This is a genomic window from Glycomyces arizonensis DSM 44726, from assembly GCF_000482705.1.
Lineage (GTDB): Bacteria > Actinomycetota > Actinomycetes > Mycobacteriales > Micromonosporaceae > Glycomyces > Glycomyces arizonensis.
The window spans coordinates 57,334-113,922 of sequence record NZ_AXWO01000014.1 but is presented as its reverse complement, the minus strand read 5'-3'; the positions used below and the strand labels follow the sequence as shown (position 1 = coordinate 113,922).

The window sequence follows — 56,589 nt, the reverse complement described above, 5'->3', positions numbered from 1 at the left end:
TCAAGACGTGCTCGACCTGGCGAGCCGTCTTGCCCCAGGGGTCGCGGTCGATCACCTCGATCAGCCGCTGCCAGTCCCGCACCGATCCTCGTTCCAACGCGGTCTGGACCGCCTCGACCGGCCACCGCTTCACCGGGTCGTCCGGTGAGACGTTCAGGTTTCGGAACCGCAGTGCCATCTCCTCATCCTCTCGCGATCCGCTCGGCCAGCGCCCCGCAGGCGGCGACCACGTTCGACCAGTCGGTCCATCGTTCGCTCAGGTTGCGATAGGCACCGAGCTCGGCGGTGACCGCGGAGTCCGCCGGTCGCGGTTCGCTGAGCTGGCGGACCAACTGTGACCGGACTCCCTCGTCCTCGCTGCGCTGATCGGCGTAGTACTCGTCGATGTCGCTGAGGACCGCCGCCGCATGCTCGGTACCGTATCGAGCGCTCAACGCCGCGACGTCGAGATAGTCGCGGGTCTGGTTCCGCCGAACGATCAGGAACGCCTTGATCCGCAAGGTCTCAGCGGGAGTGGGCACTCGCAGGAGCCGACCGCTGCCCAACTCGATCTCGGCAGTCTCCAACGGCCGTCGACGGATCAGTTGCCGCACACCGGTCTCGATGTCTCCGAGGCTGCCGAGGATGATCTTGCCCGGTCGCACCCGGTTGGTGACCCACTCGCCTTCGGACTCGAGCGCCTCGAGCACGACATCGAACCGGTCACGGAGGTCGGCTACGACATGGTCGTGGTCGTAGGAATCCCGGTGCCCGGCGTAGAGCGCCGCGGCGGAGCCGCCGACCAGGACCGCGTCAGGGACCAGTTCCTGGAGTTTCGCAGCGGAATCCAATACCGCGCGCAGATCTCCGCTGGCCTCGTCGTAAGCGTGCCCAATCCCGTCCATGATCCAATATTATCACTTCTGATAAATTTTCAGTCGATGAATGGAAAGCGCATCAGCGAGCTGAGCAGCGTCTCGCGTAGCAGGGCCTCGGCGGCGGTCCGATGTCCGTTCGCGGCCATGAGTCCGGCCGGGGCGAGTGCATAGGCGGCGTCGATGACGATCCTGGCGGCTGTCGGTGGGCGGAAGCCTCCGGCGGTGTGGCCGCAGACCGCTTCGCGGAGCCACTGCGGTGATTCGGGATCGCGGCGCAGCACGCCTCCCGAGCCGATCACCAGCTTGACCGCTGCCAGGTCCTTGCCGCCGCGCAGCGGCTCGGTCGGGCCGCCGATGCGCTCGCCTCTGGCGTGGCGGCCGACCGCCACGGTCGCCGCGAGCGCGCTGAGCTCGGCGTCGGCCGTTCGTTCCGCTTCGGTCTCGGCCCGGAAGCCGGGGTGTTCGGTGCGGTGGCGGGCGGCGTCGCGGAGCGTGGTGGGGACGTCGAGGTCGGCGGCTTCGGCGGCCTCCACTATGCCCGTGGCCGTGTGGCGCACGCCCAGGTCGCCTTCTACCGTCCTCGATCGCCAGGCGGTTCCGGCGACTTCGGCGCGCGGGCCGCTCATTTCGGCGTCCGGTGTGAGCACCGAGTACACGTCGGTGGTCGCTCCTCCGACGTCCACCGCGAGCAGGTCTTCGCCGGTCATGTCGGCGAGGAGTTCGATGCCGGTCAGGACGGCGTCGGGCGTGGCGGCCTTGACCATGTCGGTGAAGCCGGCTTGGGCCGACAGGTGCTTTCCGGCGATCACGTGGCGCAGGAACACCTCGCGGAGCGCGGTCCGGGCGGGCACGGGGTCGAGGCTGCCTATGCGCGGCAGGACGTTGTCCACACAGGTCAATTCGAACCCGGCGCTGGTGAGGAGCCTGCGGACGTCCACTGCCGCTGCGGCGTTGCCCGCGAAGACGACCGGTGCGCGAAGTCGAGCGGCGGCCAGCGCCTCGGCGTGGGCCAGGAGCGCCGTCTCGTCGCCGCCGTCCGTGCCTCCCGCCAGCAGCAGGACGTCCGGGCGGGCCCCTGCGAGCCGCTCCATGTCCGCTTCGCCGATGTCACCGGCGCAGACCTCCACCACTCGGGCTCCGGCCGAGAGTCCCGCCCGGTAAGCGGCTCTGGCGGTCACCAGCGGCTCGTTGCCGATCACTCCGAGTCGCAGGCCGCCTCCGGCCGAGGAGCACACGAGCGTGTCGACGACGCCTGCGCCTTTCGGGGACGCCGCTTCCGTGGCCGCTTTCAGGCCGTCCATGACGTCGGTGTCGAGTGTGGTCGGGTGCGAGGCGCTTCCCAGGAGCGTGCCCGTGTCGGCGCTGACGGCGGCGGCCTTGGTGTAGGTCGAGCCGACGTCGACGCACATGACGATGCCCCCGACTGCGTTCACGACCGTGCCCGTCATGGCACCACGACGGTGCCGGTGGCCGTGGTGGCGACGATCGGCGCTTCGAGGACGGCCGCGGCCGAGGCGCTCCGGTCGGGGTCGGAGCGGCAGACGACGGTCAGCGCGAACTCGATGGTGCGGCTGCGGTTGCCGGTGCGGGTGACCGTTCCCGTGGCCTCCACGACGTCGCCCGCTCGGATCGCCGACTTGAACTGCACGTCCGCGTAGGACGCGAACAGTCCTTCGTCGCCGTCGGTGCGGATGCAGATCTCCGTGGCCACGTCGCCGAACATACCGAGTGCATAGGCGCCGTCCACGAGGTTCCCGCCGTAGTGGGCGTGGCTGTGCGGCACATAGCGCCGATGGGTGACGGTGAGTCCGTCGTGGCTGGTCATGCGACTGGTTCCTTGATGATGCGGTGGACGAGGTAGGAGGCGACGTCGCCCGGCGTGGTGCCGCGCGAGAAGACGCGATCGACGCCGAGTTCGGCGGCGGCGCGCTCGTCGAAGCGCGGGCCGCCGACGACGAGGAGCGGGCGCTTCTCGGGCGGCAGTGCCTCGCGGAAGGCGGCGGCCATCTCGCGGGTGTTGTGGAGGTGGGCGTCCTTCTGGGTCACGACCTGGCTGACCAGCACCGCGTCCGCTTCCTCTTTGAGGGCGCGGTTGACCAGCTCGGGGACGGCGACCTGCGCGCCGAGGTTGACCACGCGCAGCTCGCGGTAGTACTCCAGGCCCTTCTCCCCCGCCACGCCCTTGATGTTGAGGATCGCGTCGATGCCGACGGTGTGCGCGTCGGTGCCGATGCAGGCGCCCACGACGCACAGCTTGCGGCCGAGGCGCTCCTTGACGAGGTCGTTGACCTCCTTGGGGCTCAGCAGCGGGTAGTCGCGCTCGACGACCTCGACCTCGTCGAGGTCGACCAGGTGCCTGGCGGCGCCGTAGACGACGAAGAACGTGTGTCCGGCGCCGATCGCCTTGGCGTGGACGATCATCGCGTTGTCGAGGCCCATCTTGGCCGCAAGCTGCGCGGCGGCGCCTTCGGCGCGCTTGTCGTGGGGCACTGGGAGTGTGAAGGAGACCTGCACCATGCCGTCGCCGGTGGTGTCGCCGTAGGGGCGGACGATCCTGGTCATCGGGCTTCCTCCTCACTGGATTCCAGGGCCTCACCGGCGGGATTGAAGTAGTCGTCGGCGCGTTCGGCGACGCCTTCGAGACCGCGACCGCCGTCGGCCGGGCGCTTCATGATGCCGAAGGTGCCGTCGGCGATGGCGTTCAGCAGCCCGTCGTCCCTGATGCGTCCGAGGAGGTCGACGGCCTCGCCGAGGACCTGGTTCGCGCGGTTCGCGATGAAGCCGTCGGGGGGCGGGCGGAAGTCCTCGGCGAGGCCGGAGGCCGCCCCGAGCACGTAGCGGACGTTCTGCAGGGCGATGTCCCGGTCCGACAGCCACGGCGTGACGACCGCCTCGGTCATCATGCCCACCAGGAGGATCGACTGCCCGGTCATGACCCCGGCGAGGTTGAAGAACCCGTCGAGGAGGTTGCCGCGGAAGACGTCGCCGGTCATGTGCTTGGTCGGCGGCATCCACTTCAGGGGCGCGTCGGGGAACAGCTGGCGCGCCAGCAGCGCGTGCGCGAGTTCGAGCCGGAACGACTCGGGCAGTTCGGGGTTGATCTCGAAGGCGTGCCCGAGGCCGAGCAGTTCGTCGCTCAGTCCCGCCTCGTGCGCGAAGTACTCGTTGAGCAGTTGGGAGACGGTGACGGTGTGGGCGGCCTCGACCGCGTCGGCGGTGGTGAGGTAGTTGTCCTCGCCGGTGTTGATGATGATCCCGGCCCTGGCGTGGATCTGGCGGCTGAAGCGCTGGTCGACGAAGGTGCGGATCGGGTTGATGTCGCGGAACAGGATGCCGTACATGCAGTCGTTGAGCATCATGTCGAGCCGGTTCATCCCGGCGAGCGCGGCGATCTCGGGCATGCAGAGCCCCGAGGCGTAGTTGCACAGCCGCACGTACCGGCCGACCTCGCGGGAGGTCTCGTCGAGGGCGGAGCGCATGAGCCGGAAGTTCTCGCCGGTGGCGTAGGTTCCGGCGAAGCCCTCGCGGGTGGCGCCCTCGGGGACGTAGTCCAGGAGGGACTGCCCGGTGGAGCGGATGACGGCGATGATGTCGGCTCCCGCTCTGGCGGCGGCCTGGGCCTGGGGCATGTCCTCGTAGATGTCGCCGGTGGCGACGATGAGGTAGATCCAGGGCCGCTGCGGCGGGTCGCCGATCCGGGCGACCATGTCGGCGCGGGCCCGGCGCTGGGCGTCGATGCGGTCGAAGCCGGTGCCGACGGCGGCGCGGGCGAGGCCGCGGGCGGTCTCGGCGGCGCCGCCGGTGGGGAGCTCGAACTTGACGCCGCCCGCGGCGCTGGCGTGGGCGAGGCGGGTCAGGTCCGGGTGGTTCCCCTGGGCGAGGGCGTGGAAGACGGGGAGGGCCGCGCCGTGCTCGATGCCGGTCTGGTCGGCGACGGCGTCGACGAGGCGGTTGACCCACGGGATGCCGTCGGGGTCGGCGCCGGTGAGCCCGGCGAGGCGCAGGGTCGCGCGTTCGACCGAGAGGGTGGTGCGGCTGCGGGCGAGGTCGACGACGGGCTGTCCGGCCTGGGCGGCGAGGCGGCGGGCGCGTTCGACGAGGTCGGGGTCGAGCGGCAGGAGCGCGGTCATTCGCCACCGCCGATCCGGGCCTCGAACAGCTCGCGCAGGGGCGGGTTGGCGGCCATGAGGCTGAGCGCGTAGTCGGCGTGGCCGGGGACGTAGCCGTTGCCGATGAGCATCTCGACGTCGGCGGCGAGCCCTTCGGCGCCGAGCGCGGCGGCGGGGAAGGAGGTGGCCATCGAGAAGAAGACGACGGTGCCGCCGGTGCCGGTGGCGAGGATGGCGCCGTGCTCGCAGCCGGGGACGTCGACGCAGACGACGGTGACGTCGGCGCCGCGTCCGTCGAGGGCGTCGGTGACGGCCTCGGCGAGGGCGAGGGGGTCGGTGGCGTCGGCGACGGCGATGCGGTCGGCGAGGCCGGTGGCCTTGAGGCGGGCGGCTTCGGCGTCGTCGCGGACGACGCCGAGGACGGTGGCGGCGCGGGCGTCGTGGGCGGCGGCCAGGGAGAGGGAGCCGGACTTGCCGGCGGCGCCGAGGACGGCGACGGTGCAGCGGGCGCGGCGGGCGCTGGTTTTTCGAAGCACAGTGCGGCGGACGAGGGCGGGCGCGCCGCAGACGTCGAAGACGGCGAGGGCCAGCTCCTCGGGCAGGTCGTCGGGGAGGACGGCGGCGATGGAGCGGGCGAAGAGGACGGCGTGCCCGCTGGTGGGGATCTGCTCGCTCAGGCCGTCCCAGCGCGCGAGGCCGTCGTCGATGCGCAGCGGGGTGAGGGTGAGCGAGACGAGGGTGGCGATCTTCTGCCCGGGTTCGAGGCCGAGGGGCGAGCGTTCGCCGACGGCGTCGACGGTGCCGATGAGCATGCCGCCGGAGCCGGTCTCGGGGTTGTGCATCTTGCCGCGCCGCTCGATGAGGTCGAGGACGGCGGCTCTGATCGCTGGTCCGTCGCCCGAGTGGGCGGTGTGGAGCTGCCGGTAGGAGGCGGCGTCGAGGTTGAGGCGCTCGACGCGGATCCTGACTTCGTTCTCGGCTGTATCGGGTGTGTCGTCGAGTTGGTCCGCTGCTTGTGGCAGCACCCCGGCGGGGCTGACGACTCGGTGCGATCCGACTGGTGAGCCTGTCGACATCGTTGCCGCCCTTCCTATGATGAGGAATTTATACGATCTCAATATGCGAGACCTGGCGCTCAACTGTAACGGAAGGTTATCCTCGTCACAAGACGGCTATCCGTCGTCTTGCAGGTTTCCCGGGCCAACATCCCGGACACGGAGGTGCGAGAGTGACCGAACGAGCGCATGGTGACGGACGATCCGCCGCGGTGGAGCAGCCGTACTTGTACCGGCGGCGGACGCTGGTGGAGCCGGATTGGACGCGGTTCCCCGGCTGGGCCGACGTCACCGCCGAGCAGTGGGCCTCGGCGCAGTGGCAGCGCGTCAACTGCGTCAAGAACGTGAAGCAGCTGCGCGCCGTGGCCGGCGACCGGCTCGACGAGGCCTTCTACGAGGACCTGGAGCGGGACATCGCGTCGGCGGCGACGATGTCGATGCTGCTGCCGCCGCAGATGCTCAACACGATGGTCCCCGCGATCGAGGAGACCGCGCGGGGCTCGTGGACCGAGGCGTTCTACGCCGACCCGGTCCGGCGCTACATGCTCCCGGTGGCCTCCGACCGGCGCACCGACTGGCCCTCGCACCCGTTCGCGGCGCGCGACTCGCTCCACGAGCACGACATGTGGGCCGTCGAGGGGCTCACTCACCGGTACCCGACGAAGGTGCTCGCCGAGCTCCTGTCGACCTGCCCCCAATACTGCGGGCACTGCACCCGCATGGACCTGGTCGGCAACTCCACCCCGACGGTCGACAAGCGCAAGCTCGCGCTGAAGCCGGTCGACCGGCAGGGCGCGATCCTGGACTACCTGGAGGCGCACCCCGGCGTGCGGGACGTCGTCGTCTCCGGCGGCGACGTGGCGAACCTGCCGTGGAAGCACCTGGAATCATTCCTGGACCGACTGCTCGACCTCGAGACGATCCGCGACATCCGCCTCGCGACGAAGGCGCTCATGGGCCTGCCGCAGCACTGGCTGCAGGACGAGATCGTCGAGGGCATGGCGCGGGTCGCCAAGCGCGCCGCGGGTCAGGGCGTGAACCTGGCGATCCACACGCACATCAACCACGCCAACTCGGTGACGCCGACCGTGGCGGCCGCGGCGGCGGCGATGCTCGACGCGGGCGTGCGGGACGTGCGCAACCAGGGCGTGCTCATGCGCGGCGTCAACGACACCCCCGAGGCGCTGCTCGACCTGTGCTTCGCGATGCAGGGCGAGGCGAACATCCTGCCGTACTACTTCTACATGTGCGACATGATCCCGAACGCCGAGCACTGGCGGACCTCCGTGGCCACCGCGCAGGACCTCCAGACGGCGATCATGGGCTACCTGCCGGGGTACGCGACGCCGCGGATCATCTGCGACGTGCCGATGGTCGGCAAGCGCTGGGTCCACCAGCTGTCCGAGTACGACCGCGAGCTGGGCATCTCGTACTGGACGAAGAACTACCGGACCTCGATCGAGGCCGACGACCCGGACGCGCTGACCCGCCGCTACCCGTTCTACGACCCGATCGACACGCTCCCGAAGGCGGGCCAGGAGTGGTGGCGGCACATGAACTCGCCCGCCGAGGCCAAGGCGGCCGGGAACGAGGCGGCGGCCGCCTCGCGCGCGGCCAGCGAGCGGCAGGACGCACAGGTCGACTCGGGGGTCTGACATGGGATCGACGCTCATCACCGTGGCACCCACGGGCGCCGAGGTCGACAAGCGGGAGGTCCCGGCGCTGCCGGTCACGCTCGACGAGCTGACGGCGGCGGCCGTGGCCTGCGAAGCGGCGGGCGCGTCGGTGATCCACGTGCACCTGCGCGACGACGAGGCGCGGCCGACGCTCGACGGGGGGCGGCTGCGCGAGGCGGTCGCGGCGCTGCGGGAGGCGACCGGCCTGATCGTGCAGCTGTCGACCGGCGGCGCGGTCACCGACGCCGAGGAGGACCGCCTGAAGGTGCTCGACGCGGCCCCGGACATGGCCTCGTGCACGATGGGCACGGTGAACTTCGGCGACGGCGTGTTCATGAACCGCTGGGAGTTCGTCGTCGAGCTGCACGGGCGGATGCGGGACGCGGCGATCGTGCCCGAGTACGAGCTGTTCGACCTGGGGCACCTGGCGTCGCTGGAGCGCCTGCTGGATCGGCACGGGCTGCCGTACGGCGGCCACGTGCACGTCGACTTCGTGCTGGGCGTGCCGGGCGGCGCCGCCGGGGACGCCTCGACCGTGACGGCCTTCGCCGAAGGGGTCCGCCGCCATCTGCCGGAGGGGACCACGTTCTCGGCCACGGGGATCGGGCGGACGACGCTGCCGGTCATGTTCGCCTCGCTGGCGCACGGCGGCCACCTGCGGGTGGGCATGGAGGACACGGTCTCGTTCGCCAGACGGCAGCCGGTGACGGGCAACGACCAGCTGGTCCGCCGCGCCGCCGAGGCGGCGGCCCTGGCGCGGCGCCCGGCGATGGGCGCCGCGGAGGCGAGGAAGCTGCTGGGCGTGCGCGCCGCCTGATCAGCGGGGGCGGCGGAGGGCGCGTTCGATGTTGGAGGCCATGACGGACAGGACCCGGATGGTCTCGGCGTACTGCTCGGCGCTGACGTCGGTCAGGATGGTGTCGCGCGTCTCCTCGACGCGCGCGGCGATCTTCTGGTAGGCGTCGTAGCCGTCGTAGCTGAGCCCCACCACCACGTCCGAGCGGCGGATCCAGCCGCGCGGGCTCAGGCCGCCCTCGCCGTGCAGCACCGCCTCCATGTCCACGCCCTCCTCCTCGCCCCAGAACGGCGCCAGCGCCCGCTCGAGCTCCTCGGGGGACCGCGCGCCGCCGTAGAGGACGTTGAGGACCTGCCAGTGGCGCCGGTCGAGCGAGAAGTCCTCGAGCGCGGCCTGGAACTGCCGTTCCATCAGGTTGTCGAGGTGTTTGAGCCAGTATCCGATCGGCTTGGGGGTGTCCATCAGTCCTACTTCCATACCGGACGCCAAGGGGCGGTTCGGGATGCGGGTCCGGTCCGGGCGGCGCGGGGTCGCGGCGGCGGAACGCGGGGGAGGCCATCACCGTAACCGAGGCGGCGGCGAGAAGCGTCGACCGGCCCCGGGACGCGCCGGGCGGGTCGCCCGACCGGGCGGCCGTCCGCGCCGGGGAGGGGAGGGCGACCGGCGGGTATCGTGCTCGCATGAACATCGCTCCGGTCTCCGCAGAGGACGTCGAACTCGCCGTCGACCTGGCCGTGTACCGGCTGCGGAAGGCCGAGCTCGACGCCTGGGACTACCGGGCGGGGACGCTGAAGTGGACCTGCTGGGAGACCGTCGAGCACATCGCCGACGACCTGTTCGCCTACGCCGTCCAGATGGGGCCGCGACACCCGCCGATCAACGGCCACGTGCCGTTCGTGTGCGAGCCGCGGCGCAGCGGCGGCCCGGCGAGCACGGTCTTCGCCGAACGCGAGGCGGGCCCCGAGGGGCTGCTCCAGGTGCTGGAGGCGTCCGCGGCGCTGCTGGCCGCGATGGTGCGCACGATGCCTCCCGAGGTGCGGGCCCACCACGTCATGGGCCTGTCCGACCCGGAGGGCTTCGCGGCGATGGGCGTGGTGGAGATCCTGGTCCACACGCACGACCTGGCCGAGGGGCTCGGGCTCGAGTGGGACCCGCCCGCCGAGCTGTGCGCGCGGGTGCTCGCGCGGCTGTTCCCCGACGCGCCGACCGACACCGAGCCGTGGCCGACCCTGCTGTGGGCCACGGGGAGGGGGACGCTGCCGGGACGGGCTCGGCTGACCAGGTGGCGCTGGCACGCGGCGCCCGCGGATGAACGGTAGGGATGAGCGGTAAGCCCGGGACCGGGCCTCAGGCTCCCGATCCGAGCGTGGGCACCGGTTCGCCCGACGGGTCGGCGGAGAGCACCGGATGCACCTTCCACTTGCCTCCGGCCGTCGGCAGCAGCAGCTTCCAGTGGCCGCGCAGCTGGGGGCCGACGAGGAACCCGCCGGTCGCGTCGGCGCCGAACACCGATTCGCTCGGGACGGTCTCGCCGCCGGTGCGGAACCAGATCACCACCCTGCGGCGGAGCTTCGGGTCCGCCAGGACGGCGTCGATCCAGGTGTCGAACGCCGCGTAGAGGCGGGCCGCCTGCTCATCGGGCACGCGGGAGTCGATGAGCACCCACGCCGGCCGGTACTCCTCGTGTCCGACGTCCAACGAGGTGAGGTAGCCCTGCGCGACGGTCCCGCAATCGAGGAAGTCCGCGTGGGCCCGGCGGTACGCGCCGGCTCGGGTGCGCAGGTCCCACCACAGGACGGTCGCCGCCGCGACCGCGAAGGCCCCGGCGAGCAGCAGGAGCACGAGGCGTCTGCCGTCGGCCGACAGTGGCAGCGTCGAATCGCCGGGGACCATGGAGTAGACCAGGCAGAACAGCGCCAGCCCCGCCAGCAGGGCGGGGCCCTGCCAGCGGGGTGAGCGCAGCTTGACGCGGGCGGCGAACTCGGCGGGGTCGGACAGGTCCGGCGCCGGTCGCCGGGGAGGCATGGCGGACGCCGGGGCCGGTGTCCAGAATCGCCGCGGCTCGCCCGGCGGCGCCGATGTCCTATCGCTCACGCCGCCATTCTATGAGTCGGCGTCGAGTTCGGACCGGCCGGTGAACGGGCTCAGACGGCCCGCTCGGGCTCGTCCACCCAGCCGCCGACCAGGATCAGGCCGGAGGGCCGGTGCCTGGCGAGGTAGGCGAAGGGCCGATCGAAGTCGATCGACGCCTCCCGGTGCCAGTGGACTGTCTTCATCGCGACGCCGCCCATGCGAGCCATCGCCATCGCGGTGACCGCGGCCGCCTCGAACCCCGTGGCGCTGAAGGCGGCGACGCAGCGCTGCCTGGCCTGGCTGACGTAGGTCGGTTCGGCGGCGAGGCGGTCGAACTCGGCGCGGTCCTCGTCGCAGGCGTACTCCAGGCCGAGCGCGGCGGCGTCCTCGGACAGGTCGAGGTCGGCCGAGACGGAGAACCGCACGGTCCGGACATTCACCTCGGGGGTGGTCTGCGGCTTCGACGAGCGGGACTCGGACACCGTGACGCCGGGGGCCTCCTCCCCCACCGCCATGTCCGCGGACGAGCGGCCCCAGGCGCGGTCGCCCGCGGCTTCGAAGAGGGTGGACATGACCTCACCAGGCGCGAGGCCGTCGCGGCCGAGGCCGAGGAGGACGTCGATCCCATCGTGGCCGGGCACGGTGAGGACGGCGGCCTCCTCACTCACGCGCAGCACGTCGTCGTGGATCGTGTTCGACAGGACACGGCAGGGGCCGAGCCCCGCCCACGGCCCCGATCGGAAGGGGACTGCGGCATCGCGGAACTCGGTGACCCACTTCGTGCGCACCATGAGCGCGCTGGCAAGGACCAGGTCGATCCGCTGCGTCAGGTCGAGCGGCATCCGCTCGATCATCCCGTCGGTCTCCTCGGACGCCCACAGGTCCAAGGTGGCCTTGTCCGCGTCCGGCTCGCCGGTCAGCGTCCCGATCGCGTTGGCCGGGAGCTTCGCGATCCAGTCGGGGTCGAGCGCGATCTCGGAACCGGCCCAGACGCCAAGCGCCAGGCGGATCGAGGGCACCGTCCGCGCTGCGGCGAGCAGCGCCCCGGTGATCGAGTCGGCGCGATCGGGGCCGATACCGGCGGCGTCGAGCAGTTCGTCGCGGGTCTCGCCGCTGGCGCCGGTGGCCAGCGTGGTGAGCAGCGGCCAGACGCCGAGCCCCGCGGCCGCCGCGGGCGGGCGCGGGCGCGAGGCGAACCAGCGGCGCGCCAGCTCGTTGGCCGCCCTGACCTCCGCGGGCGAGATCGCCCGCTCGATCGCCGTTCTCCGCTCAACGATGCTCATGGCTCGCACTCTATCGCCATCGTGCGAAGCCGGAAAACCACTTGCGCCGACGCCTGCGGCCGCTTAATGTCCGGGCCGAACGTCAACTCGGACGGCAGTGCCAACTCGGAAGGCAAGGGAGATCGGAATGCGCCAATCTGCGGAGTTCTTCACGCCAGGACAGCAGATCTCTCTTCCGAGGACTTCCATTGAACTTTCTGAACCTGGGGATACTCGCGCATGTCGACGCCGGTAAAACCAGTCTGACCGAACGGCTCCTGTTCAACGCGGGCATCATCGACAGCGTCGGGAGCGTGGACGGGGGCAGCACCCAGACCGACTCCATGGAGCTGGAGCGGCGCCGCGGGATCACGATCCAGTCGGCGGTGGTCGCGTTCACCCTCGACGACCTCACCGTCAACCTCATCGACACGCCCGGCCACACCGACTTCATCGCCGAGGTGGAGCGCGCGCTGCACGTGCTGGACGGCGCGGTCCTGGTGGTCTCGGCCGTCGAGGGCGTCCAGGCGCAGACCAGGGTCATCATGCGGACCCTGAAGCGGCTCGGGGTGCCGACGATCCTGTTCGTCAACAAGGTCGACCGGGTCGGTGCGCGCGAGGACGAGCTGCTGCGCGACATCGCCGCGAAGCTGACGCCGCAGATCCTGCCGATGGACATCGTCCGCGGCATCGGGACCGCCGGGGCCGAGGTCGAGCCGCTCGCGTTCAAGGACCCCGAGCACTTCGAGCGGGCCGCCGAGGTGCTGGCGGCGGGCAGCGACGCGTTCCTGGCCGCGTACCTGGACGAGCCGGACCCGTTGAGCGCGCTCGACTGCGGGGCCGAGCTGGCCGCGCAGACGAGGCGCGGCGTCGCGCATCCGGTGTACTTCGGGTCGGCGGTGACCGGCGCGGGCGTCGCGGCGCTGGCCGAGGGCATCCGGCGGTACCTGCCCTCGCCGACGCCGGAGCCGTCGGGCCGGCCGCGCGGGACGGTGTTCAAAGTGGAGCACGGGGCGCGCGGGCAGCGGCTCGCGTACGTGCGGGTGCGCAGCGGGACGCTCCGGCCGCGCGAGCGCGTGACGGCCTACCGCCGGGGCGCCGAGGGCGAGATCGAGACGAGCAAGGGCAAGGTCACCGGCGTCGAGGTGTTCACCGGCGGCACGTCGACCGCGAGCGGCGCGGCGCCGCCCGGCGGCATCGCGAAGGTGACCGGGCTGAGCGACATCCGCATCGGGGACGCGATCGGCTCACCGGACGAGCTGGGTCCGGGCGGCCTGTTCACGCCGCCGACGCTGGAGACGATCGTCCGTCCCGTCGACCCGTCCGAGCGGATCCGGCTCCGCAAGGCCCTGGCGAGCCTGGCCGAGCGGGACCCGCTGGTGGACCCGCACCTCGACGAGCTGGCCGGCCACATGGCGGTGCGGCTCTACGGCGAGGTCCAGAAGGAGGTCGTGGCCTCACTGCTGGACGAGGAGTTCGGGATCGCCGTCGAGTTCGAGCAGTCCCGGGCGATCCACATCGAGCGCGTCGTCCGGCCGGTCGAGGCGCTGCACGAGATGGGCCGCTGGGCGCCGACGTCGCGACCGGTGACGGTCGGGCTGCGGCTGGAGCCGGGAGAGCCGGACTCGGGGCTGCGGTACGAGCTGGAGGTCGAGCGCGGTTCGCTGACGCGGGCGCTGCACAACGGCGTCGAGGAGACCGTCCACGAGCGGTTCCGGCGGGGGCCGTTCGGGTGGGCCGTGACCGACTGCCGGGTGGCGCTGACGGCCGCCGGGTATCTCGGCGTGGCGAGCGCGACCGATTTCCGGGAGGTCACGGGGCTGCTGCTCGACCAGATGCTGGCCGAGGCGGGGACGTGGGTGTTCGAGCCGGTGCACCGCTTCGACATCGAGTTCCCGGCCGGGTCGTCGAGCGTGGTCCTGCAACTGCTGCGGGACGCCGCCGCGGACATCTCCGGCCAGTTCTCCACCGACACCACCGGTTACCTGTCGGGAACGATGGCGACCGAGGCGGTCGTCGGCTTCGAGACGCGCCTGCCGTCGGTCACGCGGGGCCAGGCGGTGTTCGTGGCCCAGCACGACCACTACCGGCCGGTGCGGGGGACGCCGCCGCGGCGGCGCTGAGCGAGGTCGGCTACGCGCGCTTCGAGGCGGGCCCGGCACTCGGGCCATTCGGTGTCGATGATGGAGTAGACCGCCGAGTCGCGGAGCGCGCCGTCCTCGCCGGGCACCCACGAGCGGGACCAGTTGCGCAGGACGCCTTCGAAGCGGGCGCCGGTGGTCTCGATCGCCGCGCGGGAGCGGGCGTTGCGCGCGTCGGTCTTCAGGTCCACGCGCGCGACGCCCCACTGCTCGAAGGCGTGGCCGAACAGCAGCAGCTTCGCCTCGGCGTTGACGCCGGTGCCGTGGGCGGAGGGCGCGAGCCAGGTGAAGCCGACCTCCACGGCGTAGAGGCGGCCGTCGTCGGGCAGGTACCGCGGGTCCCAGAAGGACGTGGAGCCGACGGCCCGGCCGGTCTCAAGGGAGATCTGGGCGTAGGGCGCGAGCTTCCCGGCTTCGGCGCGGGCGAGGTGGGCGTCGATGTAGGCGCCGGTCTCCTCGGCCGTGGGCACCCACGTGAAGCCGAACGTGGCCCGGTCCTCTTCGCCCGCGGCGGCGAGGTCGGGGGCGTGGTGGCGGCCGAGCGGCTCCAGGCGCACCAGCGCGCCTTCGAGCACCGGCCCGTCGAGCTTGGAGGCCATCGATGCTCCGCTTTCCGGTCGGGGAGCGCCAGCGTAGCGCCCGGTGCCGCGGCGGCGCTTCCGAATTTCCGCGGCGCGGTCGCGGGCGATTCGGGCAATGCGGAACCTTCCCCGCGAAGCCGCTCTTGTGCCACTCTGGTCAGGGAGCGGGTCGGAGGTGGGCAGGATCGAGTCGGCCGATGTGGTGGTGATCGGTGCCGGGATCATCGGCGCCGCGTGCGCCGAGGCGCTCAGCGCCGCCGGAGTGCGAGTGATCGTCGTCGACCGCGGCGCGCCCGCCAGTGCCACGACCGCCTCCGGCGAGGGCAATGTGCTCGTCTCGGACAAGGAGCCCGGCCCGCAGCTGGAGCTCGCCGTGGCGTCGCGGCGGCGCTGGCCGGTGCTGCTCGATGAACTGCGCGAGCTGATCGGGCCGCGACTGGCGTCGGTCGAGTGGGAGGTCAAGGGCGGCTTGGCGGTCGCCACGACCGCCGAGGCCGTCGGGCCGCTCGCGGCGCTGACGGCGGCGCAGCGCGCGTCCGGTGTGGAGGTCGAGGACCTCGACGCGGACCGGGCCCGCGAGTTGGAACCGCATCTGACCGAGCAGATCACGGCTGTGTCGCATTTCCCCGACGACGCGCAGCTCCAGCCGGTGCTGGCGACGGCGGCGCTGCTGGCGGCCCTGCGCGCCCGCGGCGGTGAAATCCACAGTGGGGTCACGGTGGACGGGATCGCCACGGACCGCTCGGGCGCGGTGGTCGGGGCGCGCACTGGCGCCGACGCGATCCCCTGCCGCGCGGTGGTGAACGCCTGCGGGCCGTGGGCCGGGCACTTCAGCGCGACGATCGGCGCGCCGATCGACGTGCTCCCGCGGCGGGGCATGGTCCTGGTGACCGCGCCGCTCCCCCGCTTCGTCGGCCGCAAGGTCTACGACGCGGGCTACGTGGACGCCGTCGCCAGCCCGGAGGCCGACCTGCGGACGTCGGCCGTGGTCGAGTCGACCGCGGCGGGCACGGTGCTCATCGGGTCGAGCCGCCGGCGGACCGCCTTCGACGACGACCTCGACGTCGCGGTGCTGCGGTGCCTGGCGCGCGGGGCGATCGGCCTGTTCCCGAAGCTGGCCGGGGTGCCGGTGATGCGGGCGTACGGCGGTTTCCGGCCGTACACGCCCGATCGTCTGCCGGTGATCGGCGAGGACCCGCGGATGCCGGGGCTGTGGCACGCCACCGGACACGAGGGCGCCGGGATCGGCCTGGCGGCGGCCACCGGGCGGCTGCTGGCGGACCTGTTCACCGGCCGCGAGCCGGTGGTCGACCCGGGGCCGTTCCGGGTCGACCGGCCCGAGATCGCGTTGGAGGCATGAGCGTGAGAGTGCGAGTGGACGGTGCGGAGCACGTCGCCGAGCGGGGACAGACCGTCGCGGCCGTGCTGCTGGCGGCGGGCCGGGGGTCGTGGCGCACCACGCGGATCGGCGGCCGCCCGCGCGGCCTGTTCTGCGGGATCGGGGTGTGCTTCGACTGTCTCGTGGTGGTCAACGGGGTGCCCGACGTGCGGGCGTGCCAGCGGGTGGTGGCCGACGGCGACGACATCCGCTCGCAGGACGGCGCGGAGCTGCCGTCATGAGGCGGGTCGTCGTGGTGGGCGGGGGCCCGGCCGGGATGGCCGCGGCGAAGGCGGCCGCGTCGTGCGGGGTGGAGGTCGTCCTGATCGACGCCGCGCCGAAGCTCGGGGGCCAGTACCACCGGCAGGACGCCCGCGAGAGCGGCGATCGTTTCAAGCTCCCTGATGGAGTCGAGCACCTTGCCGAGTCCGTGGTGTGGGCGATCGAGCCGATACTCGAAGGGCACCGGGTCCATGTGCGCACCGGCCCGGCCGACGGTCCCGACCGGACGGGCCGGGCGATCGAGACGCGGGCGCTCGTCTTGGCGACCGGCGCGTACGACTGGACGCCGCCGTTCCCCGGGTGGGACCTGCCGGGCGTCTACACCGCCGGTGCGGCGCAGGCGATGGCGAAGGGCCAGGGCGTCGCGGTCGGGGAGCGGGTGATCGTGGCCGGGACCGGACCGTTCCTGCTGCCGGTGGCGACGTCGCTGATCGACGCGGGCTCGCGCGTGTCGGCGATCCTGGAGGCGAACGACCCGGTCGCGGGGTTCGCCGCGCGTCCGGGCGGGGCGCTGGCGGGCTGGACCAAGGCCGGTGAGCTGGCGCAGTACGGGGCGGCTCTGGCGCGCCACGACGTTCCGCTGCGCCGCCGCTGCGCGGTCATCGCGGCGCTGGGCGAGGACCGCGTCGAGGCGGTGCTCGCCGCGCGGCTCGACGAGGACTGGAATCCCGTGCCGCACACCATGCGGCGCTTCGAGGTCGACGCGGTCGCCGTCGGCTTCGGCTTCACGCCGCAGCTCGAGTCGGCGGTGGCGGCGCGGTGTGAGATCGAGGGCGGGTTCGTGGCCGTGAACGCCGCGCAGGGCACCTCGGTGCCGGGCGTGTTCGCCGCCGGAGAGCTCACGGGGATCGGCGGCGCGGACTTGGCGGCGGCCGAGGGCGCGGTGGCCGGTGCCGCCGCGGCGAAGCGGCTCGGCGCGAAGGTCAGAGCGCCGATCGGGGCGATGCGCCGTGCCAGGGTCGGGCGGCGGTTCGCCGCCGCGCTGGCCGAGGCGTACCCGGTCCGGCCGGGCTGGCGCGGCTGGCTGCGCGACGGCACGATCGTGTGCCGGTGCGAGGAGGTCGCGTACGGCGAGATCCGCCATGCCGTCGAGGATCTGGACGTCGGCGGCGCGCGCTCGCTCAAGCTGGCGACGCGGGCCGGGCTCGGACTGTGCCAGGGCCGGATCTGCGGCCGCAACGTCGCCGAGCTGGCGAGCCTGCCGGATGCGGCGGACGCCTTCGCGCGCCGTCCTGTCGCCGTGCCGGTGCGGCTCGGCGAGCTCGCCGAGGACGTCCCGGTGGACGAGGCGCCGTGACGCCGCCGAGGCGCGGAGGCGCCCGGCGAGGCATCGACGAGTGTCGGTTCAATGGGGACGGCTAGCTGCGCAAACGCTCCCACGAACGGTTCGCGGAAAAATCGGGTCGCGGTCTTGACACGGTGACGGGGCGTTGCGTACCGTACGTCTGACTACGTAGTCAGACGCGCCGTCAGGAGACCGCCGTGAACGACCCCTCGCCGCCGACCGAAGCCGGTTCCCGGCGCCGCCCGCCCGGCATGACCGACGTGGCGCGGCTGGCCGGGGTCTCCCAGAAGACCGTCTCCCGCGTGGTCAACAACGAGCGCTACGTCAGCGCCGAGGCCCGCGAGAAGGTCCTGCGCGCCGCCCGCGAACTGGGCTTCCGCCCGAACACGGCCGCGCGGGCGCTCATCACCGGCCGCTTCGGGCGCATCGGCGTCGTCTCCCTCGGCACCGCGCTCTACGGCCCGGCCTCGCTGCTGGTGGCGTTCGAGCGCGCCACGCGCGCCGCCGGGTTCTCGGTCATCGTCGCCAACACCGCCGCGGGCGAGCCGGACTCGATCCAGTCGGGCATCGACTGGCTCCTCGAACAGGGCGTCGACGGGATCGTCATCTCCGAGCCCATCGACGAGGGCCAGCGGCTGCGCCTCGACCCGGCCGTCCCGGTCATCAGCTTCGGCAGCGCCCTCGGCGTGCCGCCCGAGCGGGTCGTCCCCAGTGGCGCGTCCGCCGCCGCGGTCGGCCGCGCCGCCACCGAGCACCTGCTCGACCTCGGGCACCGCCGCGTCTGGCACATCGCCGGACCGCAGCGGTGGTGGGCCGCGCGCGAGCGGCGCGAGGGCTGGCGCGAGGCCCACCTCGACCGGGACCTGGAGCCGCCGCCGCACTTCGAGGGCGACTGGTCCCCCGCCTCCGGACACAAAGCGGCTGCTCTCTTGCCCGCCGAGGCCACGGCCGTGTTCTGCGCGAACGACGACATGGCCATCGGATGCATCCGCGCGCTCGCCGAGGCCGGGCGGCGCGTCCCCGGGGACGTCAGCGTCGTCGGCTTCGACGACATCCCCGTCGCCGCCTACCTCACCGTGCCGCTGACCACCGTCCGCCAGGACTTCGAGGGCAGCGCGGCCCTGGCACTGGACGCCCTCATGCGGCTCCTGGGCGGCGAGGCTCCACTCCCGGGGCCCGAGGACGACGCCGAACCGCGGCGCCGCCTCGTCGTCCGCTCCTCCACCGCACCGCCTCCGACCCGGTAACAGCACCGCAGGCCCCTCCACGAAAGGAAGCGCCATGAATCCCCGCCTCAGCCGCCGCACGGCGGCGAAGGGGCTCGCCACCGCCCTCGCCGCGCCGCTCGCGCTCGGCGCGTGCGCCCGCGACAAGACCGACCATCCGACCAGCGTCACGCGGGCCCAGATCGACGAGGCCATGCGGACCCCGACCGAGATCACGTTCTGGACGTGGGTGCCCGGCATCGAGCAGGAGATCGCCCTGTTCGAACAGGCCTACCCGGCGATCAAGGTGAACCTCGTCAACGCCGGGCAGGGCGCCAGCCACTACGCGAAGCTCCGCACGGCGCTGCGGGCGATCAACGGCGCGCCCGACGTGGCGCAGCTGGAGTTCCAGATGATCCAGTCCTTCGCGATCACCGACGACCTGCTCGACCTGCGCCCCTACGCGATGGAGGGCCTGGAGGACCGGTTCGTCGACTTCGCCTGGTCCCAGTCGACCGGCACCGGCGGCGAGATCTGGGCGATCCCGCAGGACACCGGCCCGATGGGCATGCTCTACCGCACCGACATCTTCGAGGCCCACGGCATCGAGGTCCCCGAGACCTGGGACGACTTCGCCGCCGCGGCCGAGGCCCTCCACGAGGCCGACCCCGAGGTGTTCCTGACCAACCTCGCCCCCAGCCAAGGGGCGTTCTTCGCCGCGATGCTCTGGCAGGCCGGATCCGACCCGTTCGCGGGCTCCGACGGTGCCGACCTGCGCGTCGACCTCACGTCCGAGACGGCCTCCAAGGTCGCCGCCTACTGGGGCGACCTGGCCGGGCGGGGCCTGGTCTCCACCGACGCCGACTTCAACGACCAGTGGTACCAGGCGCTCAACCGCGGCAAGTACGCCACATGGGTCGCCCCCGCGTGGGCCCCGACGTTCCTGACCACCGCGGCCGCCTCGACCAGCGGCAAGTGGCGGGTCGCGCCGCTGCCGCAGTGGGACGCGGGCGCCCCGCCGGTCTCCTCCAACTGGGGCGGATCGACCTCGGCGGTCATGGCCACCACGGACAAGGAGATCCCGGCCGCGGTCTTCGCGCAGTTCATCAACACCGACCGCGAGTCCACCGAGACGATGGCGTTCGACCAGTTCCTCTACCCGCCGACGACGGCGCTGCTGGAGGACCCCGAGTTCACCGGGCAGGAACTCGAGTTCTACGGCGGCCAGGAGGTCAACGGCCTGTTCGCCGAGATCAGCGACACCGTCTCCCCCGACTTCCAGTGGTCGCCGTTCCAAGACCAGGTCTACGCCGACTTCACCGAGACCGTCGGCACCGCCTTCACTCAGCGGACCGACGCCGTGGCCGCCATGGGCGAATGGCAGGACCGCATCACCGAATACGCCGAGTACCAGGGATTCGAGGTGACCGAGTCATGACCGCGACCGCCACCGCGCACAAGACGCGGACCGGGGCGCCCGAGCGGCGCGGCCGACCGAACCGCTCGGGCAGGGCCGGATACCTCTTCGTCGCCCCGTTCATGATCGTGTTCGCCGCGCTGTTCCTGGTGCCGCTGGTCTACGCGGCCTACTTCAGCTTCTTCCGCGAGCAGCTCGTCGGCGGCACCGTCTTCGTCGGCTTCGAGAACTACACGCGGGCCTTCGGCGACGCCGAGCTGTGGACCGGCATCGGCCGCGTCGGTCTGTTCTTCCTCATCCAGGTGCCGTTCATGCTCGTGGCGGCGCTGTTCTTCGCGCTCGCGCTGGACACGGGCCTGGTCCGGCTCGGCAGGTTCGTGCGGCTGAGCATCTTCGTGCCCTACGCCGTCCCCGGCGTCATCGCGGCCCTGATGTGGGGCTACCTGTACGGGCCGGACTTCGGGCCGTTCGCGCAGCTGGCCGAGAAGGTCGGGGCGAGCGCGCCGGACTTCCTCGGCGCCGACCTCATGCTCGGGTCGATCGCGAACATCGTGTTCTGGGAGTTCACCGGCTACAACATGGTGATCCTGTTCGCCGCGCTCAGGGCCGTCCCGTCCGAGCTGTACGAGGCGGCCGCGGTCGACGGGGCCGGGCCGTGGCGGACCGCCTGGAGCATCAAGATCCCCGCGCTGCGCGGGGCGCTCATGGTCTGCCTGATCTTCTCGGTCATCGGCAGCTTCCAGCTGTTCAACGAGCCGAACCTGCTGCAAGGTCTCGCGCCCACCGTCATCGACAGCTCGTACACGCCCAACCTGTACGCCTACAACCTCGCCTTCGTCGGCCAGGAGTACAACTACGCCGCCGCGGTGTCGTTCATCCTGGGCCTGGTCATCCTGGTCGGCTCGTACGTGTTCATGTTCCTCACCAACCGCCGGAGCCGGTCATGACCGCCGAGACGACGATCAAGCGCCCGCGCGCCGGGCGCATCAAGGGCGGGCGCCGCACCATTCTGACGATCGGGATGCTCGCGGCCGCCGCCTACTTCCTGCTGCCGCTGTTCTGGGTCCTGGTGGCCTCCAGCAAGACCAGCGCGGACCTGTTCTCCACCTTCGGGCTGTGGTTCTCCGGGGACTTCGCCCTGTTCGACAACATCGGGGAGACGGTCACCTACGACGGGAACGTGTTCCTGCGGTGGATGGGCAACACGCTGCTGTACGCGGTCACCGCCGCCGGGGGCGGGGCGCTGCTGGCGTCCCTGGCCGGGTACGGCTTCGCCAAGTACCGGTTCAAGGGCAACCGGGCGATGTTCATGACCGTGCTCGGCGCGGTCATGGTCCCGACGACGGCGCTGGCGATCCCGACGTACCTGCTGTTCAGCAGGTTGGGACTGGCCGACACGCCGTGGGCGATCATCCTGCCCTCGCTGATCAACCCGTTCGGGCTGTTCCTGATGACCGTGTACGTCCAGTCGGCGGTGCCCGACAGCCTCCTGGAGGCCGGCCGCATCGACGGCGCCGGCGAGTTCCGGATCTTCTTCCAGGTGACGCTGCGGCTGCTCGCGCCCGGATTCGCGACGGTCCTGCTGTTCACCCTCGTGAACACCTGGAACAACTACTTCCTGCCGCTGATCATGCTCAACGACCCGGACCTGTACCCGATCACGGTGGGCCTGGCGAGGTGGCAGGGCCAGGCGGCGGCCGCGGGCGGCGCGAGCGGGGACCTGGTGCCGCTGGTGATCACCGGCTCGCTGCTGTCGGTCATCCCGCTGATCATCGCGTTCCTGTTCCTCCAGCGCTACTGGCAGTCGGGGCTGGTGACCGGAGCGGTCAAGCAGTGAGCTTTCAAAGCCGGGCCGGGGGCCACGCGAGGACGGCCCCCGGCCCTCATCGCGAATAGAAGAAGGAAACCATCCATGGACAACTGGCCGAATCCGATCCTGTTCGGGGCCGCGTACTACCACGAGTACCAGCCGGAGGCCCAGCACGGCATCCTGTCGGGCCCCGCGCGGGACCGGCTCGCGACCGACCTCGACCTCATGGCCGAGGCCGGCTTCTCGGTGATCCGCGTCGGCGAATCGGTGTGGAGCACCTGGGAACCGGAGGACGGCCGCTTCGACCTGGAGTGGCTCGCGCCGGTGCTCGACGGGGCGAGGGAGCGCGGCATCGGCGTCGTGCTCGGCACGCCGACGTACGCGGTCCCGCCGTGGCTGGCGCGGCGCTACCCCGAGATAGCCGGGGAGCACCGGACCGGCGAGCGGATCGGCTGGGGCGCCAGGCAGGAGGTCGACTACACGCACGCGGCGTTCAAGTTCCACGCCGAGCGGGTCGTCCGCCAGATCCTGGCCCGCTACGCCGACCACCCGGCGGTCATCGGCTTCCAGGTCGACAACGAGCCGGGGCTCCAGCTCTTCCACAACGAGGGCGTGTTCCAGCGCTTCGTCGACCACCTGCGGCACGCCTACGGCGACGTCGAGACCCTCAACCGCGAATGGGGCCTGGTGTACTGGTCGCACCGGATCTCGACGTGGGCGGACCTGTGGCGGCCCGACGGCAACGCGCAGCCGCAGTACGCGCTGGCGTGGCGGCGGTTCCAGAACGAGCTGACCACCGAGTTCATCGGCTGGCAGGCCGACATCGCGCGCGAGTACGCGCGGGAGGACCAGTTCGTGACCACGTGCATCTCCTATCCGCGCCCGGCCGTCGACGACCGGGCCGTGGCCGAGCGGCTCGACGTCACCGCGGGGAACCCGTACTACCGGATGCAGGACGCCCTGGCGCTGCCGAAGGACGACGGCGGCGCCGAGGACTGGATGACCGAGGGCACGTGGGCGCTCTACCACTCGGCCGACCGCCTGTTCTCCTCGAAGCAGGCGCCGTTCCTGGTGACCGAGACGAACGCGCAGGCGATCGGCACGCCGTGGAACAACGAGCCGGCCTACGACGGGCAATGGCGCCAGGCCGGGTGGGCGCTGGTCTCGCGCGGGGCGCGGATGATCGAGTACTGGCACTGGCACACGCTCCACTTCGGAGCGGAGACGTACTGGGGCGGCGTCCTGCCGCACAGCCGGGAGCCGGGCCGGACCTACCGGGAGCTGGCGGTGCTGGGCGGCGAGCTGCGCAAGGCGGGCGAGCTGCTGGCGGACATGGTGCCGGACGCGGACGTGGCGGTGCTGTACTCCAAGGCGAGCCAGTGGGGCCTGGCGACGCACCCGCAGCTGGCGCTCGGCGACCGCGGCGCCGACCGCAGGTCGTACGAGTCGATCGTGGACCCGTTCTACCGGGGGGCGTTCGACGCCGGGCTCCAGGCGAGGATCGTCCACGTCGAGCAGCTCGACGCGCCGGAGGCGTTCGCGAAGCGGCACCCGGTGCTGGTGGCGGCCGGGCTCTACATCGCCGACGACGCCACGCTGGACTGGCTCGGAGCGTACGCCGAGGCGGGCGGGCACCTGGTCGTGGGCCCGCGAACCGGTTACGGCGACGAGGAGGCGCGGGCGCGCCTGGAGGTCAAGCCCGGCAGGCTCGCCGAGGCGGCCGGGGCCTGGTACGACGAGTTCGCGAACCTCGCCTCGCGCGTGCCGGTGCGCGGCGTCGACGGCTCGCCGCTGGACCTGCCAGAGGACGCGGCGGCCACGCGCTGGGCCGACGGGCTGCTGTTGGACGGGGCCGAGGCGCTGGCCGAGTACGTGCACCCGCACTACGGCAAGTTCGCCGCGGCCTCGACGAAGGCGCACGGCAAGGGCCGCGTCACCTACGTGGGGACGGTTCCCGATCCGGCGTTCGCGAAGGCGCTGTTCGGGTGGGTCGCACCGGAGGACGCGTGGCGCCCGGCGCACGCGAGCGTGACGGCGACGAGCGGGCGCACCGGCGACGGCCGCACGGTGCGCTTCGTGCACAACTGGTCGTGGGACGAGGTCGACTTCGAGCTGCCCTCGGCCGTGCGGGACGTGCTCGGCGACGCCTCGTACGCGGCGGGCGAGCGGCTGCGGCTCGGCGCGTGGGACGTGCGGGTCCTGGTCGAGGAGTAGGCGGAGCGTCAGGGGCCGCCCGCGACCGGATGCCGGTCGCGGGCGGCCCTTCCCGTGCGCCGCGGAAATCCATTGCCCCCGCGAGGAGCGGCGGTCATACTCTGCCGGTGACTTTGATTCGACGCGAGACCGAGAGCGACCGGGCCGCGGTCCACGCCGTCCAAGACGCCGCCTTCGCCACCGCCCAGCACGCCTCCGGCCACGAGGCCGACCTTGTCGACGCGCTCCGCGGCGGCGAGGACTGGGTGCCGCGGCTGTCGCTGGTGGCCGAAGTGGACGGGAAGATCGCCGGGCATGTGGTCTGCACCCACGGGCGGCTCGCCGGTGAGCGCGTGCTCGGGCTCGGCCCCATCGGGGTCGAGCCCGCCCTGCACGGCAAGGGGATCGGGGCGGCGCTGATGCACGCCGTGATCGGCGCGGCCGATGCTGTCGACGAGCCGGGGATCGTGCTGCTGGGAGACCCGAAGTTCTACGGCCGCTTCGGTTTCGTCCTCGCCGAGGAGCTCGGGGTGGTCCCGTCCGATCCGAACTGGGCACCGTACTTCCAGGTCCGCGCGCTCGCGAACTGGGGGGAGGAACTGCGCGGCCGATTCGACTTCCCGCCCGCCTTCGACGAGTTCGGCTGACGCTCAGGCGGCGACCGGTTCGGGCTCCTCCTCGGCGTGCCGCGGGAGTTCGCGCAGGTTCCGCAGCGGGGACAGCAGCACCGGCACGAACGTCAGGCAGCCGGCCGCGGCGCAGATCCACAGCGCCGTCCGCGAGCCGTAGGCCTGTCCGAGCGCGCCGCCGAGGAGCGAGCCGAGCGGGAGCACGCCCCAGACCAGGCACCTGATGGTGGCGTTCATCCGGCCCAGCATCCGGTCGGGGGTCAGCTGCTGCCGGAAGCTCACCTGGGTGACGTTGTAGACGACCCCTCCGGTGCCGACCAGGACCATGCCCGCGGTGGCCAGGAGCAGCGTCCAGTCCGGCTCGACGGCGGGCAGGATCAGCATGCCCGGGGAGGTCACCGCGGTCGCGACCCACAGCACGCGGCCCTCGCCGATCCAGGAGGCGATCCGGCGCGCCACGAAGGAGCCGAGCAGTCCCCCGATGCCGAAGCTCGACAGCAGCAGGCCGATCTGGCCGGCCGTGAGGCCCAGTTCGCGCTCCAGGTAGACCACCTGCATCGCCATGAAGCCCGACGACCAGAGGTTGAACCACCCGGTCGAGCCGACGATCGCCCGCAGATACGGGTTGCGGAGCACGAAGGCGAGTCCTTCGCGGACTTCGCTGGTGATCTTCGAGCCGTGCTCGACCTCGGGCCTCGGCTCGCGGCGGCGGATGCGCGTCACGAACAGGGCCGAGGCGCCCATGGTGACGGCGTCGACGAAGAGCGCGATCGGCGCGCCGAGCCATCCGATGAGCTGCCCGGCGAGCGCGGGCCCGCTCAGGTGCGCCGTGGAGCGGACGGTCTCGAGCTTGGCGTTGCCCTCGATCAGCTTCTCCCGCCCGACCAGGGAGGGCAGGTAGCTCTGATAGGCGACGTCGAAGAAGACGGTGAACACGCCGCTGACGAAGGCGACGGCGTAGAGCTGCCAGATGGTGAGGACGTCGGCCCACCAGGCGAGCGGCACGGTGATCAGCAGGGCCGACCGGATGAGGTCGCAGTTGATGAGCACGCGGCGGCGGCGCATCCGGTCGACCCAGGCGCCCGCGGGCAGGCCGACGAGCAGGAACGCGAGCGTGGTCATGGCGGCGAGGGCGCCGACCTCGAACTCGCTCACGTCGAGCGCGATGACCGCCACGAGCGGCAGGGCGAGCATGGTGACCTGCTGGCCGAACTGGCTGACGGTGGTGGACAGGAACAGCCCGCGGAAGTCGTGGTCGCGGAGCAGTCCGAGGCGGCCCATCAGTGGGCCCCGTGCGGAGAGACGAGCATATGATTGAGTATTCCCAATCGATTGGGAAAAGTCAATCACTCTTGCCGCTACGATGAGGGCGTGGCGGATGAGAGCGACGACCGGCCCCTGGCGACCGAGGCGGAGGCCAAGGCGGTGGCCTCGGCGGTGCGGCTGCGGATCCTCAGGCTGTGCCTGGACAAGGCGCTGACGAACAAGGAGATCGCCCAGCGGCTCGGGGCGAACCCGGCGACGGTGCTGCACCACGTGCGCAAACTGGTCGACACGGGTTTCCTGGCGGCCCAGGAGGAGCGCTCCGGCGCGCGCGGCGCGCGCGAGATCCCGTACCTGGCGACGCGCAAGTCGTGGAGGCTGAAAATGGGCGAGGAGCACTGGTCGGTCCTGACCGGGGCCATGCTGCAGGTGTTCCAGTCCGAGGTGGCGCAGCTGGACGACCCGGCGCAGGTGAACGTCGCGCGCTTGGGGCCGCGGTTGAGCGAAGCGCAGTACGAGGAGTTCCAGCGGCGGTTGCAGGCGCTGCTCAACGACCTCGCCCGCCAGGAACCGGGACCGGACGCGAAGCCCTATTCGCTGTTCATCGCCATCCACCCGGACACCGGACGCGAATGAGCGGGCCGCGCCGAGCGATCGGCGCGGCCCGCCGCTCCCTCACTTCGAATCGAGCATCAGCTGGACCTTCGCCCGCACCTCGGGCGTGTCCAGGCCCCTGATCGTCAGGGTGGTGCGGCGGCGCAGCACGTCGTCGACCGTCTCGGCCCACTCGTGGTCGCGCGCGTAGGCCGCCTGCGCCCAGATCTCGGGCGCCTCGGGGTGGATCCGCTCGGCCAGCTCGGGGTGCTCCCCCGCGAGCCGGGCGATGTCGAACGCGATCGAGCCGTAGTGCGTCGCCAGGTGCGCGGCCGTGTCCTCGCCGAGGTGCGGGACCGGCCTGCCGCCGTCGCTGAGCAGCCGGTGCTCGACGGCGTGCGGGTTGGCGATGCCCGGCAGCGGCAGGCGCTTGGGCAGGTTCTCGAGCGGCTCCATCTCCCGGCCGATCGAGCGGCCCGGCAGTTCGGCGAGCTTGCTCATCACGGTCCGTCCGATGTGGCGGAACGTGGTCCACTTGCCGCCGGCCACCGACAGCATCCCGCCCCTGCCCTCGGTCACCACCGTCTCGCGCTTGGCCTTCGCGGTCGCGCCGGGGCCGCCGGGCAGGACGCGGAGTCCGGCGAAGGAGTAGGTGATCAGTTCGCGCCGCAGCTGGCGGTCCTGCACCGACAGGCTCGCCTCGCCGAGGATCTGGTCGACGTCGGCCTCGGTGACCGCCACGTCGGCCGGGTCGCCGGTGTACTCCTCGTCGGTCGTGCCGAGCAGCAGCATGTCCTCCCACGGCAGGGCGAACGTGATGCGGTACTTGTCGATCGGCGTCGCCAGTGCCGCCCGCCAGTGGGCGGTGCGCTTGAGCACCAGGTGGGCGCCCTTGGACAGGCGGATCGACGGCGCGGCGCCAGGGTCCTCCATGCGACGCAGGTGGTCGACCCACGGGCCGGTGGCGTTGAGCACCACGCGCGCGTCGACGCCGAACTCGGTGCCGTCGACGCGGTCGCGCAGCTCGGCGCCGGTGACGCGACCCTGCATGAACCGCAGGCCGGTGACCTCGGCGTGGTTGAGGACGATCGCGCCGGACTCGGCGGCGGCGCGGACGGTCATGAGCGCCATGCGGGCGTCGTTCATCTGGCTGTCGCCGTAGACGGCGACGGCCTTGAGGTGCTCGGTGCGCAGCTCCGGCACGTCCACGCTGGCCTTGGCGGGGCTCAAGAGGTGCCCGACGCCGTCGCCGAAGGCCGACAGCGCCGAGTAGGCGAACACGCCCGCGCCGAGCTTGGCCGCGCCGTGCGGACCGCCCTTGTAGACCGGCAGGTAGAACGTGAGCGGCCTGGACAGGTGCGGGGCGACCGCGCGCGTGACGGCGCGGCGCTCGAAGTGGTTCTCGGCCACCAGCTTCACCGCGCCGGTCTGGAGATAGCGCAGGCCGCCGTGGAGGAGCTTGGAGGAGGCCGAGGAGGTGGCGCCGGCGAAGTCCCCGGCGTCCACGAGGGCCACCCGCAGCCCCGACTGGGCGGCGTGCCAGGCGGTGGAGATGCCCAGGATGCCGCCGCCGATCACCAGCAGGTCGTAGGTCGCCCTCGACAGCTGCTCGCGGCTCTCGGCACGGCTCGGGTTCAGGGTGGTGAACACGGGCGAGCCGCCGGTCGGGTGCGCCCCCGGGTCGGGGACGCGCTGCAGGATGGTCACGGTTCCGCTCCTCTACTCCTCTATCCAGCCCATGGTCCGTTCGACGGCCTTGCGCCACTGGTGGTATTCGCTCTCGCGCAGCTCGGCGTCCATGGCGGGCGTCCACTCCGCGGCGCGGCGCCAGTTGGCGCGCAGGTCGTCGGTGCTCTGCCAGAAGCCGACGGCGAGGCCCGCGGCGTAGGCGGCGCCGAGGCAGGTGGTCTCGGCGACCATCGGGCGCACCACCGGAGCGTCGAGCACGTCGGCGAGGAACTGCATGAGCAGGTTGTTCGAGGTCATGCCGCCGTCGACCTTGAGCGCGGCGAGCTCGACGCCGGAGTCCTCGGTCATCGCGTCGGCGATCTCGCGGGTCTGCCAGGCGGTGGCCTCCAGGACGGCGCGGGCGATGTGGGCCTTGGTGACGTACCTGGTGAGCCCGGCGATGACGCCGCGCGCGTCCGAGCGCCAGTAGGGCGCGAACAGCCCGGAGAAGGCCGGGACGAAGTAGGCGCCGCCGTTGTCCTCGACCGAGGAGGCGAGCGTCTCGATCTCGGCGGCGGTGCTGATGAGCCCCATCTGGTCCCGCATCCACTGCACGAGCGAGCCGGTGACGGCGATCGAGCCCTCCAGGGCGTAGACGGGGTCGTCCTCGCCGATCTGGTAGCCGACGGTGGTGATCAGGCCCGACTCGGAGTGGATGAGCTTCTCGCCGGTGTTGATGAGCATGAACGTGCCGGTGCCGTAGGTGGACTTGGCCTCGCCGACGTCGTAGCAGGTCTGTCCGAACAGGGCGGCCTGCTGGTCGCCGAGCGCGGAGGCGACGGGGACGCCGCCGAGGAGCCCGCCGAGGGTGCCGCCGGTGACCTCGCCGTAGACCTCCGAGGAGGAGCGGATCTCGGGGAGCACCTGCATGGGCACGCCGATGGCCGCGGCGATGTCCTCGTTCCAGTTCAGGTCCGAGAGGTTCATCATCAGGGTGCGGGAGGCGTTGGTGACGTCGGTGACGTGCACGCCGCCGTTGACGCCGCCGGTCAGGTTCCAGACGACCCAGGAGTCCATGGTGCCGAACAGGAGTTCCCCGGCCTCGGCGCGCTCGCGCAGGCCCTCGACGTTGTCGAGCAGCCAGGCGATCTTGGGCCCGGCGAAGTAGGCGGCCAGCGGCAGGCCGGTCTCGCGGCGGAAGCGGTCCTGGCCGACGTCGCCGCCCAGTTCCCGGCACAGGGCGTCGGTGCGGGTGTCCTGCCAGACGATCGCGTTGTGGACCGGCTCGCCGGTGCGCTTGTCCCACAGCATGGTGGTCTCGCGCTGGTTGGTGATGCCGATGGCGAGGATGTCCTCGCGGACGACCTTGGCCTTGACCATCGCCCCGGCGACGACCTCTTGGACGTTGTTCCAGATCTCGGCGGCGTCGTGCTCGACCCAGCCGGGCCTGGGGAGGATCTGCTCGTGCTCCTTCTGGTCGACGGCGACGATGCGGCCGTCGCGGTCGAAGATGATGCAGCGGCTGGAGGTGGTGCCCTGGTCGATGGCCGCGATGAAGGGTCCTGCGGTGTGTGCGTCGGTCATGTTGCGCTCCTGAACGTCATTGTCAAGATTGGCTCTGCCAAATTCGGTTCTGTCGGGTTCGGTCTCATCATGCGAAGGCGACGTTGTAGAGGCCTCCGGCCAGCGCGGCGCCGATGAGCGGGCCGACGACCGGGATCCAGGCGTAGCCCCAGTCCGATCCTCCCTTGCCCTTGAGCGGCAGGAGCGCGTGGACGATGCGGGGCCCGAGGTCGCGGGCGGGGTTGATGGCGTACCCGGTGGGGCCGCCGAGGGAGAGGCCGATGCCGACGACGACGAGCGCGGTGATGAGCACGCCGAGGGTGCCCAGGCCGTTGCCGTCGTCGTTGAGGCCCTGGGTGAGGATGGCGATGACGAGGACGAACGTGGCGATGACCTCGGTGGCGAGGTTCTGGGCGGCGTTGCGGATCTCGGGACCGGTGGAGAAGATGCCGAGCATGGGGCCGGCCTGCTGGACGGCGACCTCGGCGGTGTCCTGGTCGAGGGGGCCGGACTGGACGTCGAGGTCGGCCAGGTGGGTCTTGAACTGGCCGTAGTAGGCGATCCAGACGAGGAAGGCGCCGAGCATCGCGCCGACGAGCTCGGAGGCGATGTAGACGGGCACGTCGGACCAGTCGGTGCCGCCTTGGAGGGCGAGGCCGAGGGTGACGGCGGGGTTGAGGTGGGCGCCGGAGACGCCGGCGGCGATGTAGGCGCCGGTGAGGACGCCGAGGCCCCAGCCGAAGGTGATGGCGACCCAGCCGGCGTTGTGGGCCTTGGAGCGCTTGAAGTTGACGGCGGCGCAGACGCCGCCGCCGAGGAGGACCAGCATGGCGGTGCCGACGATCTCACCGGTGATGATGTCAGAAGTGGACACGTGACTCCTTTGTCCGTGGTCGAGGCGGGGCCCGCGGGTTGTCCGCGGCCCTCTCCTCCGGGAAGGGCTTTGTCGGCCCACGGGCCTGACGGACTCCTGAAGCCGACAGGCGTTCGACAATGTCGACCAACGTGCGCAAATTCTTCTCCTATGTTACCGTCACGTCAAGTGATATGTGATGGAAAGCACATCTTAAATCGAAGATCGTCGAAACCGACTGCACCACAGCACATCGAGCACCACGTGGCACTCGGAGGGAAGCGTCAGAACGGGCCGGAGCCCAGGTCCCGGGAGACCGACCTCGCGCAGTCGCGCACCGCCGCGACGAGCTCGGGGCGGACTTCGCCGCCCTCGCAGACCCGTTCCACCGCGCCGGTGATGCCGACCGCGCCGACGGCCAGGCGGCGCCGGTCGAAGACGGGCGCCGCCACCGCGGCGACGCCGTCCCAGGTCTCCTCGACGTCGGTCGCGTAGCCCTGCGCGCGCGTCGCCTCGACCGCCCGCTCGACGTCGTCGAGCTCGGTCGGCGTCCTGGCGGTGAAGGGTTCGCGCTCGGCCTCGACGAGTTCGCTGTGGGCCACGGGGTCGTAGGCGGCCAGGACCTTGCCGAGCGCGGTGGAGTGCAGCGGCTGCATGGCGCCGACCTCCAGGACCTGGCGGCTGTCGTCGGGCCGGAAGACGTGGTGGACGACCAGGACGCCCTGCTGGTGCAGGACGCCGAGGTAGACCGCCTCGCCGCCGGACCTGGCCAGGTCGTCGGTCCACACCAGGGCGCGGGCGCGCAGCTCGTGGACGTCGAGGTAGGTGGTGCCCAGGCGCAGCAGCTCGGCGCCGAGCTGGTAGCGGCCCGAGGCGGGGTCCTGTTCGACGAAGCCCTCGTGCTGGAGGGTGCGCAGGATGCCGTGGGCGGTGGCCTTGGCCAGGCCGAGCGCGGAGGCGATGTCGGAGAGGCCGAGTCGGCGCTCGCCGCCGGCGAGCAGCCGCAGCATGGCCGCGGCGCGCTCCAGCGACTGGATGTTCCTCGGCATCGCAGCGCCTCCGTTCGTAGATCGTCCGCGTTCGACAATGCTAAACGCTAGTGGTCTTTGCCGACCAGGGGTCCACGCAAGTGTGCCCTCGCGCTTGGCGTCGACGGGCGCCGCCCGGGCCGGCGACACAGGTACAGCAGACCATCCGGATCGGGGCGCGCTCACGCGGCCCTCCCTAAGTGGAGGGCCGCGTGAGCGCGCGGCCGACTATGCGGCGGTCGGCGGGAACGGGATCTCGGCCAGGACCGGGATCAGCGCCTCCTCCTCATAGTCGAGGTGCGCCGTCAGCTCCTCGGACAGCCGGTCGAGCTCGGTACTGAACGCGGCCGGGTCGGCCGAGCCGATATCGGACAGCAGCGCGGCCAGCTCACCTTGGATCCGCGCCACCGTCCGGTGCTCCGAGCGGAGCCGGTCGATGGCCTCGCGCAGGTGCGGGTGGTCGCCTTCGATGGCGGGGAACATGTGGTCCTCGTGGGTGTGGTGAAACTCCAGTGACTGGCAGAATGCCAGGCAGTGCTGGCGCAGTTGCAGGCCGAGTCCGGGTTTCGGCGCATCGCCGGGGCCGTCGTGGGCGGCCCGCGCGGCGAAGTACACGTCGGCCTCGGCTCGGACGTGCCGCAACTGCGAGCGCAGCCAGGTGTGGACATGCACGAGCAGGTCGGCGAGGTTGTCCACCTCGGCGTCCTCGGGCCCTGACCGCTCCAGGGCCACCGTGGACCCGTCCTCGGCGGGCACGGCGACGGCGCCGAAGGTCTCGGCGCCGATCGCGACGCTCACCATCGGGTGGGCGAAGAGGTCGCGATGCCAGTCGAGTCCGGGCTCGGCGGTGAGGAGCAGCCGATCGCCGTCGCGAAGATAGGTCAGCGCGAAGGTCCGCTCGTGATCGGTCTCGGCGTTGACGGTGGTCAACATGAGCGTGTCGGCGGCCGCGGCTCGGTCAGTGGTCTGGTGGTCGTTGTCGGAAGTCTGCATGTGCTGTGGTGATGCTCCATGGTCAAAGAAAGCCCGCGTCATGCGCGGATGGCGGAATGCGTGCGGCACGGGAATGGAACGGTGCCGCGGAGCCGCCGAGGCGCGACGAGGTGCGTCGCCGGCTGCGGAGGCGTCATTGGAGTCGTTGCACGGCAGCGCGAAGCAATGCCGAGAACGGAAGACGGTGCGCGCGAACGCGCTTACGTCATACGGAGAGTGCGGAGAGGAACCTCATGACACGACCCTTCGATGTATGGTGCTCGCCCGACTGCCGACCTGCCTTGAATTTCCTGGTCGGCGCCACGTGGCACGGCGACCATTAAAGCACCCCGCCCACCGGTCTCGCAAGCCCCTCCCGCCCCCACCGACGCGGAGGCGTCACGCCGCTGGAGACCATATAGATTCGCGGGCGACACCACCGGTCGACAGGGGAGCCGCCAGATGAGCAACACGCCCGTAACGTTCGATGTCCGCGACGAACGCTGGAACGTCGGCGGCGACGACTACCTCGAATGCCTGTTCTCGGGCGGCAGGTGGACCGAGGGCCCGGTGTACGTGCCGTCGGGCCGCTACCTCCTGTTCAGCGACATCCCGAACGACCGGCTGATGCGCTGGGACGAGACGGACGGCTCGGTCAGCGTCTTCCGCTCCCCCGCCCGCTACGCCAACGGCCACACGCTCGACCGCCAAGGCCGCCTGGTCTCCTGCGAGCATGGTGGGCGGCGGGTCTCCCGCACCGAACTGGACGGCTCGATCACGGTGCTGGCCGACCGCTGGAACGGCAAGCGGCTCAACAGCCCCAACGACGTGGTGGTCACCTCCGACGACGCGGTCTGGTTCACCGACCCTCCCTATGGGATCGCCAGCGACTACGAGGGCCACCGGGCGGAACCGGAGATCGACGGCTGCCACGTCTACCGCGTCGATCCGGCATCGGGCGCGGTGGAGCGGGTGGCCGACGACTTCGCGCGTCCCAACGGGCTCGCCTTCTCCCCTGACGAGCGCCGGCTCTACATCGCCGATACCGCCCGCGGCCACATCCGATCGTTCGCGGTCGACGGCGCCTCGCTGAGCGGCGGCGAGGTGTTCGCCGAATCCCCCGGCGGCAACTTCGACGGTCTGCGCCTCGATGTCGAGGGCCGCGTCTGGGCCGCCGCGGCCGACGTGAACTGCTTCCATCCCGACGGGACGCTGCTGGCGACGCTGGCGATCCCCCAGCCGGCCGTCGCGAACCTGGTCTTCGGCGGCCCCAAGCGCAACCGCCTGTTCGTGTGCGCGACCGACTCGGTGTACTCGATGCTGCTGAGCACCAACGGCTCCTGGCACCTGTAGGCGGTGACCGGATCGTTCCGCATCGGGCCGGGATGATGCCTGTCGCCCAGGCCCGCGGGGCGCCAGGATTGGGGCATGAAGAAAGCACTGATCGTCATCGACGTCCAAGAGTCCTTCCGGCAGCTCCCCGACTGGGCGGCCATTTCCGATCCCGACATCGCCGAGAAGGCGGGCCGCCTCGTCGACCACGCCCGCGCCGAAGGCGACCTGGTGGTGTGGGTCCTGCACACCGCGCCCGGCTCGGGCGGGGCCTTCGATCCCGACCAGGGCCACGTCCGCTACATCGAGGGGCTGAAGCCCGAGCCCGGCGAGCCGGAGCTGACCAAGACCTCGCACAACGCGTTCACCACCACCAATCTGCACCAGATCCTGACCAGGGAGGGCGTCGGCGAGGTGCTCATCAGCGGCATCCGCACCGAGCAGTGCTGCGAGACGACCGCGCGGGTCGCCTCCGACCTCGGGTTCGGGGTGACGTTCGTGTCCGACGCGACGGCGACCAACCCGATCGAGCACCCGGGCGCCGAGCCCGGGCGGGACCTGGAGGCGATCCTGGCCGACCCGCGCACGCTCGGCACCGACGAGGTCATCGCCCGGACCGAGTACGCGCTGGCGGGCCGGTTCGCGCGGATCAGTAGTGTCGCGGAGGTGACCGCCGCCTCCTAGCGGCTGACCAGATCGAGAGGCCCCCGCATGACCCGCGTCGTCTTCCTGCTCCTGCCGCAGGTGCACCTGCTGGACCTGGCCGGTCCGGCGCAGGTGTTCTCGACCGCGAGCGAGCTCGGCTTCGGCTACGAGTCGTACTACGTCGCCGAGCACGAGGACGTGCCGACCGCGCAGGGCCTCTCGGTCCGGGCCTCGACCGACTGGCCCGAGCTGGACGTCGGCGACCTGCTCTTCGTGCCCGGCTGGCGTTCGCCGGGGCGCGTGCGGCATCCCAGGCTCACCGAGGCGCACGCGGCCGGGCTGGCGGCGCACCACGAGCGGGGCGGGACGGTCGCGAGCGTCTGCGCGGGCGCCTTCGCGCTGGGGCAGGCGGGGCTGCTCGACGGGCGGCGCTGCACCACCCACCACGCGCTGCAGGACGAACTGGCGCAGCGGTTCCCGGCGGCGTCGGTGGTGCGCGACCGGCTGTTCACCACCGATGACCGGATCGTGACCTCGGCGGGCATCGCCAGCGGGATCGACCTGTCACTGCACCTGATCGGCGTGCGGCACGGGCATGCGGCGGCGGCGCGCATCGCCCGCGGCATGGTCGTGTACGCGCGCCGCAACGGCGACGCTTCCCAGCACAGTGTGATGCTGCGGCACCGCTCGCACCTGTCGGACGTCGTGCACCGCGTCCAGGACGTCATCGACGTGCGCTTCACCGAGGCGTTGCGGCTCTCGGAACTGGCGGCCGAGGCGGGGGTCAGCGAGCGCACGCTGACGCGGCTGTTCGCCCGCGCGACGGGAATGACGCCGCTGCGGTACCAGTCGCTGCTGCGGCTGGAGCGGGCCGAGCACCTGATCGGCCAGGGCGAGACGGTGGAGTCGGCGGCGCGCGCGGTGGGCTTCACCGACGCCCGCATGCTCCGCAGGCTCAGATCGCGTCCCCGCGCCCAAGAGGCACCCCACTGGGGCGAAGCGCGACCGGCCGAATCATAAGACCGGAAATCATCCACTGTCACTGTTGACATCAAAGTGACGGGAGTGCATTCCTCGTGTCTTCATCGACCCGGCGAACGGATGCGGCGGCCTCGCTTCCCGTCGCAGTACGGGCGACGCCCGAACCGCGCGGCAATCCACCATTCGAACAGTTCGCAAGATCATTTTCCTCGTTGCCGGATCGTCGATCCTATGGCGACGAACGTTAATGCAACCCCTCCTGGAGCAGGGTATGCGACTCGCCCGAAGAGTGTACTGACAGATCTTCCCGAAGCTGATAGCTTGCATTGATCACGTCTCTCATCCTCAATGGAATTCCATTCTTTTCGTTGCCGTATCGTGCTCGGAATCCATTGAGAGCACGACTATCAGAAAGCTCCTGCCATCATGAGCAACGCCGACTCCCCTTCCCCTCATGACACGTATCCCATACCGATGCGACCTTCCCCGGATTCCGGGAAACGGTGGTACACGCGATGGTGGATGATCGTCATCTACAGCGTGTTCGGCACGCTTCTGGCGTTCTGCATCTTCGGCATCATTCTCGACGCCTCCGGTTATGAGCCTGAGGGCTCGGAGACGGAATCGCCCTCACCGGCGGACGAGGCGACCGAGACGGCATCCCCGTCGGCCGAGGCCACCACGCCGAGCGCTGAGCCGACGACCGCCGAACCCACGCCCGCTGCATCCGAAGCGGCCGACCCGGAACCTGAGCCGGAGCCCGAACCGGAGCCAGAACCCGAGCCCGAGCCCACAACGGCCTCCGACGACGAGGGAGGCGATGGGGGCGAGGACGACGACAGCGGGTCCTCCGTCTACTACGAGAACTGCGACGCCGTCCGCGCCGCCGGCGCCGCACCCATCCACGTCGGCGATCCCGGCTACGGCAACCACCTCGACCGCGACGGTGACGGCGTCGGCTGCGAACCGTGACACTCACCGGAGACCGCAGCAGCGATGCACCGAGCTATTCGCATAGGTGACCGCAAGCGTCGCCATGGTTGAAAACTTTCTCCGTAACATTGACAAGAGAAGAATATTTCCGTCATCCTGTTCCGTACCGAAGCCCGACGACCGGAGACCGATCCGTTCGGATCCGAATGCGAGGTACTGCCCCTCATGAGAACCAGACCGATGACGCGGCGGCTCATGGCCGCCGGAGGCGTGCTGGCGCTGTCCGCCGGCATCCTCACCGCGACGTCGACGCAGGCCGCCGCGCAGGACGAGGACGACGTCGACCGGCTGCTGGTCGCCACCGACCAGGAGGTCGACACCTTCAACCCCTTCAAGTCCCGCTACGTCATCACCTACAACACCAACATGATGACGTACGACACTCTCATCAGGACCGGTGCCGACGACTACCAGCCCGTGCCCGGCCTGGCCACCGAATGGGAGGAGAGCGATGACGGCCTGACGTGGACCTTCACCGTCCGCGAGGGCGTCACCTGGTCCGACGGCGAGCCCCTGACCGCCGAGGACGTGGCCTACACCTACGACCTGCTCATCAGCAACCCCGCCATCCACGACTGGAACATCGACTTCGCTGGCAACCTCGTCAGCGCCGAGGCCCCCGACGAGACCACCTTCGTGCTGACGCTCAAGGAGGCCGCCCCCGCCGAGATCCTCAACGCGGGGGTCTTCATCGTCCCCAAGCACGTCTGGGAGACCTACCCCGATCCCTCGGCCGACGACGCCAACGACCAGCTGCCCCTGGTCGGCTCCGGCCCCTTCCAGGTCAGCGAGTACCGCACCGACGAGTTCGTCCGCCTGAGCGCCAACAAGGACTACTGGGACGGCGCGCCCGCCTTCGACGAGGTCGTCTACGACTACTACAGCGAGGGCGACGCCGCCGTCGCCGCCCTGGAGGCCGGCGAGGTCGACATCGTCAACGGCCTCAACCCCGCCCAGGCCGAGGCCCTCGGGGAGCAGGACCACATCACGGTCAACAACGCCCAGGGCCGCCGGTTCGTCTCGCTGATCCTCAACCACGGCGCCCAGACCGCCGACCGCGAGCTGTACGGCGACGGCCACCCGGCCCTGCGCGACCCGGTGGTGCGCCAGGCGCTGCACACCGCGATCGACAAGCAGGAGCTGGTCGACAAGGTCCTGGCGGGCAACGGCGACCCGGCCGTGTCGATCATCCCGGCGATCTTCGAGCAGTGGCACTGGGACGGCGGCGACGAGCTCGTCCAGTTCAGCCTCGACGAGGCCAACCGGATGCTCGACGAGGCCGGATACGAGCGCGGCGAGGACGGCGTCCGCACCATGCCCGGCGGCGGCGAGCGGCTCAGCTTCCGCTTCTACTACCACGCCGACAACACCGACTACGCCAACGTCGTCGAGTACGTCACCGAGTGGTGGAGCGAGATCGGCATCGAGACCGTGCCCGAGCCGATCGAGCAGGGCTCGCTGAACGACCTGGTCTACCTCGGCGAGTACGACATCGCCTTCTCCGGCTGGGGCGTGGGCCCCAACCCGACCGAGATGCTGGCCATGCACACCTGCGCGGTGCTGCCGACCACCACCGACGGCTCGGAGCGCTCGCACGAGAACTTCTACTGCAACGAGGAGTACGACGCCCTCCACGCGCAGCAGATGGTCGAGCCCGACCCCGACGCCCGCGCCGAGCTGGTCAAGGAGCAGCAGCGGATCCTCTACGAGGACGCGCCGGTCATCTGGCTCTACTACCAGAACGTCCTGGAGGCCTACAACCACGACAAGGTGACGGACCTGCGGACGCAACCCGCCGAGGGCGGCATGATCACCGGCCAGCAGGGCTTCGCGTGGGCCTACCTCTCGGCCACCCCGGTCGAGGGAAGCGGCGACGAGGGCGGCGTCTCCACCGGCGTGCTCATCGGCGCGGGCGCGGTCGTCGTGGTCCTGATAGCGGGCGGGGTCCTCCTCTTCATGCGGCGCAGGAGCACCGCCGACGAGCGAGAGTGAGATGACCGCCCATCGACCCTCCGCGGACGGGAGCCCCGATCGGGACCCGTCCGCGGAACAGGCACCGGCAGCGGGGACCCGAACCGCGCCTACCGGCCGCGTCACCACGGGTTTCGGCCGCTACCTGCTCAAACACGTCAGCGGTGCTGCCGTGTCCCTGCTGCTGGTGCTGTTCTCCTCGTTCTTCATCTTCCGGCTCATCGCCGGGGACCCGATCGACCAGCTCACCCGCGAGCGCCCGGTCACCCCCGAGCAGCGGGAGGCGATGCGCGCCGAGCTGGGCCTGGACCAGCCGATGTGGAACCAGTTCCTGGACTACATCACCGGCACGCTGACCGGCGACCTGGGCACCTCGCTCCAGTTCCGCCGCCCGATCTCCGAACTGGTCCTCGAACGGCTCCCGGCCACGCTGCTGCTGGCGGGCACCGGCGTCGTCCTCGCCGTGCTGCTCGGCTTCTGGATCGGCACCCGGGCTGGCTGGAAGCAGGGCAGCCGGTTCGACCGCGCGCACGTGACGACCGGGCTCCTGCTGTACTCGGCGCCGACGTTCTGGCTCGGCATGATCGCCATCCTGGTCTTCGCCCGCTACCTGGGGCTGTTCCCGGTCAACGGGATGCGTTCGCCGAGCACGCCGGACGAGTTCCTGCCGCAGGCGCTCGACATCGGACACCACCTGGTGCTGCCGGTGCTCACCTACACGGCCGTGGTGTACGCGGGCTACCTGATGGTCATGCGCTCCTCGATCCTCGACGAGGTCGGCGCCGACTACCTCACCACCGCCCGCGCCAAGGGCCTGCGGGACGACGCGGTGCGCCGCAGGCACGCCGTGCCGAACGCGCTGCTGCCGACGATCACGCTGGTGTTCCTGGCGATCGGCGGCATCGTCAACGGCGCGATCGTCACCGAGACGGTCTTCAGCTGGCCGGGCCTGGGGAGCCTGTTCGTCTCCTCGATCTTCTACCCCGACCGGCCGATGCTCCAGGCCCTGTTCGTCCTGTTCTCCAGTTCGACGATCGTCGCGGTGCTGGGCGCGGAGATCCTGTACTGGTTCATCGACCCGAGGATCCGCAAGTCATGAGCACTCAGGCGCAATCGCTCTCACCGCGCGCGGTGACCTGGGCCAGGCGCAGGCGCGCGATGGCGCGCGCGTGGCGCGACTACCGGACGCAGCGCAGCGGCATGGTCGGCCTGGTGCTCCTGGGCCTCATCGTCGTCCTGGCCGTGGCCGCGCCGCTCCTGATCGACGCCTCGGCGCTCAGCGTCACGCAGGCCACCGGCGGGCGCATGGAGCCGCCGAGCGCCGAGTTCTGGCTCGGCACCGACGAGACGGGCCGCTCGGTCCTGGCGCTCACGCTGTGGGGCACGAGGCTCTCGCTGGTCATCGGTCTGACCGCGACGGTCGCGGCGATCCTCGTCGGCACGCTCGTGGGAATCACCAGCGGCCACGTCGGCGGCTGGTACGGGTGGATCGCGCTGCGCGTCTCGGACTGGTTCATGGTGCTGCCGAGCCTGGTGGTGGCGATCGCGCTGCTGGCCGTGCTGGGGCGCAGCGTCGCCACCACGGTCACCGTCATCGCGATCGTGTCCTGGTCGGGCACGGCGCGCCTGGTGCGCGCGCAGACGCTGACGGTGCAGGCCAGGCCCTACCTGGAACGGGCCCGGGCGCTCGGCGCCGGGCACTGGCACCAGATGACGCGCCACATACTGCCGAACGTGCTGCCGCTGGTGCTGGCGAGCGCGACGCTGCTGGTGCCCTCGGCGATCCTCATGGAATCCTCGCTGGCGTGGCTCGGCCTGGGCGACCCGAACGTGGTCTCGTGGGGCTCGATCCTCAACCGGGCGTCCAACAACGGCGCGGTCTCGGCGCACGCCTGGTGGTACCTGCTGCCGCCGGGTCTGGCGATCCTCGTGGTCGTGGCCGCGTTCATGATGTGCGGCAGGGCGCTGGAGGCCGTGTTCAATCCCCGTCTGCGAGGTGAGGCGCCGTGACGCTGCTGGAGATCCGCGACCTCGACGTCACCTACCGCACCTCCCGCGGCGCGGTCCCGGCCGTGCGGGGCGTGGACTTGGCGCTGGAGGCGGGGCAGACGCTCGGCATCGCGGGCGAGTCGGGCTGCGGGAAGTCCACGCTGGCGATGGCGATCCTGCGGCTGCTGCCGCCGAGCGCGACCGTCACCGGCGAGATCCTGCTCGACGGGGAGGACGTGCTCACGATGGGCTGGGGGCGGCTGCGCGCCGTCCGGTGGGTCGGGGCCTCGATCGTCTTCCAGGGGGCGATGCACTCGCTCAACGCGGTGCAGCGGATCGGCCCGCAGATCGCCGAGCCGATCCTGGTGCACGAGGACGTCACCAGGGCCGAGGCCGCCCGCAGGGCCGCCGAGCTGCTCGAACTGGTCGGCCTGCCGCCCTCGCGGGCGCGGAACTACCCGCACGAGCTCTCCGGCGGGCAGCGCCAGCGGGTCATGATCGCCATGGCGCTGGCCTGCGACCCGGAGCTGATCGTCGCCGACGAGGCCACCACCGCGCTCGACGTCATGGTGCAGGCCCAGGTGCTGGAGCTCATCACGGGCCTCGTCGCGGAGCGCGGCGTCGGGCTGGTGATGATCAGCCACGACCTGTCGGTGCTGTCGGCGACGTGCGACCGGGCCGCGGTCATGTACGCCGGGCGCGTCGTCGAGCTCGGCCCCGCGGGCGAGCTGTTCGCGAACGCCCGCCACCCGTACTCGGCGGCGCTGGGGGCGGCGTTCCCGGTCATCGGCGACGCGGCGTCCCGCAAGCGGCCGGGCGGGCTGGCCGGGGATCCGCCGGACCCGGCGGATCTGCCGCCGGGCTGCTCGTTCCGGCCGCGCTGCGCAGTCGCGGTCGCCGAGTGCGCGGCGTCCGAGCCGCGGCTGCTGGCGCTGCCGGACACCGGCACCAGGCACAGCGCCTGCTTCGTGGCCCAGGCCGGCGGCCCGATCGCCTCGACGGAGAAGGAGGGACCGCAGTGACATCACCGCTGTTGTCCGCAAGGGACCTCGGCGTGGACTTCGGCCTGCCGGGCGGGGGGACGGCCAGCGCGGTCGACGGCGTCAACCTCGACGTGGCGCCCGGCGAGATCGTCGCGCTGGCGGGCGAGTCGGGCTGCGGGAAGACGACGCTGGCGCGCACGCTGCTGGGGCTGGAGCGGGCGACGCGGGGATCGGTCTCGTTCGGCGGCGAGCCGCTGCGCTACTCCACGAAGGCGCTGAAGGCCTACCGGCGCAGCGTCCAGCTGATCCTCCAGGACCCGACGGGGGCCCTGAACCCGCGCCACACGATCTACGACGCGGTGGCCGAGGGGCTGCGCATCCACGGCATCCACGACGACGAGGCCGGGCGGGTCGCGGGCGCGCTCTCGCGGGCCGGGCTGCGGCCCGCCGAGAAGTTCTTCCTGTCCTACCCGCACGAGCTCTCCGGCGGCCAGCGCCAGCGCGCGGTGATCGCGGGCGCGCTGGTCCTGGACCCGAGCATCATCATCGCCGACGAGCCGGTGGCGAGCCTGGACGCGTCGGTGCGCGGCGAGATCCTCGCGCTGCTGCTGCGCCTGCGCGACGAGATGGACCTGGGCGCGCTGGTGATCACCCACGACCTGGGACTGGCCTGGAGCATCGCCGACCGGATCGCGATCATGTACCTCGGGCGGATCGTCGAGCAGGGCCCGGTCGAGCAGGTGCTGACCGACCCGCGGCACCCGTACACGCGGGCGCTGGTGTCGGTCCTGCCGGACTCGCCGCTGCCGGAGCCGATCGTCCTGTCCGGAGAGCTGCCGGACGCGGCGCGGATCCCCGGCGGCTGCCGGTTCCGGCCGCGCTGCCAGGAGTTCGCCTCGGGGCGGGCCTCGGCGGTCGCGGGCCGGTGCGAGAGTGAGGACCTCGCGGTGCTGCCCGCCGACGCGTCGCGGCACGACTCGGCGTGCCACCTGCATCCGATCGAGCGGCGGGCGGCGGCGTGAAGGGCCGTCCGAAGGAGGAGCATGACTGAGCTTGGGCCGGCCATTGACGAGCGGGCGCTGGAGGAGGCCGTGCGGTTCACCTCCGAGCTGATCCGCATCGACACCACGAACCGGGGCGGCGGCGACGGCCGCGAGCGGGAGGCCGCCGAGTACGCCGCCGAGCGCCTCGCCGAGGCGGGCGCCGAGCCGGTGATCCTCGAGAAGGCGCCGGGGCGCTCGAACGTGGTCGCCAGGATCGCCGGGACCGACCCGTCCGCCGACGCGCTGCTGGTGCACGGCCACCTCGACGTCGTGCCCGCCGAGGCCGACGACTGGTCGGTCGACCCGTTCTCCGGAGCGATCCGCGACGGGATCGTGTGGGGCCGCGGCGCGCTCGACATGAAGGGCATGGACGCGATGGTCCTGGCCGCGGTGCGGTCCTGGGCCAGGGCCGGGGTGCGGCCGAGGCGGGACGTCGTCGTGGCGTTCACCGCCGACGAGGAGGCCAGCGCCGAGTACGGCGCGGGGTTCCTCGCCGAGCGGCACGGGGCGCTGTTCGAGGGCTGCACCGAGGGCATCAGCGAGTCGGGCGGGTTCACCTTCCACGGCGGCGACGGCCTGCGGATCTACCCGGTCGGGGCGGGCGAGCGCGGCACCGCGTGGCTGCGGCTGACCGCCCGCGGCACGGCCGGGCACGGCTCGAAGGCCCACCCGCACAACGCGGTCGTGATCCTCGCCGAGGCCATTGCGCGCATCGGGCGGCACCGCTGGCCGGTGCGGCCGGTGCCGACGGTGCGCGCCGCGCTGACCGAGCTGGCGGCGGTGTACGGCGTCGACGTGGACCTGGACGCCGAGGAGTTCGACGCCGACGACCTGCTGGCGAAGCTCGGCCCGGCCGCGCAGCTGGTCGAGTCGACGCTGCGCAACAGCGCCAACCCGACCGTGTTCGAGGCCGGCTACAAGGTCAACGTCGTCCCGGGGCACGCCGCCGCGCAGGTGGACGGCCGGATGCTGCCCGGCTGGGAGGACGAGTTCGTCGCGACGATGGACGAGCTGACCGGTCCCGAAGTGGACTGGGAGTTCCAGCACCGCACCGTGCCGCTCGGCGCGCCGGTGGACTCGCCGACGTTCGCGGCGATGCGCTCGGCGATCGAACGGTTCGACCCCGAGGCGCGCGTCGTCCCGTACTGCATGTCGGGCGGGACCGACGCCAAGCAGTTCTCGCGGCTGGGCATCGTCGGCTACGGATTCTCGCCGCTGCGCTTGCCCGCCGAGTTCGGCTACGGCAAGCTGGCGCACGGGGTGGACGAACGGGTGCCCGCCGACGGCCTGCGCTTCGGGGTGCGAGTGCTCGACGACTTCCTGCGCGCGGCGTAGGCGAAAGGACGCAGAACATGGCCATCGCTCCTTACGGGACTTGGGAGTCCCCGATCAGCGCCGAACTCGTCGCGGCGGACGACGGCCGCCCGGCCTTCCTCGGGGCGGTCGGCGAGGAGGTGTGGTGGACCGAGCCGCGCCCGGCCGAGGGCGGGCGGCGGGCCCTGGTGCGCCGCCGCGCCGACGGGTCCACCGCGACAGCGCTGCCCCAACCGTGGAACGCGCGCAATCGCGTCCACGAGTACGGCGGGACGCCATGGGTCGGGCTCATGGCCGAAGACGGCCCGCTGATCGTGTTCTCGCACTTCGGCGACCAGCGGCTCTACCGGTTCGAGCCGGACGGGGACGCCGAGCCGCGGCCGTTGACGCCGGTCCCGCGGCTCCCGGCCGGGCTGCGGTGGTGCGACATGGCCGTGGCCCCGGGCGGGCGCGAGGTGTGGGCGGTGCTGGAGGAGTTCACCGGCGAGCGGCCGACCGACGTGCGCCGGGTGATCGCCGCCGTGCCGCTGGACGGCTCGGCCGCCGACGACCGCTCGGCGGTGCGCGAGCTGACCAGTGATTCCTACCGGTTCACCACCGGGCCGCGGATCAGCGATGACGGGACGCGGGCGGCGTGGATCGCGTGGAACCACCCGGACATGCCGTGGGACGCGACGGAACTGCGCGTCGCCGACCTCACCGCCGAGGGGGCGCTCGCGAACGCGCGGACCGTCGCCGGAGGCGGCGGGGAGTCCATCCCGCAGGTCGAATGGGCCCCCGACGGCTCGCTCGTGGCCGCGAGCGACCGCACCGGCTGGTGGAACCTGCACCGCATCGACCCTGTCTCGGGCGAGGCGACGGAGCTGTACCCGGCCGAGCAGGAGTTCTCGGGGCCGATGTGGACCATCGGCTCGAAGTGGTTCGCGGTCCTCGCCAACGGCCGGATCGCCTGCATCCGCGGCAAGGGCGAGGGCCGGCTCGGCGTCCTCGACCCCGACATCGGCGCGATGGCCGACGCGCCCGGCCCCTGGACCGAGTGGGCCCCGGCGCTCGTCGCGCACGGCGAGCGGGTCGTGGGACTGGCCGCCAGTCCGACGCGCGACTACGAGGTCGTCTCCTGGGACACCGCCACCGGCGCGGCCGAGGTGATCGGGGGCGCTCACGCCGACCGCGTCGATCCGGCCTACTACCCCGTGCCCGAGCACCGGACCTTCGCCGGGCCGGGCGGGCGCGACGTCCACGCGCACGTCTACCGGCCGCTGAGCCCCGGATACGAAGCGCCCGAAGGCGAGGCGCCGCCGTTCGCCGTGTGGGTCCACGGCGGTCCGACCGGGAGCGTGCGTTCCGTCCTCGATCTGGAGATCGCCTACTTCACCTCGCGGGGCATCGGCGTGGTGGAGGTGAACTACGGCGGCTCGACCGGTTACGGGCGCGAGTACCGCGACCGGCTGCGGGAGCAGTGGGGCGTCGTGGACGTCGAGGACTGCGCGGCCGTGGCGAGGGCGCTCGCCGACGAGGGCACGGCCGACCGGTCGCGCCTGGCGGTCAGGGGCGGCAGCGCGGGCGGCTGGACGTCGGCGGCGTCGCTGACCTCGCCTGCGGCCGAAGGGCTCTACGCCTGCGCGACGATCATGTACCCGATCCTCGACCTCGCCGGGTGGCTCGGCATCGGGACGCACGACTTCGAGTCGCAGTACCTGACGTCCCTGGTCGGCCCGTACGAGGAGGTGCCGGAGCGCTATCGCGAGCGCTCGCCGGTCAACCACCCCGAGCGGATCTCGGCGCCGTTCATCCTGCTGCAGGGCCTGGAGGACGCGATCTGCCCGCCGGAGAACTGCGAGCTGCTGCTGGAGCGCATCGCGGGCCGGGGCGTGCCGCACGCCTATCTGGCCTATGAGGGCGAGCAGCACGGCTTCCGCAGGGCGTCCACCATCGTCAGCGCGCTCCTCGCCGAGCACGCGCTGTACGCGGAGGTGTTCGGCTTCGCGGCGCCGGAGGGCGCGGACTTGGAGCTGCGGCCGTGATCGAGGCGCTGCGCAGGCCGCGGCGGCTCAGGGCGGGCGACCGGGTCGCGGTCGTCTCCCCCAGCAGCGCGGCTCCCGAGGACCGGATGGCGGCGGGCCTGGCGATCCTGCGGGAGTGGGGCCTCGACCCGGTGGTCATGCCGTACGTCAACGGCTTGCATCCGCGCCTGGCGTATCTGCCCGGGAGCGACGAAGCGCGCGCCGCCGATCTCCAACAGGCTTGGAGCGACCCGGGTTTCGCGGCGGTCGTCTCGACCAGGGGCGGTTACGGGGCCCAGCGGATGCTCGACTTCGTCGACTGGGAGGCGCTGCGAGGGGCCGAGCCGAAGGTCTACATAGGGTTCAGCGACGCGACGGCCCTGCACGAGGCGCTCGCGGTCAACCTCGGCGTGGCAACACTTCATGGGCCGATGCCGACGTGGTCGGCGTTCATCGACGACACGGCGACCAGGGAGCATCTGCGGCGGACGCTGTTCGAGCCCGAGGCGGTGCGGAAGCTGGCGCCGCCGACCGCTCGCGCGCTCGTGTCGGGCCGGGCCGAGGGGGTCACCTTCGGCGGCTGCCTCAGCCTGCTCGCCTCCAGCGTCGGCACCGGCGAGGACCGCCCGGACGGCGCGGGCGGCATCCTGCTGCTGGAGGACACCGCGGAGGAGGACTACCGGCTCGACCGCTACCTGACGCAGCTGCGCCGATCGGGTCTGCTGGACGGCGTCGCGGGCATCGCCTTGGGCTCGTGGATCGACTGCGGCCCCGAGGACGAGGTCCGTGCCGTGGTCATGGACCGCTTGGGCGACCTGGGCGTCCCGATCCTCGAAGGCGTCGGCTTCGGCCATTGCACGCCGTCGTGGACGGTGCCGCTGGGCGTCCCGGCGACGCTCGACGCCGACGCCGGGACGCTGACGTTCGCGGTTCCGGCGCTGCGTTAGCCGCGCCTATCGCGTGGCGTCGAGTTCCGCGGTGGCCATCCATGGACCGGTCCACCAGGTACGCCAGCCGAGTGGAGTGGGGCCGGTCGTGGTCAAGCCGAGCCGCCGGAGCTCGGCGGCGTATTCGCCGGTGCGCTGGATGTCGGCGATGAGGATCCGGCCGCTCGGTGCGAGCACGCGCACGGCCTCCTCGATCGCCGCTCGGCGCCCCTCGGCCGTGGGGACGTTGTGGATCGACAGGCTGGCCGTCACCAGGGCGAAGGTCCCATCGGGGTAAGGCAGGCGCGTCATGTCGCCGGTGTCGAGCGCTACCCGCGCATCGACCGCGTTCAGTGCGGTGTTGCGCTCGGTGGCGTCACGCGAGTTGCCGGATTGGTCGCCGGTTCGCCATAGGTCGATGCCGGTCACGGTCGCATCGGGAAACCTGGAGGCGACCATGATCGCGACCGCGCCACGCCCGCAGCCCAGATCGAGGACCCGCGCGTGAGGAGCCAGAGAGATACGCCGCAGCAGGCGGTCCCAGATGACGAACTTCCCGCGCAGCGAGGCATGCCAGTACAAGGCCGCGCCGGTGAGGCAGAAGACCGTGGCCGCGACGAAGTACCAGGCCAGCGCGGCCGACCACCATCCCGCGCGCCACAGGCCGAATCCGATGGCCCCGCCGGCCGACACCGCGGCGATCCCGATCCACAACCACGGCACCCACGGGGCGTCCACGCCGTAGTTCCCGCGCGGCTTCACCGACATCGCGACTCCTTTCTCCTTCTCGGCTCAGAGCGGCCGGGGGCCGAACGCCTCGATGAGGCGGTCCTGGAGCTCGTCGACGCCGGGGTCGACGGCCCGCTGCTCGGGGTGAGCGTCGTACCAGTCGACGACCTCGCGGATGCCGAGCTTGAACGGCGTCGTGGACTGGCCGAAGGCCGGCACGAGGCGCTTGAGCTTCGAGTTGTCGAAGATCATCGTGTGCGCCTTGTCCCCCAGCAGGCCCGGCCCCCACTCGGGGATCGCGGCGGCGATCGTCTCGGTGGCGATGTGCACGAGCTTGGGATCGGCGACGCCCGCGGCGGCCGCGGCGTCCTCGAAGATCCGGTTCCACGACGGGGCCTCATCGCCGGTGATGTGGAACGGCTCGCCGATGGCGGCCTCCTTGCCGAGCAGGCCGACCAGGCCGACGGCGAAGTCGCGGCTGTGCGTGATGGTCCACAGCGAGGTGCCGTCGCCGTGGACGACGACGGGCTTGCCCGCCCGCATCCGCTCGATGACGTTCCACTTGGCCTCGAAGGGCAGGAGCGTCTCGTCGTAGGTGTGGGAGGGCCGCACGATCGTCATCGGGAAGTCGTCCTGGCGGTAGGCCTTGACCAGGAGTTCTTCGCAGGCGATCTTGTCGCGCGAGTACTGCCATTCGGGGTTCTTCAGCGGCGTGGACTCCACGACCGGCATGCGGGTCGGCGGGGTCTGGTAGGCCGAGGCCGAACTGATGAAGACGTACTGGCCGCAGCGGCCGCCGAACACGTCGATATCGCGCCGCACCTGGTCGGGCACGAAGTTGACCCAGTTGACGACGGCATCGTAATAGGTGTCGCCGATCGCCTCGCGCATCGAGTCGGGGTCGTTCGAGTCGGCGGTGAGCCTGGTGATGCCGTCGGGCAGGCGGCGGAGCTTGCTCGTGCCGCGGTTGAGCACGGTGACGTCCATGCCCTGGCGCACCGCCTCGTGCACGCACGAGGTGCTGATGATGCCGCTGCCGCCGATGAACAAGACTTTGAGGTTCGACATGTCCGCTCCTTCTGCTAGCCCGGCGGCCAGCTTACCCGCACGAGGTGAGCGCCGTTCCTGTCGCGGCCCGGCGCCTCAGCGCCAGGCGGTGACCTCCAGGTAGCGGGTGGTGCCGAGGTCGATCGTGGCTTCGGGTTCGACGACGACGGTCGGCGCGCCTTCGGCATAGGTCATGACGAGCCGGGTCGCGTTGACGACGTCGGCGGGGTCGGACGACTCGACCTTGTTGCGCCACAGCATGCCCGCGCTGATCGAGTCGCCGGGCTCGACCGTGAGCGGGGTGGGGCCGGGGTCGGTGATCCGGTCGGAGCCCTGGTGGACCTCGACGTCGAGCAGTGCGCCGTCGCCGGGCACGCCGACGACCGGGTAGCCGTTGACCTCGATCGCCTTCTCGCCGCAGTTGACCAGTTCGATCCCGGCGGTCCGCAGGCCCATGGCCGCGCTGCCCTGCGAGACGGTGATCCGGAAGCCCGTCTCGGGGCATTCGCCGGTCTCGACCGGCCCAGGCTCGGGGGTCTCGGTCTCGACCGGTTCGGGCGGCGCGTCCTCGGCGGGGTTCTGCCAGGCGCCGAGGTCGAGCACCTGGTCGACGTAGAGCTCGAAGCTCGGCTCGACGGCGACCTCGTACCCCTGGTACTCGGGCAGCGCGTTGATGAGCAGCCGGTCGACCGTGAGGGTGTCCTCGTCGGTGCTTTCGGGGACGGTGTCCCACGCGAGCGGCGCGATGAGCGCCCCGCCGGGATCGACCGTGACCGACTCGGGTTCGTTGCCGTCGCGGCTGATGGTGATGTTCCCGCCGAAGACGCCGACATTGGGGTAGCTGTCGAGCACGTGCGGCACGTCGTCGCAGTTGACCAGCCCGATGGCGAGGAAGCGCTTCCCGGCCGCCTCGCCGGTCGGCGTCACCGACACCTGCAACCCCGATTCGGGGCAGCCTTCGTCCGCCGCCGAGTCCGCGGCGGCCTGCCCCGCACCGCAGCCGGACAGCAGCAGGGCGGCGGCGAGGAGCGGGGCGGCGAGTCGGGGGAGTCGCATCATGCGGAGCACTTTCGCGAAGAGGGCGAGGGGGACTGACCAGATGGGACGAACCTTACCCGAATCCTCCGGCGGCCGCTCGCCTCGGCGTCGAGCGTCATGCGGCAAGGGGCCGGTCGCTCCTGGTGAAGCGACCGGCCCCCTGCCGAACGTCCCCGCGTCAGCCGGTCGAACCGGTGACGGAGGTGCCGGACTTGGTGATGGTGTAGGTGAGAGTCTCGCCGCTCCAGAAGTGGAACGTGAGGGTCACCTGCTTGCCGTCGGTGACCTCGGCGAAGAACTCCGGGGTCAGCGTGATCGTGCCGGCGTCGTAATCCGGCTCGAAGGTGTGGCTGAACTCCTTGTAGGGGGTCCAGTTCTGCGGGCCGGCGTTGCCGCTGCCGTCGGCGTACACGGCCTCCATGGTGGCGAGCTGGTCGCCGCGGAACCGCGTCGGGATCGCGAAGCCGCTCGTCGTCCCGGAGGCGGCCTGCACCGTCGGGGCGTCGTAGCTGACCACGCTGATCCGCCACGGGGCGCCGTCCGAGAAGTCGGCGTACAGGTCGGCCCTGACGCCGTACTCGCCGGAGCCGACCAGATCGGTGATCGTGGCGGCCTTGATGGTGAGCTGGTCGCCCGAGACCGTGTAGTCGGTGCCCTCGGTCAGTTCGGTGTCGCCGTTGCGCAGCCCCTCGAAGGTGTTGCCGTTCGGGTCGAGCGTGAGCGTCGCGTCGGCGACGGCGCCGGCGGCTTCGACGAACACCTGGTCCGAGGAGGCGGTGCTCGAACGCGTCGTGCGGTTGGCCTCGAGCATCGCGAACAGCTCGGGGTCGTGCCACTCGAACGCGGTCCGGTCGAAGTGCTGGCCGTTGTCCCAGATCTGGAGGGTGAGGTTCTTCTGCCGGGCGTAGTAGCCGACGAACTCGAAGAACTTCAGCATCTCGCCCTGCTCGATGGTGCCGGTGTGCTGGTCGAAGCCGAGCAGGCCGAACTCGCCGATGATGACCGGGATGCCGGCTGCGACGAACTCGTTGTGGACGCGGTCGAAGTTGTCGATGATGTCCTGGCGGACCTCGTCGTTGAACGTGGTGTATCCGGCGATGTTCACGCTGAACGGCCAGAAGCCGTAGTAGTGCACGGTCGCGGCCAGATTGGGGTCGTCGAGCGCGGTGATCGTGTCGGTCAGCGCGTCGAGGTGGGTCTGCCCGGCGTTGGTGAACAGCGTCGGCAGCACCAGGACGCGGGTGGCGTTGTTGCCGCCCGAGTCGCGCACGATCTGGTGGAACGAGGTGTTGAGCTCGTCCAGCAGGCCGTGGGCGGTGGCGTCGTCGACGTTGTTGAACTGCGGCTCGTTGAGGCTCTCGAACAGGAGTTTCGGCGAGGCGTCTGTGAAGCGGTCGGCCACGTCGGTCCAGATCGAGTTGAAGCGGGCGACCACCTGGTCGTGGTTGGACTGCATGTCCGCGGCCCAGATCCACGAGTCGTGGTGGATGTTGATGAGCACGTACAGGTCTTCGGCGAGCGCCCAATTGACCACCTCCTCGACGCGGTCGAGGTATGCCGGGTCGATGGTGTAGTCGGGCGCCGAGCCCTGGTGGTTGTCCCAGGTGATCGGGATCCGGATGCTGTTGTAGCCCTGGGCGGCCACGTTGTGGATGAGCGACTGGGTGATGCGCGGGTTGCCCCACGCGGTCTCGTCGGCGCCGACCGAGTCGAGCGAGTTGCCGAGGTTCCAGCCGGGCTGCATCGCCTCGACGGTCGCCATGGCGTCGGTGTCGCCGGTCGGCGGCGGCGTGGTCGTCGTCGGGTCGGTCGGCTGCTCGACGCCTCCGGTGCACAGGACGCCGTTGAGGGTGAAGTCGGTCGGTTCGGCGTTGCCGCCCGACCAGGATCCGTTGAAGCCGAAGCCGACCGAGGCGTCGCTCGCGATCGAGGCGTTGTAACCGGCGTCGGTGGCGGTGGTCTGCCCGCCCGAGGCGGTGACCGTGGCGTTCCACGCCTGGGTGACCTGCTGCCCCGACGGGAAGGTCCACGACAGCTCCCAGCCGTCGATGGCGTCGCCGAGGTTGGTCACGTTCACGTTCGCGGTGAAGCCGCCGGGCCACTGGTTCTGGACCGTGTAGTCAACCTCGCACCCTTCGGCCGCCTGGGCGGCCATCGGCAGTGCGACCCCGAGTCCGACGAACACGGCGGCAATGGACGACACGGCCAATACGACCCGTCTTCGGGTCCATCGCATCGCGTCTCGCATGAGACTCCTCCATATCTGTAGACGATGTCCGAGAGGTGAATCCACACAGGACTTATCGACACCTCTCGATACCAGACTAAGTTGGAAGACCCAACTTTGTCAAATGCACTCGCGTCACACGCGTCGAACGGCGTTGCCGGATCGATGCGAGCGCCGCAAGATGCCCGTCGAATGGAGACGTCTCGGCGGACGGCATGGCGGCCCGGATTGCGGTCGGCAACCCGGGCCGCGCCTCCTACCTTCCGCCCGTGAAGGACGCCGGGCGGTCCGGCGGGCAGGGGCCCAGCGCCCGGAGGGCCCCCGCCCGCTTTCGCGGTCAGCTCACCGTGATGTCGGAGCTGCCGCTGCTCTGGTAGCCCTCGGTGGCCATGATCATGTAGTAGCTGAAGGAGCCGAGGTTCAGCCCGGCGCGGGCCCACGCGTCGAAGTGGGTGCCGGTGTTGATGGTGCCGCTGCTCCGGGCGCTCTGCCGGACGCTCCAGTACTGCGGGAAGGTCTTGTTGTCGCCTTCCACCGACGGGGCGTTGTACCGCATGGACTTGACGATGTCGTACGTGCCGCCGTCGGCGCTGACCGTGCCGAGCGTCTGGCCGCCGCTGCTGGGGTTGTACGGGCCGTGGGACTCGACGATGTAGTACTCCACCAGCGGGTTGGAAGTCCAGCCGTAGAGCGCCAGGTAGCCGTTGCTGCCGTGGTTGACCCAGCCGCTGTAGTTCACGCTCCGGCGCCCGCCGTTGCTCCAGCCCTTGCCGCAGACGAAGTTGTTCGTCCCGTTCCACTGGGTGCTGTAGTTCCCGCCGGAGCCGAGGGTCATGGAGACCGTCCCCTGGGTGTCGGTCCAGAACGAGTAGTAGTAGCCGTTGTGGGTGCCCGTCTGGTTGGTGGTGATGGTCTGCTGGGCGTGGGCGGTGCCGCTCGCCAGCAGCGCCGACGAGCCCAGCGCGAGGGCGCCGGCGCCGCCGAGCAGGATGCCTCGGCGGCTGATCGCGGGTTTGTCCTTGGACATGCTTCCTCCTTTGTGGGGGCCGGTGGTGGACCGGCCCGCGTGGCGGGGCCCGACGGCGGCCGAGGCGCGCCTGCGCGGCGCGGTGAGGGTGTCGGCCGGTCGCCCTGAGGTCGATGACCGGCATGCCGGGCCGCTCGGGCGACCAGCATCGAAATCTATCGATGCCTGTCGATGAGGCCAGTATGTCCGGGTTTTATGGTCTTGTCAATAAATACCGGTAATTCACCGAAAAATATATCTGAGAGCCGAACTTCCTAAAGAAGCGTTTTATCTGCATATGTCCATGCGGGACATGAGGCAGACCGACACTCGCCCGAACTTCGCGCCGAGATTCGACCGGACACCTCCGGAATTTTCGGGCCGTTCTCGGGGCGCGGCAGGGCGGGGCGACGCGTCGCCGGGTCAGGTCAGTCGGTGCCGAACCAGGTCGCCGCCATCGACTCCAGGGTCGGCTCGGGCGGCTCGGGCAGGATCTTGAAGTAGCGGGGCAGGTTGCCCTCGATGTGCAGGAGCAGCTGGGCGAGCACCTCGTCCGGCGTGAACGCCCGGCCGTAGGCGGCCATGATCCGGTCGAGGAAGCGCGTGTCGCCAAGGGCGGTGTAGACGCCGACCGCGGCGAACTCGTAGGCGCCGTCGCCGATCATGGCGGGCTCGAAGTCGAACAGGCCGCTCGGCGCCCAGGTGCGCGGGTCGACGAGCAGGTGCTCGCGCATGACCTCGGTGTGCAGCAGGCTGCGGCCGTCGCCGTGGACGAGGCGGACCGACTCCAGGAAGGCGGGGATCTGCTCGAGCCAGGGTTCGCAGAGGCCGAGGGACCGCTGCCGCTCGACGGCCGTCGAGCGCTGCTCGGCGACGAACGCGCGCCAGTCCGGCGGGGCGAGCGATCCGCCGAGCGCCGCGGTGTCCAGGCCGTGCATGGCCGCGAGCGTTTCGCCGATCGACTCGGCCAGGCGGTCGCGGGCCGCGGCGGGGATCCGCGGCCAGGCCGGAGCCAGGCCCTCCCCCGCCAGCTGCGACATCAGCACGTACCGCCAGCCGTTCTCGCAGTCGCCCTCGGCGAGGAGTTCGGGGGTCGGCACGGGGAGCCGCCCGTGGAGGTGTTCGAGGACGCGCGCCTCGACGGCGGCGGAGTCGGCGCAGACGGTCGGGTAGAGCTTGAGCACCCGCGAATCGCCGATCGCGTATACCGGCATGCTGCCGGTGGTGTAGCGCTCGAAGGGCTCCTCGGCCAGGCCGAGGCGGGCGAGGAGGTCGAGGGCGGCGGGGCGCACGACCGCGTCGTCCTCGACGACGGCCTCCCAGTCCGCTTCGTCGTGCACGGCAGGCAGCATGCGAGTGACCATATTGGCTTCCCGAGGGGGCCGCAAGCCGTTAACGCCGCGGCGCCGGTCCCCGGTGGGACCGGCGCCGCCTCGCCTGGAGGCCGGAACCGCTAGAGGACGCCTTGGAGCGCCTCGAACCAGTTCGCGGCGATCTTGACGTTGCCGTCCTCGTCGGGGTGGACGCCGTCGTACGTGTCGGTAGCCGAGTCGAAGCCGGTCCACTGGTCGACCACGTGGATCGGCGACTGCGCGGTCGTCAGGCCCGCGGCCCAGCCGGGGATCTCGGCGTTGAGGTCGATCGCCCGCTGCGGGCATTCGGTGCAGCCGAAGGAGGCGTCGGGGTGGAGCGGGATGATCTGGGCGACCAGGATGATCGCGTCAGGGTTGAGCTCGCGCAGGTCCTCCACGATCGCGGTGTAGGCGTCGAGGATCTGGGCGGGCGGGATCGCCGACCAGACGTCGTTGGTGCCGAAGTGCATCAGCAGCACGTCGGGGGTGTTCATCTCCAGCCACGACCGCGTGTCGCCGTTCGCGACCGACTGGGTGACCAGGTAGCCGCCGTGCCCTTCGTGGTCGGGGTCGGAGCCGGTCGGGGCGCAGGCCTGGGACAGCGACCCGACGAAGTCGATGTCGTAGCCGGCGTCGTCCAGCAGCTCCCACAGGTTGCCGCGCCAGCAGCCGGGGCTGCCGGTGATGGAGTCGCCCAGCGGCATGATGGACACGGGCTCGCCCGGCTCGTCCGGCTCGTCCGTGGTCGGGTCGTCGGTGGGGGTGGTCACCGGGTCGCTCGGCTCGGTCTGCCCGTCGCACAGGTCGCCGTTGACGGCGATCGACGTCGGCGCCTCGGCACTGCCGGAGCCGATGAAGCCGAAGACCTCGCGGGTCTGCCCGGCGGCGACGGCGGCGTTCCAGCCGACGTCGGAGCCGGTGAAGGCGCCGCCGCTCTGGCTCCAGTCGACGTTCCAGGCGCTCTGGACGGTCGTGCCGGACGGGAAGTCCCAGCCGACCTCCCAGCCGTCGATGGCCTCGCCCGCGGTGATCGCGACGTTCGCCTGGAAGCCGCTGCCCCAGTCGTTGACGACGGTGTAGTCGACCCGGCAGCCTTCCTCGGCGTGTGCCAGGTCCGCCGTGGAGATCGTCAGTGCGCCGGCGCCGAGCGCCGCGGCCGCCATGAGGGTGGCGGCCAGTCGCCTGTTTCGTTTCGTTCGCATGTCCGTATGTCCTTTGGCCTAACAGGTCGGCCGACGACCGTTCGGGCGAGGGCGGACCCGAGTGAAAAGGGTGCAGGAGTGGATCCTCATTGGAGGGAGCGCTCCCAAAACGGATGATAGCAGAAATTAATTTAGGTAGTCAAGTATATGAATACTATTGCTCCGCGGCGCCGAGCACGGCGAGGAGTTCCAGCTTCTCGGCCGCGTCGCTCCGGGGCGCGGCCGTGAGCACCAGCAGGCACTGGGACTGGTCCTCGGTGAACAGGGCCTGGCAGTCGACCTCGATCGGACCGACCTCGGGGTGGACGATCGTCTTGTGGTCGGCGAAGCGCTTGGCCACCTCGTGGCGCTCCCACAGCTCGGCGAACTCCTCGGACCGCTTGCGCAGCTCGCGGACCAGCTCCCCCGCCCTCGACTTCGGGCCCATCGCCCCGTAGACGGCGCGCAGGCTGGAGACCAGGGCCCGGCCCTGCCGGTCCCGGTCGTCCGCGGGGTACCGCGTCCGCTCGGCCGGGACGGTGAACCAGCGGTAGACGTCGTAGCGGTCCAGGCCAGTCAGGGACGAGCGGTCGCCGAACAGGGCGTCGGCCATGCGGTTCTGGACGAGCGGCTCGCCCAGGTTCGACAGGATGAGCGCGGGCGTGTCCTCCAGGCGATCGAGCACGCGAAGGAGCGCGGGGGCGACGTGGCTCGCGTCCGAGACCCGGTCGGGGACGTTGTGCCCGGCCATCCGGAACAGGTGGTCCCGCTCCTGGTCGGTCAGGCGCAGCGCGCGGGCGAGCGAGGCGAGCATCTGCACGCTCGGCTGCGGCCCGCGCCGCTGCTCAAGACGGGTGTAGTAGTCGGTCGACATGGCGGCCAGCGAGGCCACCTCCTCGCGGCGCAGGCCCGGCGCCCGGCGCCGGACGCCCGCGGGGAGCCCGACGTCGCCGGGCTGGAGCCCCTCGCGGCGGCGGCGCAGGAACTCGGCCAGTGCTGTGCGGTCCATGCCCCAAGTATCGGCCCCTCGCCGCCGCCGCGGCGACCGCGAACCAGGGACCGCCGATCCCCCGACAAGCGCTCTCTGCACAAGACGGCCCCGGCCGTCCAGAATCGGGGCATGGACATTTCAGGGAACA

52 protein-coding genes (2 of these 52 cut by a window edge) are annotated in these 56,589 nt (G+C 71.3%); 27 read left to right on the top strand and 25 right to left on the bottom strand.

Annotated features, from left to right (window positions below; genetic code table 11):
* The 7 genes in view from H613_RS0111620 to kdd are tightly spaced (at most 35 nt apart) and all read right to left on the bottom strand, a layout consistent with a single transcriptional unit that may run on beyond the window.
* Window positions 1-178, bottom strand: the beginning of a protein-coding gene (locus H613_RS0111620) for a helix-turn-helix domain-containing protein (RefSeq protein WP_026923930.1). Its footprint begins 281 nt before the window's first position; the window shows 178 of its 459 coding nt (coding positions 1-178); the start codon lies at window positions 176-178; the stop codon falls past the left edge of the window.
* A gap of 4 nt (window positions 179-182) precedes the next feature.
* Complete coding sequence (locus H613_RS0111615; RefSeq protein ID WP_051393263.1) at window positions 183-884, bottom strand: hypothetical protein; 702 nt, start codon at window positions 882-884, stop codon at window positions 183-185.
* Window positions 885-913: 29 nt separating this feature from the next.
* Complete coding sequence (locus H613_RS0111610; RefSeq protein WP_342673017.1) at window positions 914-2,266, bottom strand: glutamate mutase L; 1,353 nt, start codon at window positions 2,264-2,266, stop codon at window positions 914-916.
* 35 nt (window positions 2,267-2,301) lie between these two features.
* Entirely contained in the window at window positions 2,302-2,682 is a 381-nt protein-coding gene (gene kal, locus H613_RS0111605; protein ID WP_026923927.1) for a 3-aminobutyryl-CoA ammonia lyase, read from the bottom strand.
* Window positions 2,679-3,419, bottom strand: coding sequence for a lysine 5,6-aminomutase subunit beta (gene kamE / locus H613_RS0111600; protein WP_026923926.1), 741 nt, complete (start codon window positions 3,417-3,419; stop codon window positions 2,679-2,681). Before kamE ends, kal begins: the two co-directional genes overlap by 4 nt.
* Window positions 3,416-4,987, bottom strand: coding sequence for a lysine 5,6-aminomutase subunit alpha (gene kamD / locus H613_RS0111595; protein ID WP_026923925.1), 1,572 nt, complete (start codon window positions 4,985-4,987; stop codon window positions 3,416-3,418). Before kamD ends, kamE begins: the two co-directional genes overlap by 4 nt.
* Window positions 4,984-6,042 (bottom strand): L-erythro-3,5-diaminohexanoate dehydrogenase, encoded by a 1,059-nt coding sequence (gene kdd / locus H613_RS0111590; protein WP_035737749.1) that lies wholly within the window; start codon window positions 6,040-6,042, stop codon window positions 4,984-4,986. Before kdd ends, kamD begins: the two co-directional genes overlap by 4 nt.
* Before the next feature lie 152 nt (window positions 6,043-6,194).
* On the opposite strand from kdd, the gene H613_RS0111585 reads away from it, so the two are divergent.
* Both H613_RS0111585 and H613_RS0111580 read left to right on the top strand, forming a co-directional pair.
* On the top strand, window positions 6,195-7,676 hold the full coding sequence (locus H613_RS0111585) for a KamA family radical SAM protein (protein ID WP_051393262.1): 1,482 nt from the start codon (window positions 6,195-6,197) through the stop codon (window positions 7,674-7,676).
* A gap of 1 nt (window position 7,677) precedes the next feature.
* The gene (locus H613_RS0111580) at window positions 7,678-8,514 is read left to right on the top strand and encodes a 3-keto-5-aminohexanoate cleavage protein (RefSeq protein ID WP_026923922.1); all 837 of its coding nucleotides are present in this window, start codon (window positions 7,678-7,680) and stop codon (window positions 8,512-8,514) included.
* On the opposite strand, the gene H613_RS0111575 is transcribed toward H613_RS0111580, so the two are convergent.
* A complete protein-coding gene (locus tag H613_RS0111575; protein ID WP_035737746.1) occupies window positions 8,515-8,955 on the bottom strand; it encodes a hypothetical protein in 441 nt (146 codons plus the stop codon).
* Between the two features lie 218 nt (window positions 8,956-9,173).
* Here H613_RS0111575 and H613_RS0111570 point away from each other — a divergent pair, with 218 nt between their 5' ends.
* On the top strand, window positions 9,174-9,812 hold the full coding sequence (locus H613_RS0111570; protein ID WP_026923920.1) for a maleylpyruvate isomerase N-terminal domain-containing protein: 639 nt from the start codon (window positions 9,174-9,176) through the stop codon (window positions 9,810-9,812).
* Between the two features lie 28 nt (window positions 9,813-9,840).
* Here the strand turns inward: H613_RS0111570 and H613_RS0111565 are convergent, their stop codons facing one another.
* Both H613_RS0111565 and H613_RS26070 read right to left on the bottom strand, forming a co-directional pair.
* Window positions 9,841-10,587 carry a hypothetical protein gene (locus tag H613_RS0111565; protein ID WP_156925974.1) on the bottom strand — a complete coding sequence of 249 codons (747 nt, stop codon included), beginning with the start codon at window positions 10,585-10,587 and terminating at the stop codon, window positions 9,841-9,843.
* Between the two features lie 50 nt (window positions 10,588-10,637).
* Window positions 10,638-11,849 (bottom strand): serpin family protein, encoded by a 1,212-nt coding sequence (locus H613_RS26070; RefSeq protein WP_051393261.1) that lies wholly within the window; start codon window positions 11,847-11,849, stop codon window positions 10,638-10,640.
* Between the two features lie 188 nt (window positions 11,850-12,037).
* Between H613_RS26070 and H613_RS26065 the strand changes: the two genes are divergently transcribed.
* Window positions 12,038-13,951: an elongation factor G gene (locus H613_RS26065; protein WP_035737742.1), complete on the top strand. Its 1,914-nt coding sequence runs from the start codon at window positions 12,038-12,040 to the stop codon at window positions 13,949-13,951.
* On the opposite strand, the gene H613_RS0111550 is transcribed toward H613_RS26065, so the two are convergent.
* Window positions 13,912-14,568 carry a GNAT family N-acetyltransferase gene (locus tag H613_RS0111550; protein ID WP_026923918.1) on the bottom strand — a complete coding sequence of 219 codons (657 nt, stop codon included), beginning with the start codon at window positions 14,566-14,568 and terminating at the stop codon, window positions 13,912-13,914. The two genes, H613_RS26065 and H613_RS0111550, sit on opposite strands and share 40 nt — an antisense overlap.
* Before the next feature lie 166 nt (window positions 14,569-14,734).
* Between H613_RS0111550 and H613_RS0111545 the strand changes: the two genes are divergently transcribed.
* The 9 genes from H613_RS0111545 (at window position 14,735) to H613_RS0111505 (ending at window position 24,767) form a co-directional block, all read left to right on the top strand.
* A complete protein-coding gene (locus H613_RS0111545) occupies window positions 14,735-15,910 on the top strand; it encodes an FAD-dependent oxidoreductase (protein ID WP_035737804.1) in 1,176 nt (391 codons plus the stop codon).
* Window positions 15,907-16,170, top strand: a complete 264-nt coding sequence (locus H613_RS0111540) for a (2Fe-2S)-binding protein (protein ID WP_084546555.1) — start codon at window positions 15,907-15,909, stop codon at window positions 16,168-16,170. The genes H613_RS0111545 and H613_RS0111540 overlap by 4 nt, the downstream gene beginning before the upstream one ends.
* Window positions 16,167-17,507 carry an FAD/NAD(P)-dependent oxidoreductase gene (locus tag H613_RS0111535; protein ID WP_026923915.1) on the top strand — a complete coding sequence of 447 codons (1,341 nt, stop codon included), beginning with the start codon at window positions 16,167-16,169 and terminating at the stop codon, window positions 17,505-17,507. The genes H613_RS0111540 and H613_RS0111535 overlap by 4 nt, the downstream gene beginning before the upstream one ends.
* Before the next feature lie 185 nt (window positions 17,508-17,692).
* Window positions 17,693-18,742, top strand: coding sequence for a LacI family DNA-binding transcriptional regulator (locus tag H613_RS0111530; RefSeq protein ID WP_211234785.1), 1,050 nt, complete (start codon window positions 17,693-17,695; stop codon window positions 18,740-18,742).
* 34 nt (window positions 18,743-18,776) lie between these two features.
* Window positions 18,777-20,138, top strand: coding sequence for an ABC transporter substrate-binding protein (locus H613_RS26060; RefSeq protein WP_035737740.1), 1,362 nt, complete (start codon window positions 18,777-18,779; stop codon window positions 20,136-20,138).
* Window positions 20,135-21,064, top strand: coding sequence for a carbohydrate ABC transporter permease (locus tag H613_RS0111520; protein ID WP_026923913.1), 930 nt, complete (start codon window positions 20,135-20,137; stop codon window positions 21,062-21,064). Before H613_RS26060 ends, H613_RS0111520 begins: the two co-directional genes overlap by 4 nt.
* Complete coding sequence (locus H613_RS0111515; RefSeq protein ID WP_051393260.1) at window positions 21,061-21,954, top strand: carbohydrate ABC transporter permease; 894 nt, start codon at window positions 21,061-21,063, stop codon at window positions 21,952-21,954. The genes H613_RS0111520 and H613_RS0111515 overlap by 4 nt, the downstream gene beginning before the upstream one ends.
* 75 nt (window positions 21,955-22,029) lie before the next feature.
* Window positions 22,030-24,141, top strand: a complete 2,112-nt coding sequence (locus H613_RS0111510; RefSeq protein ID WP_026923911.1) for a beta-galactosidase — start codon at window positions 22,030-22,032, stop codon at window positions 24,139-24,141.
* Window positions 24,142-24,248: 107 nt separating this feature from the next.
* Window positions 24,249-24,767, top strand: coding sequence for a GNAT family N-acetyltransferase (locus tag H613_RS0111505; protein ID WP_211234784.1), 519 nt, complete (start codon window positions 24,249-24,251; stop codon window positions 24,765-24,767).
* Window positions 24,768-24,770: 3 nt separating this feature from the next.
* Here the strand turns inward: H613_RS0111505 and H613_RS0111500 are convergent, their stop codons facing one another.
* Entirely contained in the window at window positions 24,771-26,030 is a 1,260-nt protein-coding gene (locus H613_RS0111500; RefSeq protein WP_026923909.1) for an MFS transporter, read from the bottom strand.
* Window positions 26,031-26,120: 90 nt separating this feature from the next.
* Between H613_RS0111500 and H613_RS0111495 the strand changes: the two genes are divergently transcribed.
* Window positions 26,121-26,648 carry a helix-turn-helix domain-containing protein gene (locus H613_RS0111495; RefSeq protein ID WP_026923908.1) on the top strand — a complete coding sequence of 176 codons (528 nt, stop codon included), beginning with the start codon at window positions 26,121-26,123 and terminating at the stop codon, window positions 26,646-26,648.
* Between the two features lie 39 nt (window positions 26,649-26,687).
* On the opposite strand, the gene H613_RS0111490 is transcribed toward H613_RS0111495, so the two are convergent.
* From H613_RS0111490 to H613_RS26055, 5 genes are all read right to left on the bottom strand, one after another.
* A complete protein-coding gene (locus H613_RS0111490) occupies window positions 26,688-28,313 on the bottom strand; it encodes a glycerol-3-phosphate dehydrogenase/oxidase (protein WP_026923907.1) in 1,626 nt (541 codons plus the stop codon).
* Between the two features lie 12 nt (window positions 28,314-28,325).
* Window positions 28,326-29,858 carry a glycerol kinase GlpK gene (glpK, locus tag H613_RS0111485; protein ID WP_026923906.1) on the bottom strand — a complete coding sequence of 511 codons (1,533 nt, stop codon included), beginning with the start codon at window positions 29,856-29,858 and terminating at the stop codon, window positions 28,326-28,328.
* A gap of 67 nt (window positions 29,859-29,925) precedes the next feature.
* On the bottom strand, window positions 29,926-30,711 hold the full coding sequence (locus tag H613_RS0111480; RefSeq protein ID WP_026923905.1) for an MIP/aquaporin family protein: 786 nt from the start codon (window positions 30,709-30,711) through the stop codon (window positions 29,926-29,928).
* A 263-nt stretch (window positions 30,712-30,974) separates the two neighbouring features.
* Entirely contained in the window at window positions 30,975-31,739 is a 765-nt protein-coding gene (locus H613_RS0111475; RefSeq protein WP_026923904.1) for an IclR family transcriptional regulator, read from the bottom strand.
* A gap of 207 nt (window positions 31,740-31,946) precedes the next feature.
* Window positions 31,947-32,711 carry a nitroreductase/quinone reductase family protein gene (locus tag H613_RS26055; protein WP_051393259.1) on the bottom strand — a complete coding sequence of 255 codons (765 nt, stop codon included), beginning with the start codon at window positions 32,709-32,711 and terminating at the stop codon, window positions 31,947-31,949.
* Window positions 32,712-33,152: 441 nt separating this feature from the next.
* Here H613_RS26055 and H613_RS0111465 point away from each other — a divergent pair, with 441 nt between their 5' ends.
* The 12 genes from H613_RS0111465 (at window position 33,153) to H613_RS0111410 (ending at window position 46,891) form a co-directional block, all read left to right on the top strand.
* Window positions 33,153-34,043: an SMP-30/gluconolactonase/LRE family protein gene (locus tag H613_RS0111465; protein ID WP_026923903.1), complete on the top strand. Its 891-nt coding sequence runs from the start codon at window positions 33,153-33,155 to the stop codon at window positions 34,041-34,043.
* A gap of 75 nt (window positions 34,044-34,118) precedes the next feature.
* The gene (locus H613_RS0111460; protein ID WP_026923902.1) at window positions 34,119-34,706 is read left to right on the top strand and encodes a cysteine hydrolase family protein; all 588 of its coding nucleotides are present in this window, start codon (window positions 34,119-34,121) and stop codon (window positions 34,704-34,706) included.
* Window positions 34,707-34,733: 27 nt separating this feature from the next.
* Window positions 34,734-35,687 (top strand): GlxA family transcriptional regulator, encoded by a 954-nt coding sequence (locus tag H613_RS0111455; RefSeq protein ID WP_026923901.1) that lies wholly within the window; start codon window positions 34,734-34,736, stop codon window positions 35,685-35,687.
* Window positions 35,688-36,170: 483 nt separating this feature from the next.
* Window positions 36,171-36,620 (top strand): excalibur calcium-binding domain-containing protein, encoded by a 450-nt coding sequence (locus H613_RS30040; protein WP_084546553.1) that lies wholly within the window; start codon window positions 36,171-36,173, stop codon window positions 36,618-36,620.
* Window positions 36,621-36,806: 186 nt separating this feature from the next.
* Complete coding sequence (locus H613_RS0111445; RefSeq protein WP_026923899.1) at window positions 36,807-38,633, top strand: ABC transporter substrate-binding protein; 1,827 nt, start codon at window positions 36,807-36,809, stop codon at window positions 38,631-38,633.
* Between the two features lies 1 nt (window position 38,634).
* Window positions 38,635-39,711 carry an ABC transporter permease subunit gene (locus tag H613_RS26050; protein ID WP_084546552.1) on the top strand — a complete coding sequence of 359 codons (1,077 nt, stop codon included), beginning with the start codon at window positions 38,635-38,637 and terminating at the stop codon, window positions 39,709-39,711.
* On the top strand, window positions 39,708-40,622 hold the full coding sequence (locus H613_RS0111435) for an ABC transporter permease (protein ID WP_026923898.1): 915 nt from the start codon (window positions 39,708-39,710) through the stop codon (window positions 40,620-40,622). Before H613_RS26050 ends, H613_RS0111435 begins: the two co-directional genes overlap by 4 nt.
* Window positions 40,619-41,623, top strand: coding sequence for an ABC transporter ATP-binding protein (locus tag H613_RS26045; protein WP_051393258.1), 1,005 nt, complete (start codon window positions 40,619-40,621; stop codon window positions 41,621-41,623). The genes H613_RS0111435 and H613_RS26045 overlap by 4 nt, the downstream gene beginning before the upstream one ends.
* A complete protein-coding gene (locus tag H613_RS26040) occupies window positions 41,620-42,606 on the top strand; it encodes an ABC transporter ATP-binding protein (protein ID WP_035737735.1) in 987 nt (328 codons plus the stop codon). Before H613_RS26045 ends, H613_RS26040 begins: the two co-directional genes overlap by 4 nt.
* A gap of 21 nt (window positions 42,607-42,627) precedes the next feature.
* The gene (locus tag H613_RS0111420) at window positions 42,628-43,962 is read left to right on the top strand and encodes a M20/M25/M40 family metallo-hydrolase (RefSeq protein WP_026923897.1); all 1,335 of its coding nucleotides are present in this window, start codon (window positions 42,628-42,630) and stop codon (window positions 43,960-43,962) included.
* 17 nt (window positions 43,963-43,979) lie between these two features.
* Complete coding sequence (locus H613_RS0111415) at window positions 43,980-45,965, top strand: S9 family peptidase (RefSeq protein ID WP_026923896.1); 1,986 nt, start codon at window positions 43,980-43,982, stop codon at window positions 45,963-45,965.
* Window positions 45,962-46,891: a S66 peptidase family protein gene (locus H613_RS0111410; protein ID WP_026923895.1), complete on the top strand. Its 930-nt coding sequence runs from the start codon at window positions 45,962-45,964 to the stop codon at window positions 46,889-46,891. The genes H613_RS0111415 and H613_RS0111410 overlap by 4 nt, the downstream gene beginning before the upstream one ends.
* Before the next feature lie 6 nt (window positions 46,892-46,897).
* Here H613_RS0111410 and H613_RS0111405 read toward each other — a convergent pair whose 3' ends face one another.
* The 8 genes from H613_RS0111405 to H613_RS0111370 all read right to left on the bottom strand — a co-directional run bounded on the left by H613_RS0111405 (window position 46,898) and on the right by H613_RS0111370 (window position 56,459).
* Window positions 46,898-47,638, bottom strand: coding sequence for a class I SAM-dependent methyltransferase (locus tag H613_RS0111405; protein WP_026923894.1), 741 nt, complete (start codon window positions 47,636-47,638; stop codon window positions 46,898-46,900).
* A 24-nt stretch (window positions 47,639-47,662) separates the two neighbouring features.
* Window positions 47,663-48,667, bottom strand: a complete 1,005-nt coding sequence (locus H613_RS0111400; RefSeq protein WP_026923893.1) for an SDR family oxidoreductase — start codon at window positions 48,665-48,667, stop codon at window positions 47,663-47,665.
* 75 nt (window positions 48,668-48,742) lie between these two features.
* On the bottom strand, window positions 48,743-49,705 hold the full coding sequence (locus H613_RS29225; RefSeq protein WP_051393257.1) for a DUF4232 domain-containing protein: 963 nt from the start codon (window positions 49,703-49,705) through the stop codon (window positions 48,743-48,745).
* 157 nt (window positions 49,706-49,862) lie between these two features.
* Window positions 49,863-51,869 carry a cellulase family glycosylhydrolase gene (locus tag H613_RS0111390; protein WP_281171189.1) on the bottom strand — a complete coding sequence of 669 codons (2,007 nt, stop codon included), beginning with the start codon at window positions 51,867-51,869 and terminating at the stop codon, window positions 49,863-49,865.
* Window positions 51,870-52,248: 379 nt separating this feature from the next.
* A complete protein-coding gene (locus tag H613_RS0111385; RefSeq protein ID WP_026923891.1) occupies window positions 52,249-52,938 on the bottom strand; it encodes a glycoside hydrolase family 11 protein in 690 nt (229 codons plus the stop codon).
* Window positions 52,939-53,345: 407 nt separating this feature from the next.
* The gene (locus H613_RS0111380) at window positions 53,346-54,269 is read right to left on the bottom strand and encodes a phosphotransferase family protein (RefSeq protein ID WP_026923890.1); all 924 of its coding nucleotides are present in this window, start codon (window positions 54,267-54,269) and stop codon (window positions 53,346-53,348) included.
* A gap of 101 nt (window positions 54,270-54,370) precedes the next feature.
* The gene (locus H613_RS0111375) at window positions 54,371-55,471 is read right to left on the bottom strand and encodes a cellulose binding domain-containing protein (protein WP_211234782.1); all 1,101 of its coding nucleotides are present in this window, start codon (window positions 55,469-55,471) and stop codon (window positions 54,371-54,373) included.
* A gap of 154 nt (window positions 55,472-55,625) precedes the next feature.
* Window positions 55,626-56,459, bottom strand: a complete 834-nt coding sequence (locus H613_RS0111370) for a helix-turn-helix transcriptional regulator (protein WP_026923888.1) — start codon at window positions 56,457-56,459, stop codon at window positions 55,626-55,628.
* A gap of 111 nt (window positions 56,460-56,570) precedes the next feature.
* On the opposite strand from H613_RS0111370, the gene H613_RS0111365 reads away from it, so the two are divergent.
* Window positions 56,571-56,589, top strand: partial view of an SDR family oxidoreductase gene (locus H613_RS0111365; RefSeq protein WP_026923887.1) — the start only. The gene runs 746 nt beyond the window's last position; the window shows 19 of its 765 coding nt (coding positions 1-19); its start codon is at window positions 56,571-56,573; the stop codon falls past the right edge of the window.

Bases quoted from the DNA above. Each gene is read 5' to 3' on its own strand.
- H613_RS0111615 (WP_051393263.1), bottom strand. From the start codon at position 884: ATGGACGGGATTGGGCACGCTTACGACGAGGCCAGCGGAGATCTGCGC.
- H613_RS0111610 (WP_342673017.1), bottom strand. From the start codon at position 2,266: ATGTGCGTCGACGTCGGCTCGACCTACACCAAGGCCGCCGCCGTCAGC.
- kal (WP_026923927.1), bottom strand. From the start codon at position 2,682: ATGACCAGCCACGACGGACTCACCGTCACCCATCGGCGCTATGTGCCG.
- kamE (WP_026923926.1), bottom strand. From the start codon at position 3,419: ATGACCAGGATCGTCCGCCCCTACGGCGACACCACCGGCGACGGCATG.
- kamD (WP_026923925.1), bottom strand. From the start codon at position 4,987: ATGACCGCGCTCCTGCCGCTCGACCCCGACCTCGTCGAACGCGCCCGC.
- kdd (WP_035737749.1), bottom strand. From the start codon at position 6,042: ATGTCGACAGGCTCACCAGTCGGATCGCACCGAGTCGTCAGCCCCGCC.
- H613_RS0111580 (WP_026923922.1), top strand. From the start codon at position 7,678: ATGGGATCGACGCTCATCACCGTGGCACCCACGGGCGCCGAGGTCGAC.
- H613_RS0111575 (WP_035737746.1), bottom strand. From the start codon at position 8,955: ATGGACACCCCCAAGCCGATCGGATACTGGCTCAAACACCTCGACAAC.
- H613_RS0111570 (WP_026923920.1), top strand. From the start codon at position 9,174: ATGAACATCGCTCCGGTCTCCGCAGAGGACGTCGAACTCGCCGTCGAC.
- H613_RS26070 (WP_051393261.1), bottom strand. From the start codon at position 11,849: ATGAGCATCGTTGAGCGGAGAACGGCGATCGAGCGGGCGATCTCGCCC.
- H613_RS0111550 (WP_026923918.1), bottom strand. From the start codon at position 14,568: ATGGCCTCCAAGCTCGACGGGCCGGTGCTCGAAGGCGCGCTGGTGCGC.
- H613_RS0111540 (WP_084546555.1), top strand. From the start codon at position 15,907: ATGAGCGTGAGAGTGCGAGTGGACGGTGCGGAGCACGTCGCCGAGCGG.
- H613_RS0111535 (WP_026923915.1), top strand. From the start codon at position 16,167: ATGAGGCGGGTCGTCGTGGTGGGCGGGGGCCCGGCCGGGATGGCCGCG.
- H613_RS26060 (WP_035737740.1), top strand. From the start codon at position 18,777: ATGAATCCCCGCCTCAGCCGCCGCACGGCGGCGAAGGGGCTCGCCACC.
- H613_RS0111520 (WP_026923913.1), top strand. From the start codon at position 20,135: ATGACCGCGACCGCCACCGCGCACAAGACGCGGACCGGGGCGCCCGAG.
- H613_RS0111515 (WP_051393260.1), top strand. From the start codon at position 21,061: ATGACCGCCGAGACGACGATCAAGCGCCCGCGCGCCGGGCGCATCAAG.
- H613_RS0111510 (WP_026923911.1), top strand. From the start codon at position 22,030: ATGGACAACTGGCCGAATCCGATCCTGTTCGGGGCCGCGTACTACCAC.
- H613_RS0111500 (WP_026923909.1), bottom strand. From the start codon at position 26,030: ATGGGCCGCCTCGGACTGCTCCGCGACCACGACTTCCGCGGGCTGTTC.
- glpK (WP_026923906.1), bottom strand. From the start codon at position 29,858: ATGACCGACGCACACACCGCAGGACCCTTCATCGCGGCCATCGACCAG.
- H613_RS0111475 (WP_026923904.1), bottom strand. From the start codon at position 31,739: ATGCCGAGGAACATCCAGTCGCTGGAGCGCGCCGCGGCCATGCTGCGG.
- H613_RS26055 (WP_051393259.1), bottom strand. From the start codon at position 32,711: ATGCAGACTTCCGACAACGACCACCAGACCACTGACCGAGCCGCGGCC.
- H613_RS0111465 (WP_026923903.1), top strand. From the start codon at position 33,153: ATGAGCAACACGCCCGTAACGTTCGATGTCCGCGACGAACGCTGGAAC.
- H613_RS0111460 (WP_026923902.1), top strand. From the start codon at position 34,119: ATGAAGAAAGCACTGATCGTCATCGACGTCCAAGAGTCCTTCCGGCAG.
- H613_RS0111455 (WP_026923901.1), top strand. From the start codon at position 34,734: ATGACCCGCGTCGTCTTCCTGCTCCTGCCGCAGGTGCACCTGCTGGAC.
- H613_RS30040 (WP_084546553.1), top strand. From the start codon at position 36,171: ATGATCGTCATCTACAGCGTGTTCGGCACGCTTCTGGCGTTCTGCATC.
- H613_RS0111445 (WP_026923899.1), top strand. From the start codon at position 36,807: ATGAGAACCAGACCGATGACGCGGCGGCTCATGGCCGCCGGAGGCGTG.
- H613_RS26050 (WP_084546552.1), top strand. From the start codon at position 38,635: ATGACCGCCCATCGACCCTCCGCGGACGGGAGCCCCGATCGGGACCCG.
- H613_RS0111435 (WP_026923898.1), top strand. From the start codon at position 39,708: ATGAGCACTCAGGCGCAATCGCTCTCACCGCGCGCGGTGACCTGGGCC.
- H613_RS0111420 (WP_026923897.1), top strand. From the start codon at position 42,628: ATGACTGAGCTTGGGCCGGCCATTGACGAGCGGGCGCTGGAGGAGGCC.
- H613_RS0111415 (WP_026923896.1), top strand. From the start codon at position 43,980: ATGGCCATCGCTCCTTACGGGACTTGGGAGTCCCCGATCAGCGCCGAA.
- H613_RS0111405 (WP_026923894.1), bottom strand. From the start codon at position 47,638: ATGTCGGTGAAGCCGCGCGGGAACTACGGCGTGGACGCCCCGTGGGTG.
- H613_RS0111400 (WP_026923893.1), bottom strand. From the start codon at position 48,667: ATGTCGAACCTCAAAGTCTTGTTCATCGGCGGCAGCGGCATCATCAGC.
- H613_RS29225 (WP_051393257.1), bottom strand. From the start codon at position 49,705: ATGATGCGACTCCCCCGACTCGCCGCCCCGCTCCTCGCCGCCGCCCTG.
- H613_RS0111385 (WP_026923891.1), bottom strand. From the start codon at position 52,938: ATGTCCAAGGACAAACCCGCGATCAGCCGCCGAGGCATCCTGCTCGGC.
- H613_RS0111380 (WP_026923890.1), bottom strand. From the start codon at position 54,269: ATGCTGCCTGCCGTGCACGACGAAGCGGACTGGGAGGCCGTCGTCGAG.
- H613_RS0111375 (WP_211234782.1), bottom strand. From the start codon at position 55,471: ATGCGAACGAAACGAAACAGGCGACTGGCCGCCACCCTCATGGCGGCC.
- H613_RS0111370 (WP_026923888.1), bottom strand. From the start codon at position 56,459: ATGGACCGCACAGCACTGGCCGAGTTCCTGCGCCGCCGCCGCGAGGGG.